The following is a 57671-nucleotide window of genomic DNA, read 5'->3' as shown; positions in this document are numbered from 1 at the left end:
TCCCGCTTTTGAAAAAAAGTAACCAGGTCTCGCCAAACGCTCAGCTCTTTTTTCCCATTTTCAGTCGTTTCAGGTACGATTATTTCCAATGCACTCTGGTTATTAGGTAGCCCTTTCGTAAGCCCTGTCCATTGTTCCAACAATTTCAATATGGATCTCGCTGCTTTTGGCAGATCCAGATCTGTTTGGATCTGACCAATCACTGTTTTTGCCTGCTTAAGAATAGTGGCTAATTGCTGCTGAATAGCTGTTTCTGAAAGTACAGCAGTGTCTGGCTGGGCAGTTGAAAGCTCTAAATCGGTTTGCAAGTTTTCTGTAGCAGCTTTTCCTGCTAAAGCATCCAGCATTAATCCAAGTTTTTCATCAACAGACGCTGTTTCCATACTTGGGGTAAATTCATCCCATTTCACAGATTGTCCTGGGAACAGTTCACCTGTAAAGGCTTGAAGCAAAGCTAACAGCCCTTCGAAGTTTAAGTCGTTACCATCCTCCTCTCCCTCTTGTGTTTGTGCTGCAAATGAATGGTCAGCTTCAGCTGTTTGGTTCAACAATAATCCTTGAAAAATTGACGTTTTGCCTGTTTGACCTGCCATCTGCCTTGGAACGTCACGCACAGGCAGATTCAACTGTTGAGCAATCATACCTATTCCATTCACGTTTCTCACCTCCTTTCAAGGAAATGGCAGCTAATCACTATTGATAAACATTTTGGTCAATTTGGCTGCCGTTTCTGGATCCATTTCCGCAATAATTTTGCCACGGGCTTTATTTGAGAGTTCTTTCAGGATGGAAATCGCCATATCACTATCAAGCTTTTGGAAAATTAAAGCTGCTTGCTTCGGATCCATTTCCTTAAATGAAGAGGAGATGGTTTTTACTGTGTCATTTTCACTTTCCTGTTCGGTGGTAGATCCATCTAATTCATCGCTTGTTGTTCGGTTTTCCAGTTTTAACTTTTCTTGTTCCATTTTATCGATGGTTGCCTCAAGGTCATTTACATTTTGGGTCAATTCCTCAATCTTTTCATCTTTCTTTTCCAATGCAGCTTTCATTTTCTCCTCTGTTTGCTGCAGATTTTTTTCTTCATCGGTAGTAACGAACGATGAAATGACCGGTATATTATTACCAGTGTTTTTCACCCAGTCGATAACATTCACACCAGCCAATGTAAAAATAATAATGGCTAGTGTAATCGCAACAATTACCGGAATGACAATGGCAAATAGAAACCATACGATTGGATTTGTTTTTTGTTTTCCTTGTGTTTTCGGCTGATTCCCCATAGCTCTTCACCCATTTTTCCTGCCTAAATACTGCTGTATGGCTATTTCATCCATTGCCTGCTTTTCGTTTTTCCGGACAATTTCATCCTGTTCCCGCCGTCTTATTTCAATTATTTTTTCAAATTTCTTCACTTCAACGTGCGCGTTTGTCAAATGTCGCTGGTTCGTTTCCATTTCATTTCTTGCTTGTTCAACCGATTGCTGCATGGAAATAATTTTTTTATTTAGCATTTCAATATACGTTAATTGTTCCTTTATTGTTGTGATAGGTGTTGATTGCTTTAGGTATCCCTCATAAGACTCTTCTGCCGCTTCCTTTGTCCTAAGCAGTGTATATAATTTTACAGCGACATCCTCAAACAGCTCCTGCGAATGATGGTATGCCTTTTGCGCATCATGCTTTTCCTGTTCGCGAATATGTAAGATTTTCGATAACCTTTTTGTTGCTGCCATCAATCAGCACCTCCATTTAGTAATTTCTGCATTTGCCTGATCGAATCATCCAGGGTCACGTAGTCAAATATTGCCTGTTTCAGATAATGCTGTATTTTAGGGTAATAAGCGATTGCCTTATCAATCTCCTGATCAGTTCCCCGCTTGTACGCTCCGATTTGAATCAATTCACTGTTGTCTTCGTATTTAGCCATTAGTGAACGCAATTTCTGGGCAGCTTCTTGATGCTCCTTGTCTACTATTTGATTCATTACTCTGCTGATCGATTTTAAAATGTTGATTGCCGGAAATTGCCCTTTTTCAGCGAGCCTCCGGTCCAATACAAAGTGTCCGTCCAAAATACCGCGAACCGTGTCGGCAATCGGTTCATTCATGTCATCTCCATCGACCAGTACCGTATAGAATGCTGTAATGGTGCCGGTACTGCTTGTTCCAGTCCTCTCCAGCAGTTTCGGCAATGCAGCGAATACGGATGGGGTATACCCTTTCGTTGTAGGAGGTTCACCTGTTGCTAATCCTACTTCCCGCTGTGCCATTGCTACCCTTGTTACTGAATCCATCAGCAGATTGACCTGGAAACCCAAATCACGAAAATATTCACTGATTGCTGTTGCGGTATAGGCACCTTTAATTCGCATTAATGCTGGTTGATCAGAGGTTGCAACAACAACAATTGACTTTTTCAAGCCTGCCTCACCAAGATCTTTTTCAATAAACTCCCTTACTTCTCTGCCTCGTTCGCCAATCAGAGCAATAACATTGATATCTGCACTGCTATTTCGGGCAATCATGCCTAGTAATGTACTTTTTCCAACACCACTACCCGCAAAAATACCAATCCGCTGCCCCTTTCCAACCGTTAATAACGAATCAATCGCCTTTACCCCGACCTGGATCGGCTCGTCAATCGGTGGTCTGGCTAATGGATTGGGCGGAGATTGCTCCGTTAAATAATTCGTCAATCCCTTTGGAAGTTTTGCATTGTCCAGGCTTTTCCCCAATGAATCTACTACCTTGCCAATCAACCTACGCCCAACTTTAATAGTCAGCGCCTTTCCTGTTGATTCAACGAGACACCCTGGTCCAATTTCGCTTACCTCGGAATAGGGCATAAGCATAATTTTTTCATTATTAAATCCGACTACTTCCGCCATCACTGTCTGGTTCCTTACTTTCGCTGCATGAATAAGGCAAACTTCGCCAATATTTGCATCCGGTCCCTGCGATTCGATCATCAATCCAACGATACGCAATACTTTTCCATAACGTTTAAATGTATCAGCTTGTTCAATTGCTGTTAAAAACAAGGATCGATTCATTGTTCGTTCTCCAATGCAAGTTCATGTAAAACTTCCTGAAGCTGCTGCAATTGTGTATCAATGCTTGCATCAATTTTTCCAAAAGGGTGTTCAATCACGCAGCCTGATTTAGCTAGTTCTTCATTCACATAAATGGTCAAGGCGGTATCGGCATGTAAAAGATGAACCAGTTCATCCCTATGCTGCAATACGAATTCATAATTTTCCGGATGGACGTAAACCGTAATCGTTGATTGATCTTTGATTTCCTTAATTGCAGCTTTTACAATGGACAAAAATGATGTCGGGTCTTCCGTCAGCTTTTCGTTGATAATTTTCTCAGCCGTATGAATTGCCAGGTCAACGATTGTCTCTTCGCTTTGTTCCAGTTTGGCATGATAATCGGTTGTTGCGGTACGAACGATTTGATTTGCCTTTTCCAGTAGCTGCTTGTGCTGTTCCATGCTCTCCTGTTTGCCTGCCGCAAATCCATCCTGATATCCTTCCTCTTGCGCCTGCTTGATATAGGATTCTCTTGTTCTTTCCCATTCGGCTTGATCATGCGCTATTACCGCCTGTGCTTCGGAAATCATTTGTTTCTTTTTCTCCTCCAGCTGCTGTAATTCTTGACGGGCAGCCTGCAGCTGCTCCTGAATTACTGGATATGAATTTTCTTTAGAATTGATGTTTTCCTCTTTCACAGGATTCTGTTTAATCAGCTCGATCGGTACTACTTTAATTCGTTTTCCCGTTGATGTGGGCTGATTGTGTAAGAACGTATCAGACAATGATATCGTCACCTCCACCGCGCGCGATAACAATCTCGCCAATATCTTCCAGTCTGCGGATGGTGGAAACAATACGTGTTTGCGCTTCTTCAACATCCCGCAATCTTACCGGACCCATATACTCCATTTCTTCCTTAAATGTTTCGGCCATTCGCTGGGACATATTTTTAAAGACAATATTTTTTACTTCTTCACTGGCAACCTTGAGTGCCAAACGCAAGTCTTCATTTTCCACTTCACGGACGACACGCTGGATAGCACGATTATCCAGAATGACAATATCTTCAAAGACAAACATCCGTTTTTTGATTTCATCGGCTAACTCAGGATCCTGAACCTCCAAAGCATCCAAAATTGTTCGTTCAGTACTGCGGTCAACCCCATTCAATACTTCCACAACAGCCTGAATACCACCGGTTTGCGTATAATCCTCGGTTAAAGAGGAAGAAATATTCCGTTCCAGCACCTGTTCTACTTGACTAATAATTTCCGGTGATGTTGAATCCATTGTTGCAATTCGTTTAGCTATATCAGCCTGCATTTCCTGTGGTAATGCAGACAATATCTGACCAGCCTGCTCAGCATCAAGATAGCTCAATACAAGTGCAATCGTTTGCGGATGCTCACTTTGGATGAAATTTAGCACCTGCTGCGGATCAGCCTTTCTGGCAAAATCAAACGGTCTTACTTGTAATGATGATGTAAGCCGATTGATGATATTGGCCGCTTCCTGTTTACCAAACGCTTTTTCCAAAACTGTTTTGGCATAGCCGATACCACCTTGAGAAATATAATCTTGTGCCAGGGCAATTTGGTGAAATTGGTCCAGCACATCTTCTTTGATATTTGACTCTACTTTCTTTACAGAGGAAATCTCTAAACTTAGCTTTTCAATTTCTTCTTCACTTAAATGTTTATACACTTGGGCAGATACATCCGGACCTAAAGAAATTAAGAGAATCGCAGCTTTTTGTTTTCCGCTCAATACACCTTTTTGTCTTGCCATAGCCTGTTCCTCCTAGTCTTCCGCTATCCAGCTTCGCAGCAGCTTTGCAAAGTCTTCCGGTTTTTCTTTTGCCATTTTTTCTAGTTGTTTTCTGCGAGCATCAGCTTCCGTGTCCGGGTTCTCCCCAATTTCCGGAATGCGTACTTCCGTTTGTGCTGCTGTTGTTTCTTCCTCTATCTCTTCCTTTTGATCCCGGCGACTTCTCAACAGCAGAATAACGAGAATGATAATAGCAATTAGCAGGATTCCTCCGACAATGTATAACCATAATGGAATAACTGGTGACGTTGGCTCTGGAAATGCCGTATCCCCACTGAATTCCTGAAATACGATTGATGTTTTCTCTTCCGGATCCACTTCCCCAAACTCTTTGTCAATGGAGGTTGTAATGATCGAATTTAATATAGAAGAAATTCCATCCTCAACCGTGTTTTCATCCTGCTGTGATAAATATTGCAGTTCATCCCCGTCTTTCCCTTTCACCTTATCAATAGCTACCTGAATTCCGAGATCACGGACTTTATACGGACTTTCCGCTATTTCCTTGTGAATACGGTTATATTCATTGTTAACCGTTTCTTTTACAAGCTCATAATCCCCATCTTCTCCTCCATCGACACTCTCATAGCCTGGAACATCTTCGTCGCCAGTTCCTTGTACACCGCCTGCGGGAGGGTTTCCGGAATATGTCTCGTGAACCGTCTCGATACTTACAGGAACCCCTTCCATGTTCTCCACGTCAACCGGGTCAACAATTTCTTCTACACGATTTTCCTTTGTAAAATCGACATCAGCGGTAACTGATACAATCACATTTTCCGGTCCTACCATAGCACCGAGCATTTGCTGCACCCTTCGTTGAATGTCCCGTTCAATATCCTTCTTCACTGTTTGCTGATATGTATACGTATCCTGATTGCCATTTGCATCTTGTGCATTTTGATCATAATACTCGAAATATTGATTCATAATGACGATATTTTCTGGTGGTAAATCCGGAACTGCTTTTGACACTAAATGATAAAGTGTCTCGATCTGATTCCCTTGAAATTGTTGTCCGGGCTTTGTATTAATTACGACGGATGCACTTGCCTGTTCCGCATTATCACTGACAAAAACAGGATCCTTCGGCATATTAATCATTACTTTGGCATCTGCAATGCCATCGATGCCTTTGATTAAGTTGGCAAGCTCTGTTTGCATCGCGTCCAATTTTATCATGCTGAATTCATTATCCGTTATCCCCCATGAAGCATTCTCGCTAAAAAAGGAATAATCAATGTTGCCGCTATCCGGAAGACCCTGCCCGGCGAAATCGACCAGCAACGAATCAACTTGCTCCTCCGGGACAGTAATCGTCGAACCACCATCCTCCAGTTCATAAGGTACGCCTCTTGTATCCAACTCAGTCTTTATCTGTCCGGCCTCTTGTGCTGACAAATTATTGTATAGCGGAACTAATTTTGTATTGGAAGTAAACAAGACAATCCCAATTATCAAAGCTGCAACGATAACAATAGATCCGATAAATATTCCTTTTTGGCTTCTTGACCTGTTCGTCCAAAAAGATTTAGCTTTATCTTTGAAATACAACATTTTTTCTTTCATTTATTCCCCCGCCAAATCCAAAAATCTATAAAAATGCTCGTTCAAAAAGCATTTGATGACTTCGAACAACCATTTATTTGTATACCTATTGTTATGATCTAATCTTAAGACCAGTTTATATTCTGTTACCCGGTCTTCCCGCTTCTTACACTTGCATGCGCATGATTTCATTATAAGCATCGATAACTTTCCGCTGCATTTGGACAGAAGTTTCCAATGTAATATTTGCCTTTTGGGCTGTAATCATGACATCATGCAAATTATCAATTTGTCCGTTCGCCAGACTTTCTGTTTTTTGATTTGATGCTATCTGCGTATCATTAACGTACTGAAGGGCATGTTTTAAAGTATTTGCAAAATCCGACTGTGCTTCACCAGACGAAACATTAGGTTTAGCATGTACTCCTGCTGATAATAATGTTGGTGATATACCATTTAAACCTTGAATCACAATCAACGCTCCCTAGTCTTTATTTACTAATTTCCAATGCTTTCAACAGCATATTTTTCGTCGCATTCAATGACGTGACATTTGCCTCATATGATCTTGTGGCACTCATTAGGTCAACCATTTCCTTCAATGGATCAACATTTGGCATTTGCACATATCCAGCTTCATTCGCATCCGGATGCCCTGGGCTATAAACCAGCTTAAAAGGCTCGTCATCTTCTATTATTTTCGTAACCTTCACTCCTGCTCCAGGAGAAGATGAGGTGTGCGAAGCTTTTTGCAGGAAAGATTGAAAGCTCTGTTCTTTTGGCTCCGCTACGACCATTTTTCTTCGGTATGGTTCGTATTCACCGTTTTCATTAACCGTTGCACGTGTCGTTTGTGCATTAGCGATATTGGAAGAAACGATATCCATCCGTAACCGCTGAGCTGTTAATGCACTTGCACTCGTATTTAGCGCGTTAAAAATCGACATTGCTATCTTCCTCCTCTAATGACGGTTTGCAAACTGTTAAATTTGCTGCTTATCCGATCAGCCAACCCCTGGTAATAAATTTGGTTTTTCGCAAGTTCTACCATTTCCTTATCTATATCGACATTATTGCCATTGTGGTTATACATGGTACCCTTTCTTGTAATAACCTGATAGGAATTATGTAATGTGCCATCAAATGGCAGATGTTCTGGCCGTGTTCTGTTTGCCTTTATTGAACTTGTAAGCTCATTATGTAACATATTTTTAAAAACGGCATCTTTCGCTTTATAATTCGGCGTATCAACGTTTGCAATGTTGTTTGCTATCGTACGATTTTTAACCGCTGCATAATCAAGCGAATTTTCCAATGCCCGGATGGTTCCGCCAAACAAATTCAATTGTCATACCCTCCCTTGAAATAAGTACCAAATTAATAGACAGACATAATCAAAAATACCCACACGAATATTGTAATTTATCCTACTTAAGATGTCCATCATATTTCGACATATTACGACTTGGGAAACTAAAATGGTCATAATTAACTACCTATTTATACCTATAAAAATGGTTTATTTTTACATTATTGATATTATGCTCTATACAACGTAAGTAATTGAACATATTTTATAGGGCTTATATTCCCATTGTTCAGTACATTTCTTGGAATTTTACAGCAAAAAAGACCTAGCAATTTTTATAAATTGCTAGGTCTTTTTAATTTTTTACTCTGATATTTATACGTTCCCAATCAAGTTAAAATGTTTTTCCTTGCAACTAGTTTCAACGGGCCTGACTTTACATTTATCTTGAACGTAATTTTTCAAGCTCAACAAGGAATTTGTTATTAAGAACTTTAATGTATGTTCCCTTCATACCTAATGAACGTGATTCAATTACGCCGGCACTTTCCAGCTTTCTAAGTGCATTAACGATGACCGATCTGGTAATTCCAACTCTGTCCGCTATTTTACTTGCAACCAACAAGCCTTCATTTCCGTTTAATTCTTCGAAAATATGGTCGATTGCTTCTAGTTCACTGTAGGAGAGGGAGCTGATAGCCATTTGCACAACAGCTTTGCTTCTAGCTTCCATTTCGATTTCTTCCGTTTTTTCATGAAGAATTTCCATTCCGACTACTGTCGCACCATATTCAGCAAGCAATAAATCATCTTCATTAAAGCTTTCTGTTAATCTACTGAGCACCAATGTCCCAAGACGTTCGCCGCCCCCAATAATCGGTACAATCGTTGTTAATCCATTTTGGAATAATTCACGATTTTCTACCGGAAATGCTGTATACGGGCTGTCAATATCCAAGTTTGCTGTCGTTTCATGGATAGCAAACAATCCTTGTGTATACTCCTCTGGAAATTGCCGTTCTTCAAGCATTGACTTCATACGGTCGTTCTCAATTTCCTGATTAATGGCGAATCCTAATAGTTTGCCACGTCTGCTTACAATAAAAACATTCCCGCGAATAACATCTCTTAAAGATGCCGACATTTCATTAAAATTCACCGATTTTCCTGTTGCTTTCTGCAGCATTGCATTGATTTTTCTTGCACGATTTAATAGTTCCATGATAATCCTCCATTCGATTGTTTAAATTACAATATAAATTGGCTTAAATCCTTATTTTTTACGATCGTACTTAATTTCTTATCGACATATTCCGGGGTAATCTCGACTGTTCCCATTGTTATATCCGGTGCTTCAAATGATAAATCCTCGAGAAGCTTTTCCAAAATGGTATGCAATCTGCGTGCCCCGATGTTATCTGTTTCCTGATTAACTTGATAGGCGATTTCCGCAAGTCTAATTACAGCATTGTCTGTAAATTCAACATTTATACCTTCTGTTTTTAACAATGCCCGATATTGTTTCAGCAGTGCATTGGACGGTTCCTTTAAAATGCGTTGGAAATCTTCTACCGTAAGCTTTTCCAGTTCTACCCGGATTGGAAATCTTCCTTGCAGCTCTGGAATCAGGTCAGACGGTTTTGACATATGGAAAGCCCCTGCTGCAATAAACAGCATATGATCCGTTTTTACCGGGCCGTGCTTCGTGACAACCGTAGAGCCTTCTACAATTGGCAAGATATCACGTTGCACCCCTTCCCGGGATACGTTTGCGTTTCCGGAATTATCCTGTTTACCAGCTACTTTGTCAATTTCGTCAATAAACAGGATTCCGGACTGTTCAGCTCGCTCAATTGCCTCTTGTGCGGCCTCTTCCATATCAACAAGCTTTTGGGCTTCCTGTAAGGTTAATACTTTTCTTGCTTCAGACACCGGAAGTTTTCGTTTTTTCTTTTTCTTTGGCATAAACTGACCAAGCGCATCCTGCATGTTCATTCCCATTTGCTCCATTCCGGAACCTTGCAGCATATCAAACATGGAAGGAGGCAGCTCCTCGATTTCTACAGTGACAATGTGATCTTCCATTTCGCCTAAAGCAAGCTTTTGCTCCATCCGTTTTCGCTTGTTGCGAATTTCTTCATTTTTTTCCTGGTCTTTTTCATCATCTTCCTCATCAGACCCGTTAGCGAAAAGCATTTCAAATGGATTTTTAACTCCGGATTGCTTTTTGGCTTGTGGCATCAGCAGCTGTACAAGCTTTTTATTTGCCTCTACCTCTGCTTTTCCTTTCACGTTTTCCATTTTTTCCTCTTTAACCATCCGCATAGCCATTTCAACCAGATCGCGAACCATTGATTCTACATCGCGGCCAACGTAACCAACTTCAGTAAATTTAGTTGCTTCTACCTTGACAAATGGGGCGCCAACAAGCTTTGCCAGTCTTCGGGCAATCTCTGTTTTACCAACCCCTGTAGGACCAATCATCAGAATGTTCTTTGGTACGATTTCATCTTTAATGGATTCATCCAGCTTCATCCGGCGATAGCGATTTCTAAGTGCAACGGCAACCGACTTTTTAGCTTGATGCTGGCCAATGATATAGTTATCCAATTGATCAACAATTTGCTTAGGCGTTAAATCAATTCCCATAAAACAGCCTCCTTGTTATTCAAGTACTTCCAGCGTTATGTGATCATTCGTGTACACGCATATCTCACCAGCAATTTCTAATGCTGCCTGGGCAATTTCCTTGGCAGACAGGTTATCAGCGTACCTCCGCAATGCCCGGCCAGCACTTAATGCATAATTACCGCCGGAACCAATTGCCAATATGCCATCGTCCGGTTCAATTACTTCACCGGTTCCAGAAACTAAAAACATCTTTTCCTTGTTCATGACGATCAGCATCGCTTCCAACTTTCGCAGAACTTTATCACTCCGCCATTCTTTGGCTAATTCTACAGCAGCACGAGCAAGATTACCATCAAATGATTCAAGCTTTCCTTCAAATTTTTCGAACAGTGTAAATGCATCTGCGACAGATCCGGCAAACCCCGCTAAAACTTGCCCGTTGAATAATGTACGTACTTTCTTCGCTTTATGTTTCATGACAACTGCATTCCCCAGTGTAACTTGGCCATCTCCACTCATCGCACATTGTCCATCATGCATGATAGCAAATATGGTTGTCGCATGCATTTGATTATTCATGATCATCACCTCTTGACTTCGATTTTTGTACATTAGCCCTTGGGTGGCTGTTCATATAGACGTTACGCAAACGGTCCTTTGTAACGTGCGTATATATTTGTGTAGATGATAAGTTTTCATGACCGAGCAGTTCCTGTACAGTACGAAGATCCGCCCCCGCGTTCAAGAGATGCGTTGCAAATGTGTGCCGCAATTTATGGGGGTGGATATGTACGGTCAACGCTGTCTTTTCTATCATTTTATTCAGTACCAATCGCATGCCCCTTGCTGTTAATGGTGTACCTCTGGCATTTAGGAAGACATTGTCTGTATTTGTTTTTGCTTTACCAAGTAGCTGTATTCGGCCTTCATTTATATACGTCTCCAGTGCGATTTCCGCAAATCGACCAAACGGAATATAGCGTTCTTTTCTGCCCTTACCTTTTACAAGAACTGTGCCGATCGAGAAATCAATATCCTCAATTTTCAGCTCCTGACACTCGCTTACACGCATTCCTGTTGCATACAACATCTCCAGCATTGCCTGATTGCGCTGTCCCAAAGGGTCCGTTAAATCGCTGACTTCAAATAGTTGTTCCAATTCTTCCATATATAAAAAGCCTGGAATTGGTTTCGAAGCTTTTGGTAATGTCAAATGAAGAAAAGGATTACTTGTAAGCTTTTCTTCACGCTCCAAGTATTTATAGAAGCTTCGCAAACTGGAAATTTTCCTCGATACAGACCGTCTGCTTAAGCCCTTGTCATAAAGTAAAGTGAGAAATAGACGTACAACTCGAGTATCAACCTCTCGCAAGTCATCTATCCCCTCTCCCTCCAAAAAGAGAAAAAACGTTTCCAGATCATTCTGATAATACCTCACAGTATACGGCGAGGCATTTTTTTCAATTTGCAGATATTCGATGAATCCCTTGCAACCGGCTGAAAGTTTATGCAAAATTTCACCTTCTTCTTAACAGCGAATAAATCATATCATATTATAATCTGGATGGCAACAGATTTAACAAAATTGCAATAAAATTCAGAATCGAAGTCAGTTCACTTAAATTTTTCTCCTTCCGTAATCACTGTCAAGTAAATAAACTTACCAATTGGTAATTATAGCTTTTCCAAAATGAATAGTCAACAAACAACTATTAAAGAATTCAAATATATTTTATTTGCAACAAAACTGTCAAATTAAAGTAAAGTTTTACCAAATGTTACAGTATATCTAATTCCTTTATTCTCTTTCTAGTTTCTTCTGTACCCAAATCATACAAACGCTGATAAATTGTCATTAAATGATCGTCATAGCTGCCTCTTTCTTTGTCAGCACCCCATTCATCAAATGGTTTTCCCAAAAATTTGACTGCTTTTTTTGCATTTTTATCTTTGTTCATAAATAACATTTCTATTTCTTTGATCTCCTCGGGTGTTGCGCTTATTTCATATTCAATTCCACTTTCAGGAATCGAGACTTCACGAATATCTTCCGTATCAACTGTTACAAAATACGTTTTCTTCTGATTCATTTTGTAGCCCTCCTTTATCAATATAAATGTTACCCTTTTCCCAAGTGGTAAAACTTTTATACGGGAGACTTAAAATAAAGTTACTAAAATTGTCATAAATATTTATAGTAATGACAATTAAGAAATAATGAATAAGAGATGCCACAAGCTATAATGCACTATCTTTCACCCATGTTTTACCTTTTTCATGGACTCAGTCCTCTTTTCTTCATCAAATGCGAAAACCCGCCCTGTAATAGGAACGAGTTCTAACCCATGATTGCTGCATTTATATTTTCGTAGATTGATTTCCATTCTATCCCCCAGTGTTTATCAAATCATTTCCTGAACGTCAATACCAGTTTTCAGAATTTCATCAACAATGCCCAAACGCTCAGATACTTAAGCTAATTAAAACTTCTCCCCAATTTTAGTCAGAATCACATTGGCCGCTTCTGTAGCACCGCCGGCATTTTGAAAGGTTTCTGACAGCTTCTGTGCATTTTTCTTATATGTCCGATTCGCCAGCACCTCAGCTGCCGTTGACGCCAAATATTTTGGCTTCTTCCCTTTCAATTTTAATCCTGCACCCATTATGGCAACCCGGTCAGCTATTATTCTTTGTTCACTATGTTGCGGAAATAAAACCATTGGAACTCCAAAATACAGACTTTCATTCACACTATTCATTCCGCAGTGGGTAATAAATAAATCTGCTGTCTGTAATACCGAAATCTGGTCGACGGAGTTTTTCACTGTAAAATTTCCTGGTATGCTGTCAAGAGCAGAAATCTCAGTTTTTTCACCAACTGACATCAGGACATCATAATTCGTATTTGCAAATGCTTTGATACAGTTCTGGTAAAAATCCTCATTTTGATTAAGTACAGTTCCAAGGGAAATATAGAGTATTTTTCTATCTTTTTTATTATTCTGAACGGGAGGAAAGTTCCTAATGGATGGTCCAACAAATGCATATCGGTCAGAAAAGGTATTCGCCATCGGCTGGAATTCTTTCGATGTAAAAACAATGGTGTCCGTTTCATTATCATTTTGGACAATCGAAACAAAATTCTTTACTTCATAACCATGATCCTTTAACAATTGGATTTTTTTGTTAATTCGTGGCATACCGACGATCATTTTCCATAATTCCATAAAACTCCGCTTCATTAGTTTTGCTGTATACTGATTAAAAGCAAAGGTAGTAGTCGAACTAATATATGGGATTCTTAGTTTCTTGGCAAATAATTTTCCCCAAAAGCATAAAGAGTCTGATATAATGCAATCTGGCCGGATTTCCCCTAATTCTTTACATACCTTTTCATCCAAAGCAATGGTCGTATCGACAACCATTTCAATCAATGCAGCAAAATCTTTGCCAGCTTTGCGATCCAATTCTTTTTGTGATAGCTTGGGCAAGAATGCATCACAAGCAATAAATACTGCACCGGCATCTTCTATTTTTTCCTGAAATTCCAGAAAGGAATAATACCAAACTTGATGGCCTCTATTTACTAATTCGGTTACCACCGGAATGGTTGGATTGGTATGTCCATGTGCAGGTATAGAAAAAAATACAAATTTGCTCATTCTGAATCACCATCAGCTGGTTCGGTTTTTCGGATCATCTCTGCTAATTCCAGGAAACCCTCACTTTTTAAGACAGCAATTCCTTTTGTCGCATCTTCCCCCAAAATAACCAGCTTATCACCAGCTTGAATCTGATACATTTCGCGTGCCTGTTTGGGAATCACAATCTGGCCCCGTTCTCCTACCTTCACAACACCAAAAAACTGCTTTCCCTTGGGAGCGAGCTGGCTTGCCTCTTCTTCACTCATATTACGGGACATTTGATCCAAAGTTACTTGAAAAATATCACTGAGTATCTTGCATTTATAAATATCAGGGAAGGCTTCTTCGTTTTCCCACTTTGCTACGGTCTGTCGTGATACGTTTACCTTCTCAGCTAATTGTTCCTGACTCAGTTTATGCTTTTTACGCAAAACACGGATATTCATACCGATCATGTTTTTCATCTCCTTCTATATTTAAATATATAGAAGATCTAAAGCAAAATCTATCAACAGTTCACAACATTCTTTGTTAAAAATTGTGGCAAATGTTTAAACATTTGGTACAGCTACCCATAAAGAGTAGAACATTTATTGCTGCAGTAATGCGCCCGATTGATTCCCTTTATATTAGATTACCATGAGATATAATGGGCACCGTAAATAAATATGAATGTGCCAACACAGTTCAAATAGCCCTGAAAATATCATCATTACAGATACACCGTTAAGGTCAGAGTAATTTCCTGTTTCATTTACAGCATCAATCTGCCATTACCGAAATTTCCGGGTTAACAAATACGGTTAAGGGTATCACTCCACTCCTCCCATCCAGTTCAATTGTTCAACCTATTCCGGTAGACCAAGACATGATTAAGCTCATGAATGAAACACTCACTGATCAAGCTTTTATCCTCGTTCCTTTAAAATCTAATACATTCTATACATACCGTGTGATCTGGGATAGGTGTACTTAAATCCAAATTGTTCATAAAGTTTATTGGCTGGATCATCGGCTATTAGACTAACATAAGAACCGGGATATGTGTTTTTGTCCAGGTAGTTTATTAGTTCCTTCATAACCATCTTACCTAGCCCTTTTCCTTGATAGCTTGGCTTTACTACGATATCGACTATCTGAAAAAAGGCTCCGCCATCACCGATTACACGTCCCATCCCGATTAATGTCGTTTTATCATAAATACACACTGCAAATAATGAATTTTTCAAACCAACTGCTGCAGCTTCTAGTGATTTCCCACTTATACCACCCTCCAATCGCAAATCATTATATTCTTTAGGAGTTGGCGGTTCATAGATGGTAGTGAAATGATCATTCATTTTTACTTTTCCCCCGTTTACTGTTATTCTGACTGCTCATTTGCTGCTACATGTCCACCCAAAACATTATTCAGTTTCTCTCTCATTTCACCCGTCGTAACAATACAATTTACAGAATGGCCTTTAGCCACTATTTTTAATTCATTCCCGTCATTAACTTCTTTTGCATAGCATAATACTTATGGTTTATGTCAATAGGGATAAATTGAAATGAGTTTATTTTGCTCCAAGCGATAAAGCGGCCTCCACTGATTACACCGTCACCGATTACGGCAAAGATATTTAGGAGATTATACGAATTGATCAAGGGGATAAGCATCAGCAAATAAAAAGACCAATCTAGGAATACTCCCAACAAAAACACGCTAACCACAAATAAAAGGATAATAGAGTAAGCAATGATCCCTGCTTTTTGTTTAGAATATATCGGGAAGTCCACTGTTTTCTGAGGATATCTTCTAATGGACACAATTTCCTCTTCCGTTATAGGCAAAATAATACCCTGCTTCATTTTTATTATGACTTGAATAAACTTATAGCTGCAGTAACTGATGATAGTGAAAAATAGTATGTCCATAAATAATTTCAATCTCATCACCACTTTTCTCTAACAAACTACGGGATTTCAATCTACTTCTCTCGCTAAATTAACCACATTATTCTGCCGTTTTCTTATAATTATACTCTTACAATCTTCTCCCACACTAATCAATTATCACTCCAAATTTATATATTAAATTATACGATTCCAAATGAAAAAAAGTTTCTTTTTAATAATAATTAGCTATGAGGGTAACACCTTGTCCGGAATACTAAACGCATGGGTTACTACATAAATTTGCTATGATTTTCTTGACACCCCTTCCCTTCTTTTAGGGCTCGGTTAATCACAAAAGAACATAACAAAGCCGCCCTTTTCACGGGCGGCTTTACCTAACTCTGTGCTTCTTCCTCATAATCACAGTTCGTACATTGAATTTGCGTTCCTTTTTTCTTTTTCTTTTCAACCAGCAGTGAGTCACATTTTGGACATGGTCGGGCAATTGGTTTATCCCATGAGACAAAATCGCAATCCGGGAACCTGTCACACCCATAAAACGTCCGTTTCTTTTTCGACTTCCGTTCGACGACATTACCTTCCTTACATTTCGGACATTTAACACCGATTTCTTTTAAAATCGGTTTTGTGTTGCGGCAATCCGGAAAGTTGGAGCACGCGAGAAACTTGCCATAGCGCCCCATTTTATAGACCATTTCATGCCCACAATTCTCACAGGTAATCCCAGCAGGTTCGTCCTTGATTTCGATTTTTTCCATTTCCTTTTCCGCTTTTTCCAGCCGTTCGCTAAAAGGTCCATAAAATTCATCCAGAATGGCAATCCAATTTACTTTCCCTTCCTCAATCGAATCCAGATCTTCTTCCATTTTGGCTGTGAAGTCAAGGTCAATAATTTTCGGGAAAAATTCCTGTAATAGCTCGATGACAATTTGCCCGAGCTCAGTTGGGATGAACCGCTTATTATCAATACTCACATAGCCGCGTCGCTGAATCGTATCAAGTGTCGGGGCATACGTTGACGGCCGGCCAATCCCTTGCTCCTCCATCGTCTTTACGAGTCTGGCCTCTGTATAACGAGGTGGCGGCTGCGTGAAATGCTGGTCTGGTGTTATTTCTTCTGCTTTAACCTCCATCCCTTCCTGCAGGTCAGGCAAGTATTTATTGTCTTCTTTATTTTTGTCGTCCGTACCTTCCACGTAGACAGACATAAACCCTTTAAATTTAACTTTAGAGCCTGTTGCGCGAAACTCAACACCGTTGTTCAATAAATGAACCGTCATTGTATCCATTACAGCGGGTGCCATTTGGCTTGCCAGAAATCGTTCCCAGATTAATTTGTATAGGCGTAACTGGTCACGTGATAAAACCGCTTTTAATGAGCTCGGCTCCCTTAGTACAGAGGTTGGACGAATCGCTTCATGGGCGTCCTGTGTACCCTCTTTTTGTTTCGTCTTTTTAGAATGACCTATATAATTTTTGCCATGCTTTTCTTCAATATAACCTTGTGCTTCATTTTTTGCTGTATCGGAAATACGTGTTGAATCTGTACGCATATACGTGATCAAACCGGTGATGCCGCCAGCCTTTTTGCCAAGGTCAATCCCTTCATAAAGCTGCTGTGCTACCATCATCGTCTTTTTAGCTCGGAAATTCAGTTTACGAGCCGCTTCCTGCTGCAGTGATGACGTCGTAAACGGCAGTGCCGGATTACGCTTGCGTTCCCGTTTATTGACCTTTTCGACTGTAAATGTTTTACCTTCCAAGCGCTTTAGAATATGATTTACATCATCTTCGGTTTTTAACTCATGCTTCTTGTTATCAATTCCGTAAAAAGACCCTTCAAACGTATCTTTGTCCTTATGGAAACTTGCTTCAATCGACCAATATTCTTCCGGCTTGAAGTTTTCAATCTCCTTCTCGCGGTCAAGAATCATTTTTACTGCTACCGATTGCACTCGCCCAGCACTCAACCCTTTTTTTACCTTTTTCCATAATAACGGACTAATGTTATATCCCACTAACCGGTCAAGAATCCGTCTAGCCTGCTGTGCATCGACTAAATCTGTATCAATCGAGCGCGGATGCTTAAATGATTCTTTAATCGCATCCTTGGTAATTTCGTTAAATACAACCCGGCATTCCGAATGCTCATCAATATTTAAGCTGTGTGCTAAATGCCAGGCAATCGCTTCCCCTTCTCGATCGGGGTCGGCTGCGAGATAAACTTTTTTCGCCTTTTTTGCGGCTGATTTCAGCTTCTTTAAAACATCGCCTTTACCACGAATGGTAATATATTTTGGTTTGAATTGATCTTCTGCATCGACGCCCATTTGACTCTTCGGCAAATCCCGAACATGTCCCATGGATGCCTCCACTTTATATTTTTTTCCTAAGTATCGTTCAATCGTCTTTGCTTTTGCCGGCGACTCAACGATTACAAGATAATCTGACATACTTTCTTTCTCCTCCCAGATTGAGGTAACCCTATTTCAATTGTGTACTCGAAAAGTTGTAAGTGTCCAAGTACACTCCTTATCATTTGGTAACTTTTTGAACACCCTTTTCAATTGGAAATCTTCACTAATAGTAAATATATCGTTCCCATTTGTCAAACATGATGAAATAATTTCCCAGATAATTTAAAGCGTTTTCTTCAAGTTTATGCTAGTTTTACATGGAAATGTGCTTCATTGATTCCCAATCCTCCAGAATATCATGTGCACTCATAACCAGCTTGGCGCCATCCTGAATCATCCGATGGCATCCTACCGTTTGCGGCAGCAACGGTGAATCCGGAACGGCATATACCTCTCTTCCTTGATCAAGTGCCTGATCAACCGTTATCAATGTTCCGCTTCGTTCCGTTGCTTCGATGACCAATGTTGCAAAGCTGAGACCACTTATAATGCGATTTCGTTCAGGAAAATGGAATCGTTCTGGAGGTGTATTCGGTGTATACTCGGACAAAACTAATCCTGCTTGGGCAATTCGCTGAAATAATGATCGGTTTTGTTTCGGATAAATATGATGAAAACCACTGCCCAAAACAGCAATTGTTTTCCCATTATGCTGTAATGCCAGTTGATGAGCATACCCGTCAATTCCTTTAGCCATGCCACTGACAAGCAAAAGTCCTTTTTCAATCAAAGCCGGTAAGATAAACTGCATCTTCCTATAAGCATTTTGTGATGGCCTGCGTGTTCCGATGACACTTAGAGCTGGTCTATAGCTTAATAAAGACAAATCCCCCAGCATATAAAGCACAAACGGCGGATCTTTAATTGTTTTTAACACAGGGGGGTAGTTGTCGTCAACTATTGTTACCACAGGGAACATATCCAAATCGTGTTTAATAGATGCATGGACGTGCTTGTCATGAAGATCGGAATAGAGTAATTGAGCGTTTTGAAAGGGAATCGTATATTGATGACTTAACTGTGAAGACGATAGCTTGTAGAGATTGGATAAGGAAGGATCTGCCCGGAGCATTTTCCTGATCGAATTTCTGGTAATCCCGCGACAACGGTGTAAATGAATTAATTTTTTTCGAAGTATGTGCACGAAACCACTTCCTTTATTAGGTATAGGTTTTTTTATTCAAAAAATTTCCAATAGAAAGAAGAGGGAAGACAGACTTCCCTCTAACTTGTTAATGCGTTTTACATTTTGCTTCAAGGTTATTTTCTTTTAATGCTTTGATCATTGTTTCACCCATTACAGCAGGTGTTTCAGCAACCTTAATGCCACATTCTGTCATAACACGGATTTTCTCTTCAGCTGTACCTTTGCCACCGGAAATGATCGCACCAGCATGTCCCATACGTTTTCCTGGAGGTGCAGTTGCCCCGCCAATAAAGCCAACAACAGGTTTCTTCATGTTCGCTTTTATCCATGCAGCAGCTTCCTCTTCCGCAGTACCGCCGATTTCGCCAATCATGACCACTGCTTCTGTGTCTGGATCTTCATTAAATGCTGATAATACATCAATAAAATCCGTACCATTAACAGGATCCCCACCAATACCAACTGCAGTAGATTGGCCATAGCCTTTTTCCGATAATTGGTGGACAGCTTCATATGTCAGTGTTCCAGAACGGGATACGACGCCGATATGACCTTTTTTATGAATGTAACCAGGCATAATACCAATTTTGCATTCCTCTGGCGTAATGACACCAGGGCAGTTTGGTCCGACAAGGCGTGTCTTCTTGCCTTCCATATAACGTTTTACTTTAACCATATCCATAACCGGAATATGTTCGGTAATACAAATAGTAAGATCCAGTTCTGCATCTACTGCTTCCAGAATCGCATCAGCAGCAAAAGGAGCTGGTACATAAATAACGGAAGCCGTTGCACCTGTTTGGTCGACAGCCTCCTTCACTGTATTAAATACCGGAACACCCTCAACTTCTGTACCACCTTTTTTTGGTGTTACACCACCAACGATCTTCGTACCGTACTCAAGCATTTGTTTGGTATGAAATTTGGCAGTTCCACCGGTAATTCCTTGGACAATTACTTTTGTATCTTGATTGACATATATACTCATTTTCGTCCGTCCTTTCCACGTAATCTTCACTTCATACGTTCTTTGAAACTCAAGGTTAAACCATCTGGCTTTTCATTCCTGGCAATTCGTACACAGAGATCGCCTGAATGCTGCCTGAAATTATTTAACCATTGAAACGATTTTTTCTGCACCGTCAGCCATGGAACCAGCTGAAGTAATGTTTAAGCCAGATTCATCTAAAATTTTCTTGCCTAAATCAACATTTGTACCTTCTAAACGCACTACTAATGGCAGTTCCAAACCAACTTGTTTTGTCGCTTCCACAACACCTTCAGCGATAACATCACATTTCATGATTCCACCGAAAATATTAACGAAAATTCCTTTTACATTTGGATCAGACAAAATGATTTTGAAAGCTTCGGTAACTTTCTCAGCAGTCGCACCGCCCCCAACATCAAGGAAGTTTGCGGGTTCTCCGCCGGAATGTTTGATAATGTCCATCGTTGACATTGCAAGTCCTGCACCGTTAACCATACAGCCAATATTGCCATCGAGCGCAACATAGCTTAAATCGTATTTGGATGCTTCAATTTCCTTTTCATCTTCTTCATCTAAATCACGGAATTCCTGAACATCTTTTTGACGGTAAATTGCATTGTCATCAAAATTTAATTTTGCATCGAGTGCCATAACTTGACCATCACCCGTTGTAACAAGTGGGTTAATTTCTGCGATTGAGCAATCTTTTTCAACAAATACCTGATAAAGACCAGTCATAAATTTAACTGCTTTGGATAGCAATTCATCAGGTATATTGATATTGAATGCTAGTCTGCGAGCTTGATATGGGCTTAGACCTACTATTGGATCAATGACCTCTTTAAATATTTTCTCTGGAGTTTTAGCAGCTACTTCTTCGATCTCCGTACCGCCTTCTTCTGATGCCATCATGACAACACGGGAAGTTGCACGATCTAAAACAACCCCTACATAGTATTCTTTTTTAATATCGCATCCTTCTTCAATAAGCAAGCGTTTAACTTCCTTGCCTTCTGGGCCCGTTTGATGCGTAACAAGTGTTTTACCTAAAATTTCATCCGCATATGTACGCACTTCATCCAAATTTTTGGCAACTTTAACCCCGCCGGCTTTACCGCGGCCTCCGGCATGGATTTGTGCTTTTACAACTGTTACAGATGTACCTAACTTCTTGGCAGCTTCAACAGCTTCATCTACCGTATATGCAACATGGCCGTTTGGCACGTTTACGCCATATTCGCGCAAGATTTCTTTGCCTTGATACTCATGAATGTTCATCCTTCATCCTCCCATCAAAATTCACTGCATTTCCATTGTATTAAAAAACAACAAATTTCACAAGAATAAGGACCATCATTCGAATGACTGGAAAGAGAAAGGTAGTTGTCTAATATTGTTTTTGAAATTAAGGAACGGGAAAATTGCATTGGTTGATAGATGTTTACAAGGAGTTATACATAATAGTTTAAGGGAAGAGTTCCCTTTAAGTTTAAGAAGAAGTAACAGGTTGTTAAGATAATTAGCTTGTTCCTATAAAACCCAATGCCAAAGTTGAAAATGGAAGATTGATCGGTAAATTAAAAAGGTAGTGGGAACCCAGTTATTTTTTGTAAATATCACCACGGCTTCCCACCTTTAGTACGAGAACGATAAGGCTCCCCTGATCAATTTCAAAAATTATACGAAAATCACCGACACGTTTCCGAAACAGATTAGTATAGCCTTTCATCCTGGTAACACTGGTGTCGGCAAATGGATTTTCAGCAAGTTCAATAAGTGCGTTTAGAATCCTTTTTCTAGTTGGACTATCTAACTTTTTGATATATTTTTCAGCATTTTTGTCAATCTTTAGCTTATACATCTTGCAAATCCTTTAAAAGATCAGCCAACGTTACGTATTCGCCTTTATTAATACGTTCCCGCGCTTGATCTATCTCTTTTTTAGTTGTATCGTTTAATTCTAATTTATCTTCATCAAAAATGTGTTGAAAAAAATCGCTTAGTCTTGGTAGCTTATCTTCTGGTAACTTGTCAACCATCCAGTGTAGTTCTTTACGATTCATCATAACGATTCACCTTCCTTTTTCATTTATTATATCATAAAGTAAAACTTCATTCAGTGAGGATTTCCGACGCACAGGACGTGCTAGTGGAGGCGAAGGTATGCAGACGTGACGGTTTTAGCCTCACCTACCTCCCGCTGAATTAGCCCGAGGCCCACGCGGTGTGGGTCGAAAAGACTAAAATCGGTTATTTACGAGTTGTTTTCCTCCCACCTTTATGTTTTTGGTTTACTCACGCTTAGAGGTAGGAGTATTACAGCCCGTTAATGCTTGATAAATAAAGGCGTGATGATTCAACGCCTAACTTATTCATTTTGTTCTCCTATTACACCCCTATCCACTTTATAGACAAATGCAAACACCTCGGCAACCGCCTGATAAAGTTCTTCCGGGATCTTCTCGTTTATATTCAGCTCTCCCAAAAGTTCGACAAGCGATGGATCTTCCTGTATTGGCACTTGGTTTTCTTTTGCTTTTTCAATGATTGTTTCGGCAATTAGTCCCTTCCCAGCTGCTGTAACTCTGGGTGCATAATCTGAGTCGTGATCATAGCGCAATGCAGCAGCTTTTTTCCGTTTTGTCTTCATATGCAAAAAATCCACTCCTTGTCCCGAATAAAAAGTACGATCTGCTAGCTTTTCCATTTGGCTTAACGGCTTAACCAGTACGATTAAAAAATGGTAATCAAGCATTCCAAGTCCATCTCTCAACAATGGTTGTTGCGCCATTGCTTTGTCTTTCAATGGGTCATGATCCCCCTGAGGAAAGGGTATTCTTGCCAAAGGAAGATAAAACAAGATCCAACAGCGGACAAAAAACGACATATCTCACAAGAATGAGGTACCAATGCCTGACCAGCACAAAAACTACTCGTGCATTTTCCAGTAATCCCGGTCAAATATACACATAACTGCCGCATCATGATAAGTTCCGTTCACAAAAAACATCTCCTGTGTAACACCTTCCATTTGAAATCCAGCTTTTTCGTAAATATGTATCGCCTTTTCATTCGTCGTGTCCACATACAAGTACAGTTTATGCAAATTGATTACGGAAAAAGCATAGTCCATAGCCAGTCTTGTTGCCGTATAGGCATAACCCTTACCTTGGAAATCCGGGTGAATGATAATGGTGAATTCGGCATTCCGATGACGTGGATCAATGCTGACCAGTTCAACAAATCCAACTTTTTCGTCTATGTTCATTAAAATAAATTGCCGGTGCCTCTGATTGTCCATGTTTTTATCAAAAGAGTCTTCCCGGTGGGCAAAGGACAAATACGGCTCCTCGAACCAGTAGCTTATGATTTCCGGATTGTTATATAACGCATGAATAAACTCCAAATCTGTTTTTTCCAAAGTTCTTAAAGTTAGATTTTCATTCATTTTAACCATTCTCCATTCTTTTCTTATCGCCTCGGCAAACAAAGGCAAACACTTCGGCAACCGCCTGAAACAATTCTTCCGGAATTGTTTCATTAATATTAAGCTCAGTTAAAAGTACACAAATGATGCATCTTCCTGTAACCTGGACATCATTTTCTTGTCCCTTTTAATAATCTCTTCTGCTATCATGCTTTTCCGAGACTGCACTATTGGTGCCTCACTTGCGCCATGATCATAGCGTAATGCAGCAGTTTTTGCCGTTTATTCATATGCGAAAATCCACTCCTTGTGTGGAATAAAAACTACTATTTGCTTTCGCTTTTTCCTTTTGACTTAACGGTTTTACCGACACTGTCGACAAATGGTAGTCAAGCTTTTCAAGACCCGCTTTTAACATTGGTTTAAGTGCATTCGTTTGGGCATTCAATGCACTGTGATCATTATAAATCGTTATCGCAACCGACCGTTTTTGCACATTCATATCAATAACTGTTTCGTTTAAATGAGCTAAATCCAAATAAAACAATACCCGACAATAATCAGCACTAATTTCTCCTGTCTCGGTCTTTTTCCCTGCAAATTCAAGCTGCAAATCTTGATTTAGTCCGAGCCTTTCACCAGGCAGTAATAAGCTTGCCTGAATGAAATTGGCCGATTCGTGTACCGAGTTAAGCTGTAAACCATTAATAAAATGCAGTAATTGTTGGGCCCGTTCATGGGTTATCCCATCACTGTTGTGCAACAGTTGCAGCAGCATTGCTTTTACTGTCATAGTCTGATCTTTCGTTACAAGCTGATTTTCATAATCCAACCCTGTGAATTGCAAAACTTGTCTAATTTGAGTTAAAAACTGCTCTCTTGGATTTGATAATGTAACGTACCTATTCCGTATCATATTCGTTAGCAGCAGTTCCAGCTTTGGATCGAGTTGATCCGTGGACGCCGCAGTTAAAAAGCTTAAAAAGGTTCGTAATGATTCCGGATTATTTTGTACGGGTTGCTTTATATGCCGTGCTTGTTTATCTGTAAGCGATGGCAATACTATTTCATTAATTTCTTGTTTTAGTACAGTAAATTCATTTTGTGTTAAAGGCTTATTTTTCTGCAATGCTTGATGGATAGCATCTGTCCATTTTTGCAGGAACGGTTGCACAACCTTTCCAAATCGTCTGCTGTTGGATTGCTCCAGCATTCTTAAAATGGAGCCATCATCCAAATGAAACGGTAAGGAAAGCCCCTTGCCATTATTATATTGTTTCTCAAACCCCGTCCATTCGGCCTTCCACGTTGCAAAATTAACGGTTGTATCCAGAAATCCAGCAGCTTTTGCGAATTGAAAAAATGTCGGGCTATTACGGTTTACCTCTGTAATGATGTGTTTCACTAAAACATTTTGTCTATTTGTTCCATCTGTTAGGGCAGTAAGGCGTTCTATTAAAGAAAGTTGTTGCAGTGCCATATTTGTATCTTGTTTAAGCTGTAACAGTAGTGCGTTTATTCGTTCTGAAAATCCGCTCGTACTTTTCGTGTACAACGCCTGAAAAATTGAATCCGTCAATGGTAATTTTGTCGCAATTATTTCCTTTATTACTTGCCTTGCCTGGATTTTATTTTCTGTATTATCTATTAGTTGAAATGCTTTGGTTATCTGTTCTTTATCAAACGGGATTTTCTCCGTCATCAGAATCTGTATTAATGCTTTATTTTGTTTCGTCGCTTTTAGGCCTAATTGCTTCAAGAGATTCATGACATTATCCGTCATATTGCTTTTGACCTTGTCACCAAGCACCTTCAGGCGAATGATATCGTCCGTAGCTTGTACTTGAAAATGATAGGTTTCCCCTATGGTTAATGAAGCTTCTAATTGAGCAATCATTTTTTGTGTTCCAATTTGAATTTGTGCTTTATTGTTTGGATATAGATGTAAAACTTTTCCTTGGATAATCTGCCCTTGCCTTAATACTTGTTTCGTATGATGTACATCGGATTTGGCGGGAGATGTGATGTGCTGAATGCTCAAGTAGAATCACCTCATTTTCCTAATGTTTACTTTGCTGCATTGCTAACCGGGGCATACGATTTCCGATGATAGGGTGAAATACCATACTGCAAAAGCATATCTAAATGATGCTTCGTTCCATACCCCATATTCGAGGCAAAATCGTAGTACGGAAATTCGGTATGTATTTTTTTCATGATCTGATCACGCGTAACCTTTGCTAAGATACTAGCGGCTGCAATCGAGATACTCTTTTGATCCCCCTTGACAATTGCTTCCGAGGAGCAAGGAAGATCAGCTAAACGAACGGCGTCAATTAATATATGATCTGGTATTGGATCTAACTGATTGACTGCCTCGTACATTGCTAATTTGGTTGCTTCAAATATATTAATCTCGTCTATTTTTTGATTGCTAATGACGGAAATACCATAACTTACTGCCTGCTTTTTGATGATGTCAAAAAACTGATTACGGGTTGCTTCATTTAATTGTTTGGAATCATTTAAACCGAGCAAAGTAAAATCCCGTGGTAAAATAACGGCAGCTGCCACTACCGGACCTGCTAGCGGACCTCTTCCTGCCTCATCCATTCCGGCAATATAAGTACAGCCATTATCATAAATTCTGTTCTCATACAGACACATTTCCGCAAACTTCTTCTCAAGATCCTGATCTTTCTGTTTTTGGCGATCATAGCGTTCCACTAATTGCTGGACACCTTTTCGTTCATCCAGACGCAATTCTGCGATAAGTTCTTCATTGATCTGATTTGCTGCAAATAATTGCTTTAATAGAGCAATTGATTTTCTGTTCATCTGTACACCTCTATCTTTATATCGGCTAAAACCGCATTACTTTGAGTAATAAAAAATAGGCATCCACCCGGAGATGTATGCCAAATCCATCAATCTTCAACTGACTCCAATGTTATTCTGCCCAGTTTGCCTGTCCGAAGATCGCGTATGACGACATCGGCAACCTTATCAAAATTAACATTGCCACCGCTTTCCAGACAGCCTCGTTGTTTACCAATTATCTCAAAAATTTCCCACATATCCTCCATATCAGGAGCAATTTGATATCTTTCTTCAAGCAAATCGGGATAATGCTGCTGCATGTACGTGATTACGAAAGCCGTTATATCCTGCATGGATAGCAGCTGGTCTTTTATCGTGCCTAATGCAGCAAGTCGATATCCAACAAGCTCATCTTCAAATTTCGGCCACAATATTCCCGGTGTGTCGAGCAATTCAAAATCTTTCTTTACCTTGATCCATAATTGCTGTTTGGTCACCCCAGGGCGATCTCCTGTTTTGGCGATTTTTTTGTTGGCAAGGCGATTAATTAATGTTGATTTACCGACATTCGGAACCCCGACAATCATGGCCCTTGCTGGACGGGGCTGTATTCCCTTGGCCTTCAGTTTTTCCATTTTTTCCTGGCCAAGCTCTTTAGCATTTTGGATGACGTGTTTTATATCTGCTTTATCATTTACATCGATCGCTACTGCTTTTGTACCTCTTTCATTAAAATAATCGACCCATTTTGTTGTTTCCCGCTGATCAGCCAAGTCTTTTTTCATCAAAACAATCATTTTTGACTTATTCTGTAAAGCCTGCTGCAGCATTGGGTTTTGCGATGATAATGGGGCGCGTGCATCAACTAATTCCATTACAAAATCAACTAGCTTTAACTTTTCCTCGACTTCACGTCGTGCTTTAGCCATGTGGCCTGGAAACCATTGTATCGGCATACCTTTTCACCCTATTCTTTTAATAACCGGAAACGATCGAATGGCCAGTAGACCAAACTGGTTTTTCCAACGATCTGATCCTCAGAGATCAATCCTAGTATACGGCTGTCTGTTGAGTTATCACGATTGTCACCGAGAACCAATACGTATCCATCAGGTATGGTTGTATCATTACCAGGTAAATCCTCTAACCGAAAATCATCCGTTAACACTTCCTGCGGTTCTAAATTTTCTTTCTGTTCCTCCAAGAAGGGTTCATCGACCGGTTCGCCATCAATATATAATACTTCATCTTTGACCGCAACATGCTCACCCGGCAGGCCAATTACGCGTTTGATAAAATCCTTCTTGTCCGTTGCATGAAAAACAACGATATCAAAGCGATCTGGTTCGCTAATGTTGTATACAAATTTGTTCACAATCATTTGATCCCCATTGTGCAATGTCGGTTGCATCGATGGACCGTCTACAACTATCGGGGCAAAAAAGAACGTCCGGACAATCAGAGCAAGTCCTAATGCAATCAACAGTGCCTTTAACCAGTCAAACCACTCATTTTTCTTCCGTTTGGCCATTACTTCCACTTCCCTCTACCAACTGCAATATGTATAGTGTAAACACTGGACTATTTTCCTATTCGAAAGAGAAAAAGAGCTTGCAACAGTGCCAAGCTCCTTCCTTTCTTTCTTAATTCATTCAACTTTCTACTGGCAGCAAAAGCCACGTCCAGTTCCAGCGCCCAGGGGCTAGTGGACTTCCTTCACCTCCGTACGATAAGTCAACATCGGTTCGCTTCCAGCTCACCGTGTTTCCTTTATCTCCTACGGTTCAGTCCAGTCCATACGCCCCTAACCGGGCACTTCCACTTTTGAATTTATCGACGTTCTTTAATTCGTGCTGCTTTACCGCGTAGATTACGAAGATAGTATAGTTTAGCACGACGTACGATACCACGACGGGAAACTTCGATTTTCGCAATTCGAGGTGAATGCACTGGGAATGTACGTTCAACACCTACACCATAAGAGATTTTTCTTACTGTAAACGTTTCGCTGATTCCACCGTTTTGACGCTTAATAACGACGCCTTCAAACACCTGAATACGTTCGCGCGTTCCTTCAACAACTTTAACGTGAACTTTTACAGTGTCACCCGCGCGGAAATCAGGATGATCTGTGCGAAGCTGATCTTTTGTGATGTCTTCGATTAATTTTTGCATCCTACTTCACTCCTTCCAAACCAATGCTCATATCTCACCAGGTGACAGCGGAACATCGTTTATAGCCCTTAAGCCGTACACTTAAGCACAACAATTAATATACCATAACAGTGAAGTGAGTTCAACTGTTTTCCGGTTAAATTCAATACTTTACGATGCATTTACCATTTTTTCTTTCTGTCATTGTTTCCATGAATTTTGTGATGGATATACTCCCGGTTATTCAATTGATACACATTTGCGGCACCAATAGCAACTACCATGAAAATAAACCCAACGATCATGCCAAATGTGAAGTAACCTAATAGGAAGCTTACGATAATAGTTATTAAAAGAACGGCTAAAAGATATAATAAAAATTTTTTCAAAGAACCTTCCTCCCCAAATCCAAGTTGCCTGCATTCAAAATTTAGGATTTATTATAGCTATTCATTCTTCCAATAATATCGCGATTCCTAACATAATATCCAAGCTGATAAAATCATTGTCTATCTTCTATCATACTTATTCTGAATTTCATCCAACAAGATCAAATCTTTTTCCGATAAATTCTCCCGCTCAATCAAATCTCTCCGCCGTTCATATGTCCGTCGTAACGATTCCTTCCTGCGCCATTGTGCAATTTTCCCATGATCACCGGAGAGCAAGATGTCTGGAACCTTCATGCCGCGGAAATCTGCTGGACGGGTATAATGCGGGTGCTCCAGTAATCCGGTTGAAAAGGAATCCTCTGGAGCTGATTCCTTGTTACCCAGCACATCCGGCAGCAGCCTGACAACACTATCAATAACTACCATTGCCCCAAGTTCCCCACCGGTTAGGACATAATCACCAATCGAAATTTCATCTGTTACAAGATGGTCCCTTATTCGTTCATCATAGCCTTCATAATGGCCACAAATGAAAACTAGATGTTCCTCCTTAGCCAATTCTTCCGCTTTCTTCTGATTATATGGCTCTCCCTGTGGACACATGAGGATAATTCGAGGTTTTGACTTGTCCTTCGTAACAGCCGAAACAGCATCAAATATCGGCTGCGGAGCCAAAACCATTCCTGCTCCGCCGCCATATGGGTAGTCATCTACTTTGCTATGCTTATTTTCCGTGTAGTCGCGAAAATTGATCAGATTGTAGCTGAACTTATTTTTTTCCTGGGCTTTTTGCAAAATGGAAGCATTAAAGACACCAGAAACCATCTCAGGAAAAAGCGTCAATACGTCGATATGCATCAGTCAAGCAGTCCTTCCATTGGCTCGATGATAACTTTCTTATTCGTGATATCCACTTCTTTTACAACATCCTCGATATACGGTATAAGCAGATCTTTCCCGGTTGACTGTTTCACGATCCAGACATCATTCGCCCCGGGTGCCAGAATCTCGCTTATCTTTCCAATTTTTTCCTCGTCATTGGTATACACATCACAGCCGATAATTTCATGGTAATAGTATTCATCTTCTTCCAGCTCCGTCAACTGTTCTTCAGAAATTTTTAATTGTGCACCTTTAAATTGCTCAACGTCGTTTATGTTATCATAATCCTGGAAGTGAACAAGGTCAAAACCTTGATGCATTCGATGGCCATCAATAATTAATGGAAAGGGTTCTTCTCTCTCTTTTACAACGTATAACGTTTCACCAATTGCAAAACGTTCTGCAAAGTCGCTGATTCGGAGTACCTTCACCTCACCGCGGATTCCATGTGTATTTACAATTTTTCCAACGTTGTACATGTTTTCTGTCATACTTTTCACCTGCTATTCATCAATCCGGATGACAACATCATCTTTAATGACAATTGCCCTATCTTCCATAATCTCATTCCAATGCGTTCCAACATCTACCTCAACAAGAGCTTCAACTTCCTTTTCAACGATTTCACTGCCGATTTCCAGCATGTCCAGCTGCTCCATTTTAAAATCAAGCAGCTTCATTTTCTCTTTCCGATTTTTAATTTCCTGCTGAAAACGGCTGGTCACTTCTTGTTTAGATACCCCTGTCTTGTTTTGCAATTTACGTTGTTCAAACAACAGTTGTTGACACTCTTGTTCAAGTCGCATTTTATGGTGATGAAAATTCATTTGCAATTTTTCCTTGCTCTTCTCTGTGACAATTTGTTTGATTAATACCTTTTTGATTATTTTCATACCTGTTCCTCGCTCTCATAAAACGATCTAAAACAGTCATGTGTAAAAAGGGAAAGGTATTCCCTCTCCCTTTACATAATATCCAAATAAATTCGTTTGTTTGTATCCTTTTGCGCTGCATATACAACGGTACGGATTGCTTTTGCAATACGTCCGTTTTTACCGATTACCTTCCCGACGTCCTCCTGATTTACAGTTAGATGGTAAACAATCTTCGTTTCTTCTTCTGTCTCCGTTACAGCAACATCGTCGGGATGATCGACAAGTGGGGTTACAATTGATTCGATTAGGGCTTTCATGATATCACACTACCTTACTATTGGTTTTTTTGGTCGTGGAATTTCTTCATGATGCCTTGTTTTGAAAAAAGGTTACGCACTGTATCACTAGGTTTTGCACCGTTTGTCATCCAGCTAAGCGCTTTTTCCTCATCAATCTTAACTTCAACCGGGTTAGCTACCGGATTATATGTTCCGATCTGTTCGATTTGACGTCCGTCACGAGGAGAACGCGAATCAGCTACCACAATGCGGTAAAAAGGATTTCGTTTTGATCCCATACGTTTCAAGCGAATTTTAACAGCCATGTTTTGCACCTCCAATTAAATGTTTATCACAAGTTTAGATTCTATCAGAAACTGGTTTGTCTGTAAAGTGTTTTTCCATTACAACACAAATATACGCTAAAGGCCGGGTTTATTTCGTCAGCGGAAAGAGCCACGTCCAGCTCTCTCGCCCAGCGGCTAACCGGGCGCTTCCGCTTTTGTGCTTACATAAAAGGAAACTTCATTCCCTTGCCTTTTTTCCCTTTTTGCATGTTGGTCATCTGCTTCATCATTTTCTTCATTTCACTAAATTGTTTAAGCAGACGGTTGACCTGTGATACCGTTGTGCCAGAACCCTTGGCAATCCGTTTTTTACGACTTGCATTCATAATTTCAGGTTCCTGCCGTTCCTTTTTCGTCATGGATTGAATGATTGCTTCAACCTTCGTCAGCTGGCTTTCATCAATCTGGGCATTTTTCAGCCCTTTCATTTTTCCTGCGCCGGGCATCATGGACAAAAGGTCTTCTAGTGGCCCCATTTTCTTTACTTGTCCCATTTGTTCCAAAAAGTCATCAAAGGTAAAGGACATGGAACGCATTTTTTCTTCTAATGCTTTTGCCTGCTTTTCATCGACAGTTGTTTGTGCTTTTTCGATTAAGGTTAAGACGTCACCCATACCAAGAATTCGAGACGCCATTCGTTCTGGATGGAAGGCTTCTAGTTGATCGAGCTTTTCGCCCATTCCGGCAAACTTAATCGGCTTATCGGTTACAGCCTTAATCGACAAAGCAGCACCACCGCGGGTATCGCCATCGAGCTTTGTCAGTACTACACCGGAAATATCCAGTTGTTCATTAAAGCTTTCCGCAACATTTACCGCATCTTGTCCGGTCATCGCATCCACAACAAGGAAAATCTCATCTGGCCGGACTGTTGTTTTTATTTGCTGCAATTCATTCATCAGTTCATGGTCAACGTGCAAACGTCCGGCTGTATCAATGATGACATAATCGTTATGTTCTTCTTTTGCCTGTTCAATCGCTTTCCCGGCAATGTCAACCGGATTTGCATCTGTCCCCATAGAAAATACCGGCATGTTTAACTGTGTTCCTAACGTTTCCAGCTGTTTGATTGCCGCCGGCCGATAAACGTCACAGGCAACTAAAAGCGGATTGCGATTATGTTTCTTTCGCAGTAAATTAGCAAGCTTTCCTGTCGTTGTTGTTTTACCAGCACCTTGCAGACCAACCATCATAATAACAGTTGGGGATTTATCAGCAACTGCAATCTTGCTTTGTTCACCGCCCATCAGATTGGTTAATTCTTCTTTAACAACTTTAATAACCTGCTGCCCGGGTGTCAGGCTTTCCATTACCTCCTGACCTACAGCACGTTCCTTAATCCGCTTGATTAAGTCCTTTACTACCTTAAAGTTTACATCGGCTTCAAGCAAAGCGAGACGAACTTCACGTGTCATTTCTTTAACGTCTTGTTCACTCACCTTACCCTTACCTGTTATTTTTTTAATTGTACTTTGTAAACGGTCGGAAAGTCCTTCAAACGCCATAGAAGGTGTCCCCCTAATCTAATTCTTTTAATTGTTCGATCATCGTTAAAATTGCATTGCTTGCTTTAGTAGCTTCTGCTGCTTGTTCCAATTTTTCCAGGAGAGCAGCACGTTTCTGGAATTTCTCGTATAAATGCAGTTTTTTTTCATAGGTTTCAAGCATCATTTCAGTACGTTTAATATTATCATAAACAGCCTGTCTCGATACTTGCGATAATTCCGATATCTCACCGAGCGAATAATCCTCCAGATAGTACATTTCCATATAGCTCCGCTGCTTAGGGGTTAATAGTGCTTGATAAAAATCAAATAAATAATTGACTCGTGTCGTCTTTTCCAGCAATCCGAACACCCCTTGTTAAGTGGAATCCCTTTACAAATTTATACTACCATTATTCGCTGTCCTCTTCAAGCAGATCAGCAAATAAACCATAGACAAACGCATTGGCATCAAATACTTGCAGATCATTCACCTGTTCGCCGAGCCCGACAAATTTCACTGGAATATGAAGTTCATTGCGGATTGCCAGCACAATGCCGCCTTTGGCCGTACCATCTAGCTTCGTTAACACAATTCCGGAAACGTTTGTTGCTTCGGAAAACGTTTTAGCCTGACTCATGGCATTTTGACCTGTAGTTGCATCTAACACAAGTAATACTTCGTGTGGTGCACCAGGAATTTCCTTTTCGATAACCCGCTTCACCTTGGCAAGCTCATTCATTAGATTGACTTTATTTTGCAGCCTGCCAGCTGTGTCACAGATCAATACATCCGCACCCCGGGACTTTGCCGCCTTTATTCCATCAAAAATCACGGCTGCCGGATCACTGCCAGCGTTTTGTTTAATGACATCAACGCCAGCACGTTCACCCCATACCTCCAGCTGTTCAATAGCACCGGCCCGGAATGTGTCACCCGCTGCTAAAATTACTTTGTTACCCTCCTGTTTTAACTGATGGGCGAGTTTTCCAATTGATGTAGTTTTACCAACACCATTTACACCGACAACCAATATAACGGTTAATTCATTTTCCTGGAGATTCAATACCTCGATTTCCTCATCGTCGTCACCGTAATAGATTTCGACCAGTTTTTCGGAAATAACTTCTTTTACTTCCTTCGTATCTTTAATATTTCGGCGTTTCACTTCCATTTTCAGTTCGTCAATCAAATCCATTACTGCTGTCACACCAACATCAGCTGAAATTAAAACCTCCTCCAGCTCTTCAAAAAAATCCTCATCGACTTTGCGGTAGCGAGCAATCAAATCATTGATTTTTCCCGAAAAAGAATTACGTGTTTTCTTCATCCCTTCTTTATATTTCGCTGACACTTCCTCGGAATCTTTTTGTTGAAATTTATTTTTCAGTTTATCCATGAAACCCATATTATCCACTTCCTTTTTTACTGGAATAGCGTATATAAACTAAGGAGCCATATTCATTATCAGGATAGGCCGCGTTGCGCCAAGCGGCTAACCGGGGCGCTTCCGTTTTTCCTTCTTATGACGTCATTAATTCCTGTGTGTCCTCCAGGCGAACAGAGACCAACCGTGAAACACCAGATTCCTGCATGGTCACCCCATACAATACATCTGCCTCTTCCATTGTACCTTTACGGTGGGTAATCACAATAAATTGTGTTTCTTTACTGTACATTTTTACATATTTGGCAAAGCGGACTACATTTGCCTCATCTAGTGCCGCTTCGACTTCATCAAGCACACAAAATGGCACCGGTCGTACGCGTAAAATGGCGAATAATAACGCAATCGCCGTTAACGCGCGTTCTCCACCGGATAGCAACCCTAGGTGCTGCAGTTTTTTACCTGGTGGTTCAGCAATAATATCAACACCAGTATCCAGCAGATTTTTCGGATCGGTTAATTTTAGTTCAGCACGTCCACCGCCAAATAGTTCCTTAAAGACAATTGCAAATTCTTCTTTTATTTGTGAAAAGGTTGATGAGAAGCGATTTTCCATCTCTTCATCCATCTCGGCAATAACGTTATGCAATGTTTGTTTCGCTTCTACCAGGTCAGTTTGCTGTTCCGATAAAAACGAATAACGCTCAGAGACACGCTCATATTCTTCAATTGCACCTAGATTAACGGTACCCAGCCGCTCGATCGATTGTTTCAGCGCTTCGACATTTCGCTTCACAGCTTCTGTATCTGAGGCTTTCTCATACGTCTGTTTCGCTCGCTCGTAAGTCAGCGTATATTCGGTTTGCAGTTTTGTAAGCCTATTTTCCAGATCAACATCCAGCCGATTTGCTTTTACCTCTTTAGTTTGAATTACCTCTACCAATGCCTGATGCTGTTTATTTTCTTCCTTCAGTTCCCGTTCTTGATCTTGAACAAGTTGTGTCCGCTTTGAACGGTCGGCACGCATTTCCTGAATCTTATTCGTAATTTGTTCCTTTTCGCCCTGTTTAACCTGAATATGTTCGTCAATTTCTTCTTCTGTTACTTCATTTTCCTTGAGATCAATTAATTCCGTCAATTTCATTGTTAACAGTTTATGTTGCTCTTCTAGTTCTGTCAATTGCTGCTGTCGTTCAGCAGTTTTTTCGCGCTGACTTTTCAGCCGTTCCTCTTGCTCCGCAAGCATTACCTGATATGCGTGATAATCCTGCTGCAACTGTTCCTGATTTTCCTTAAACAGTAAATCCCGTTCGGTTAAGTCAGCAATTTTCTGCTGAACTGCTGTCAATTGGTCGTTAAGTTCATTCAGCTCATTAGACAATTGTATCGCCCGTTGCTTAAGCTGCTCTAAATCTGCATCAAATTGCTGCTTATCCTGGTCATACATGGTTAAATTTTCATTTAATGATGCTTGCTTTAGTTCGATTTCTTTTAATTTTGACTGCATTTGCTGCAATGCATTCTGTTCCTCTACTAAATTCTCTTGCTGGGATTCCAGTTCTACTTCCTTTTGTTCGATTGTGTGCTTTTCTTCGTTTACACCTTGTTCAAACGAAATGGCCCGCTCCTGAAAATCAGCAAGTTTCGCGGTTATCTCCTGCAAGTCCTTATCCCGGGTAAACAACGACTGATTCGTTTTCTTTTTCGCCCCGCCTGACATGGAACCGCCAGGATTAACGACATCCCCATCCAGTGTTACAACCCTAACCTTCCGGGAAGCCATTTTGGCAATGTCATTTGCATCCTTTAATGTTTTGGCAACAATTGTCTGCCCCATTAAATGATTGATTGCTTTTTGGTACTTTTCGTTACAGGTAACTAAATCAGCAGCAATTCCTACGTATCCTTGATGACTTTCCGCTTTAGCCAAAATATCCCTTGTGACATATCTTGGCTGAATGGAAGCCAGCGGCAAAAAGGTGGCACGACCGCTATTTGTCTGTTTTAGCCAGGCAATCGCCTTCCTTGCTGCAGCATCATCCGCTACGACAATATGCTGCGCCTGACCGCCCAGAGCTGTCTCAATAGCGGTTATGTATTGTTTTGGTACATCAACCAGTTCAATTACTGCCCCATCAATTCTCTCAAGCTTTTGTTCCTCCCGTGCTTTTAAGACGGCTTTCACACCATAAAAAAAGCCTTGAAAATCCTCTTTCATTTCTTCGAGCATTTCCTTTTTTGATTTCAGTTTTTCGATATATTGATAACCTTGATAAAGCTTGGTTTGGGATTCTTGAAAATCGGTGCGATGCTGCTCCAGTTCCGTTTTCAACTGTTTAATGGACGCTTCTTTTTCCTGATAACGTTGCTGCTGCTTGGCAAGGGATTGATTTATTTGCGTCTGTTGTTCATCCAAATTTTCCCTGGCTGCTAAAAGATCACTAAACTTTTCTGCCTGTCGATCTTTTTTTACAGTGATTTGCTCAAGCTGCTGCTCGATCGAATGCTTTTCATTCCGTTTAGCTGCCTGGTCGTTCAAATACTCAATATAGTCCGCTTTTAATTCTTCAATTTGCTCGCTAATATTTTCTTTATCCATTGTCAGTTTTTTTTCCAGCTGTTCGGCCTTTTGTTTCGTTTCCCGACGCTGTTCCGTCAGCTCATGCAGTTGCTTTTTTTCCGTGGCTAACTCCTGTTCTAACTGTTCTATACGTGCCGTTGCTTCCTGTTGCTGTGATTCTAATTCAGCCTTGTTTTCGGAAAAATGCTTGGTCCGTTCATTTAACACTTGCTTTTTCCCTGCAAATTGTTCCAGTTCCTGGGTAATCGATAACAGGGATGATTGAAACAATTCAATTCGTTCATCGAGATCCTGAATAAATTGCCTTTCTTCTTCCACCTTTGCTTCCTTCTGCTGGATTGTCGTTTTCAGTTCAATTTCCCACATTTTTTCCGTTTCAATTTCAGCCAGCAATGTTTTCCATTCCCCATGGAGCTGTTCAATTTCCGCAATTAACAGCGAAATTTCCTGTTCTTTTAATTGTTCCTTCTGTTTCAGATATTCCTGCGCAGTTTCAGCTTGCTGCTGTAGTGGATCAATCTGTGATTCAATTTCATGAATAATATCTTCTACCCGATTTAAATTTTCCTGTGTTTCCGCTAATTTATATTCCGCTTTCTTTTTCCGCTGCTTATATTTTAAAACTCCTGCTGCCTCTTCAAAGATAGTCCGGCGTTCTTCCGCTTTCGAGCTTAAAATTTCTTCCACTTTCCCCTGACTAATAATCGAAAAAGCTTCTCGTCCAAGCCCAGAATCCATAAATAAATCAACAATATCTTTTAAACGGCAGGATTGTTTATTAATATAAAATTCACTGTCTCCTGAACGATAAACACGGCGCATTACACTAACCTCTTCATAATCAAGCGGCAATGTTTGATCCGTGTTATCCAATACTAATGTAACCTCTGCGACATTTAACGGTTTTCTTGTGTCACTCCCCTGAAAAATGATATCTTCCATTTTAGAGCCGCGTAATGATTTGGCCGATTGTTCCCCAAGAACCCAGCGCAGTGCATCGGTAATATTACTTTTGCCGCTTCCATTCGGTCCAACCACTGCCGTAACACCAGGAACAAAGTCAACATTAATCCGCTCCGCAAATGATTTAAAGCCAACACTTTCCAACCGTTTTAAATACATAACCATTCTCCTATCTTGCGGAAGCCGGAAGTAAGAGTCAGATTAACAGCGATCAGCAATATCGCTATTTTTTATATCTTAACCTCTTTAAACTTCGACTTCTCACCGTGCACCAAACAAAATTGTCTTTGGCTTTTTACCGCATTTATTTTATCATAAAGGGAGGAACAAAAGAAGAGCAAGACTGCTTTCCTACATATTTGGCATTATTTTTTACTATATTTTATGAAATGGGGGTGTTCATGTGGGTTTGGAAAATCCAACTGCAGAAAATTTAAAAGTAATCCTGGACGAATTGGCTGAAATGCTTGGTGTGGTGAACCGTTCCATAATGGATCCCGAAGATTATGATTTGGATAAATTCGAGGACTTGAAATTCATGTATGATATGGTTAAACAAAAAGGGCGGTTAAGTGCATCGGAAACGCAGGCTTTTATTGATGAATTGCGGGCTGTTCGGAAAGGGTGAACAAATGAGAATGTAATGTAAAAGAAGACTGGAATTTGTTTCTATTAGACTCATAAATAATTAGCAGTGCATCACTTGCATGAATAAGTGATGCTTTTTTATGTCTTTCATAAGATTATTCCTAATGACTACCTCCGCTAATTATATTCTAATATGGATAAAATTTGTCAAAACGGATAAACCTAAGTTTATCCTATATGAGGAGGATAATTATCATGAAACCAGAAATTAAATCAAACAGCACATATGAAAATTTAACATCAACGGAAATGGGTAAATTGTGGGTAGTTTATCAAGGAAATACCATGGCCAAGTGTGTTCTTCGTTATTATCTTCAACATGTTGAGGATAAGGATATCGAAAAGGTGATAGAAAACGCACTGAACCTGAGTGAGACGCTGCTTGAAAAGGTTGCAGCAATATTTACTCGAGCAAACTTCCCTGTACCAATTGGTCTAACAGAAGACGACGTGAATTTGGATGCTCCCAGGCTTTTTTCCGACGAATTTTATCTGCATTATTTAAAATATACGAGTAAATCCGGTATGAGCATTTATGCGATTGCTATACCTATTATGATAAGAAACGATATTAGAGAATTCTTTATTAATGCCTTTGATTCCACCGCAGACCTTATAAAAGAGGTTAATGATGTACTATTAAAGAAAGGCTTTTTACCAATTCCTCCATCAATCCCTGTTCCAGACCAGATTGATTTTATCAAAAAACAAGATTATTTAAATGGCTTTTTTGGAAATGTTCGTTCACTTCATGCTCTGGAAATCGCCCATCTTTACGATAACATTGAAAATAATATAGCTAGCAAGGCACTATTAATCGGATTTAGTCAAGTTGCCAAAGATGAACAAGTTAAGAAATTCCTTTTAAGAGGTAAGGAGCTTTCCAACAGACATATAGAAACCTCTGCGCAGCAGCTGCACAAGAATAATTTGCCATCTCCGACATTACTCGATGACCTTGTAAGTACTACTACTGTCGCGCCTTTTTCAGATAAATTAATGATTACGCATAAAATAGACATGTTTTCCATGAAAATCAGATCCTATGCTAATGCAGCATCACTCAACGGAAGACGTGATATTGGCGGAATGTATGCGAAGTTTTTAAAGGATGTCGCACTATATGTTGAGGATGGTGCTAATATTGCGATTGACAATGGCTGGATGGAACAACCACCAAAGGCAGCTGATCGAAATGATTTGGCGAAAAAGCGAGACTAAAAAGGGACAGGTTCCATGTCCCAATTTTTTTGAACTATCATAAGGACCATAATAGTAAGTGCTATCCTATCGCGATGGCTACTTGCTTCCAATATATATTTTATCCTGCCCTCTTCATCCTATTTCCATGATCCGTATGAGCAGAAGAACCAGCCAATTAAGCAAACTATGGCATCCAAATGTTGGTGACCTAGGATAAGGAAAGGGACAAGATTACGCTGTTTAAGCGTTATAAGTACGTTTCATATCATTTTTAACTAGTAGTAACACACTAACACGTAAGTCCCTTTCAAATCTGTATTTATTCGTCTAACGGATTAATAATAGCCAATACCTGATGATCCTCCCATCTCCCATTGATCTTCACATTCTTTTTCGCAATTCCTTCTTTGTGAAAACCCGATTTCTCCAGTACCCGGATAGACCCAATGTTATGTGGCATCACTCCAGCCTCAATTCGATGCAGCTTAAGCGTAGCAAACGCATAGTTCACAAGTAATTGCACAGCTTCTGTGGTATAACCTTTACCATTATGTGCTTGATCTAAAAAGTAGCCGATAAATGCAGCTTGTACTGAGCCGCGCGTCACTTGGAAAAGATTGATTGTTCCAACTAACCGATTATCATCATTTTTAAAAATCCCAAAATTATAATCACTATCTTGATCTCTATTCTCCTTATACGCTTGTATTCGTTTGACTTGTGCTTCAATTGTGTAAAAATCACTGTCCCGTTCCGTTGAAAATTTCTCGAAAAATGTTCTGTTGTCTAGTTGTAATTGAAGTAATGATTCCGCATCCTCTGTGACCAATTCTTTTAGATAAATATGATTTCCTTTGATAATAATCCCTCCGGTAAATTCTTACATACTTATAAATTCGTTAAACTACTTTCAATTCCTTTAAAAACACTATTTTTTATCTGAGAATTGTATCCGGTTAAAGACATCCTCAATTAAAAAAAGCGCATCCTTTACTCCACAATCACGCCCGATCGTATTAGAAGATTGATCTGCAAAATTGGTGTTAGATTTATGAAAGATGGATATTAATGGACTCAGACGATTATTGAAAATAAGGAAGAATCTAGAAAGCGTCTCCCGATCATTCGAGAGACGTTTCTTTTTTTATTCACAATTTTATTGTACGTATTACATAATAGTCTAAATAGATGATGACAAAGGCTACCACGCTCGTCAGAATTGGAACAATAATACTAGCATCTATTAGATCTGAGATAAAATTGATAGTAAAATTTAAGATAATACTACTGTGCAATTTAGAAGCAGCTAATAAAAGTCCCTTTGCTACCTCATAAATCTTTTAGCTTAGAACCTGTCCCTTAGCTTCTTTATCTGCTTTTTCTCATACAGTTTCATTTTTTTGCTGCCTCTAAAAAGCCGCATAAAAAGGCTTTTCGCTCCACTTCTAAAAGGTTTCTGTTACCCGTTTATAGATTTTATTGCCATTTCTTTATCAATTGATTCGCATCCGACTTCAGGGCGTTATAAGCTTTCTGGGATATCAAATCCGCTTTTTTCTGATGATTAAGCAGAAGTATAAATCCTTTCATGTGCTTGACAACCTTTTCCGCTGATCCTTGTTCTTCAAATTGGCTAACGGCGGACAGGTGAACCTTTAAGGCACGGGCGGCACCGTGGTTGGTAAATTCTCCTTCTGCTTCAAACCGTTCAACAAGCGTCTTCATATCAGCTGCACTGGTTAATTGCTGTGGATTGAATTTTACCCACTCCGCTATATCCCGAATAACATATTCAGGAATGTTCTCCGGGATAAAATATTCTTCCGGGGCGCTCATTCCCTCTTCACCTTCCGTAAAAAAGTGGTTGAGCTTTGGATAAAGCCGATATTCTACATTGTTGCGATGGGAGAGTTCTTTTTTCCAAATGGGAATTTCCATGTCTGCTTGTACCTGGTAATCCTCTTCACCCTGAATAATCAGCAGCGGTTTGGTTTGTTCCCTTGCCATCTCAGCAGCTTTAATATCATTTATCGAATCCCAAAACATGGGCTGACCCAGTTGAAAATCCTCGGGAGGATTTTCCCCGGTGAAATCAGGATCATTTAACAGTTCATATTGCCCTTTCATAAACTCATATAGTTCAAGCGGCATCTGACCAAGGGAATGTAGATAATCCAGTTGATCGAGAACCACATCCTGGATCGTTCTTGCAGGCCCTGCCATGACGATCGCTCCTTCGATGTTATTTCTTTTGTCTTTATTGATGATTTGCGGAACCATCATCCCTCCTTGGCTATGACCTAGAATGAAAATTTGATCATCGTCTATTTTTTGCTGCTTTTCGAGCAAATGAGTCGCAAGCATGGCATCATCGGTTGTTTCTTTATCCACAGTGAGTATGGCATTCAATATGTACCAGCCTTGCAATCTTTTTTACCACTAAATGCGGAGAATTTTACCACCTTTTGCGGAAGTCTTTACCATTTTATCGACTCCTGTATACTTAATGTGCATGCCAACCGGCATGACATTAGGAATACAGGAGGTTTTTTATGTTTCCATATCGACAGATGCTGGAATTATATGACGAGGAAAGGAGTTTACGAAATATCGCAGCGATGACTCGCCATTCACGACAAAAAGTCACAGAAGTCATACGATTAGCGGAAAAAAGGGGATTGAAATGTCCATTAGATGAAGAAATGACAGATTCTTGGATTGAAGATTTTCTCTATCCTGAGAAAAAACTGGAAGCTTCAGGTCGGCAAATGATTGATTTTGATTATCTGCATAAAGAGTTGGCCAAACCACATGTTACATTGACATTGCTTCATGAAGAATATGTGAGGAAATCCGAGGAACAAGAAAAGATTCCCTATGCCTACCGGACATTCACGGAGCATTACCATAACTTTGCCCAAAAATATAAAGCAACCTTGCGAATCAAACGGAAACCAGGGGAATTGTTAGAAGTAGATTGGGCAGGTTCTACTTTATTTATCATTGATCCCGATACAGGGGAAAAAGTGAAAGTGTATGTATTTGTGGCAACTTTACCATGTTCGCTGCTTTCCTATGTCGAAGGTTCTTTATCCATGGATTTAGCGTCTTGGATAAAGCTTCATCAACACACGTTTGAATACATGGGAGGAAGCACTCAAATCATTGTTCCAGACAATTTAAAGACAGGAGTGACCAAACATACCCGCAAAGAACTGGTGTTAAACAAAACATACGAAGAAATGGTCCGCCACTATCACTCGGTGGTCATGCCAGCACGCGTGCGTTCACCAAAGGATAAACCGAATGTAGAAGGTTCCGTGAACACGGTGTCAACCTGGATTATTGCCGCATTAAGGAATACTCAATGTTTTACGATAGAGGAAATAAACCAGGAGATTCGAAAGAAACTGGAGGAGTTTAACCACCGGCCTTTCACAAAAAAAGAAGGCTCCCGTTGGTCAGCATTTATAGAAGAAGAGAAGTACGCCCTTACTCCTCTTCCCGCTAAGCCCTACCAGATGTCTGAGTGGCGAACAGCCAAAGTGCAGCCTGATTATCATATCTCTGTAAAAAGTATGTTTTACTCCGTTCCCTATGAGTATATAGGAAAACAAGTCGATGTGAAAGTCTCAGATGAGGCGATTGAAGTTTATTTCAATTACATGAGAATCGCTTCTCATCCAACACTGCATGGGAAATACGGGCAATTTTCTACTGTACATGATCATATGCCGGATAATCATAAACTTTACGTGGAACAAACACCGCAAGACGCATTGGATTGGGCGGAGAATATTGGAGAACATACGCTATTTGTGGTGAAGTTTCTATTGGATAGCTACGAAGTTGAAAAACAAGCAATGAAGTCCGTCTTTGCCCTAAAGAAACTGGAGCGTACCTATACTGTTTATGAAATCGAACGTGCGTGTAAAATGGTGCATGAAATCACGAATCGACCAACCGTGAAAAGTATTCAAACACTTATCAAAAACAATAAAAAAGCAGACTCAGAGAAAACTTTCACACAGAAGAAAGATAATGTGCAAAATAAGCACGGTTTCACTCGCGGGGCTTCTTATTTTGGAGGGAAAAATAAATGAATCAACAGAATATAGATAAACTAAAAGCATTGAAACTATCAGGGATGGCAGAAGCCTATGAAACTATTTCTACCAAGGGAGAAAATAAAGAGATGGATTTTGATACATTATTCGGCATCTTGATTGACCATGAGGAATCCCGGCGGAAAAGCAATAAAATCAATCGACTTCTTAAACAGGCAGCATTTCCTGAGTCTGCCTCTATGGAGGAAATCATCTACTATGAAGATCGAAAACTGGATAAGGATTTAATCTTACGTCTAGCCAGTGGCAGTTATATTCTGGATGGGAGAAATATTATCTTTAAAGGAGTGTCTGGAGCCGGGAAGTCTTGGATGGCTATCGCATTTGGTGTACAAGCATGCCGTCAATTCTTCAAGGTTCAATATACACGACTTCCAGATTTATTAGAAGCATTTAAAATAGCAAAATATCAACAGGATGACAGCTACACCAAATTAATGAAAAAGCTTCTGAAGGTTGACCTTCTTATTCTTGATGAATGGCTGCTTTATACATTAACGGATGAAGAAACAGCTCTCCTTCTTGAAGTGATTAATACAAGACGTCAGGCAAAACAATCCAATATATTCTGTTCCCAATTTGATCTTGATGGATGGTATGAAAAATTGGGAGGCGGAACCCTGGCAGAAGCCATTCTAGACCGGATTGTTCATGATTCTTATGATATTTTTATTGACGGAAAAGTATCGATGCGTGAACGTCTTGGTGTGCACCATCAAAAGAAAAACGATGAAGAGAACAGCAGCCTTTAATAAATACCAAGAATAAGAACAGAAAGGGAGTTTTAAATGAAGGATTACATGACAATATCAGAAACGGTTGATCTCTTACACAACTATGAGTTGGAATGTGATGAAAAAGATGTTAGGCAATGGATAGCTAAAGGTGAAATCGAAGCAACAGAATTTGAAGGGAACTACCATATTTATGAACCAGCTGTGTTATCTTTCTTGATAGATTTAAGTCGTGTTGGAACAGCCTATGAAAAAGGAATTGATGATAAAACCAAAATAGAAAGACTCGAGGAAATGGTGCAGGAGTTACAGAAAGAGATTGATAGACTGCGTTGTGAGAAATTAAAGCTTGAACTTCAATTAGGAATTCTTCCGTTTTAGTGTATAAAGAAATCCCCCCAAACAGTCGGGGGATTTCTTTATACATGTGGTAAAGTGTTCCGCAGTGAGTGGTACATCCCGCCGCAAAAGGTGGTAAAAAAGATCGCACAAGTGGTAAAAATAGTCCGCCGTACACATCCACAGTGTGATTGGGGTCTGCTGTTGTTTTCAATGTATGTTCGAAAGTGCGTTTATTATAACGTAAAACGGCAATCCCTTTTGAGGCAAGACCGTGTGCCAAATCACGAAATGGCTTTAATGCATATGCCCGTTCGTCACGATCGGATGCACCTGAACCCTGAACGAGAACCACTACCGGAAAGGGCCCCTCTCCTTTAGGAATAGATAGTGTCCCAGGCAGGGCAAATGTTCCTTTTCCAACCACCACTTCCTTTTCTGTGAAGGCATCCGGATCACTATATGCAGGATCCTCTGCAACCTCACCTATTTGTACAGTCGCAAGTAAATCATCTACGTTTCCTGACGGGTCAAGCCTGATGATCATTGGAACCGTGGCTTGTTCAAACTTTAGGCCAAGCTCAACATTTGTATGTACCTCATTGGATCCCTTCACCTTGGCCGAACTAAAACCAATGAATGAACCCGAATTGATTTGCTGCAAATAAGTATTCCAGTAGATTTCCAGCCACTGTTCCGTAATCCTTTTCTGTAAATCACTGGAAGTTAATTTCAAGGCATGATAATAGTCGCCCGATTGCATGTTCCGAATAAATTGAATCGCATTCTGTATGAAGTGATTTTTATATTCACTGGTATCAATGACCTGATCATTCCCAGACGAGTTTATACTGTTCTTACCTATATTGTTTAGTAGATTGGGACCGACCAAATCAGCACCTACCAGCTTGGTTGCTGAATGACTTGGCTGAGAAACCGCTTCACTTCCTAATGCAGTCGTTGGCATACTAAGGGTAAGTAGTACCAACCCTAATATCAGAAACCCGTTTCCTATTAAATTTTTCAACAAAAGCCCTCCTTATTGATCTTTCAATCTATGACTCTGTATAAATCTACGTCCTCGCAAACAGAAAGTTTCAAATATCTCTACTTTTGCCTCAATAAAATAAGTGTTTCATATTTATTTCCGCTTCCCTTATTTCCAAGTTGCTGCGTCCCACTTTAATAATGAAGTGTTTTTCCTTATTCTCTATTATTGTTACGCGGCATAACTCCAGCCTCGATTCGGTGCATCTTAAGCGCAGCAAACGCATAGTTCACGAGTAATTAGACTGCTTCCGTAGTGTATCTCTGCATTATGGGTTTTATCTAAAAAATAGCCGGTAAACGCAGCGTGTATTGATCCGCGTACAACTTGGAAAAGGTTGTTTAAAACTAAATGGCCATACGTGGACAATGGATGTTATCAAGGAGCAGGATTTTATTGTTGATATCGTCGCAAACGTTTATACACTTACTGATATTACCCGTTTGATTGAAGAATATAGTGCAAGGCAGGAATAAAGAAAGGAACCTGATGTAAATCTATTAGCAGAACAAACAGTTATTCTAACTGAACACGTTTGGGGGCATCGGGTTCAACTATGTCCTTTAGAGCGTTTATCATATCTTCACCAGTTCTGGTTGATAATCCTCGATTACTTTATTTGCTAACTTAACTGATTTCGGATCTTCATTTGACCTAGTCGCTAACGTAACCTCTTACCCATTCTTGTGTTGTTATACCGGCCTGTACATAAGAACATCAACAGCATATTCATTCTCTGCACTAATGTGATATTAAACTCTTCTGGAATGGTAATCCAATATTCATTTTCAGCTATACCATCCCATTGAATATCCAATATTTCTTTTGCAGCATCTAATCGACCTGTACGCATAAGAATATTCACATTATTTTAGCCGTTAACATAGGCATCTCCCTGATTTTTCTTCTTTCAGCCTATATGATTACAGAAATAAGAATGTACCACTTCTAGCATGTTTTTTACCAACGGCTACCACTGGGTTCACCACTTATTGCTAATGCATCTATCAATGGGTAACGTCAGGAAAGTGCAGATTTACGATGTTAAGGATTTTGAAAGATAAAAGCGCCTTATCTTTAGCGAAGGAATTCGGTTACGATTTTCCACAAACTTGCCTAAAAGGGAAAGATCAAAAGAAATAAGGATTCGCAATGACATCTTTTCCCCAAATAGCTACTCCCATACGATACATAGCTTTTGCATGGATGCGATCATGCCAAATAAAACGACGCATGACCTTTCTTAACGTCCAAAGTTCATCATAACTTCCCTTGAAGATCTGATTTTCTAGATAATTTGGTAATGTTTCCACACATTTTAAACCAACAAGGCGATTTTCATAAATATCCGGATTATTTTCAACCAATGTTCCTATTTCTCTAATGTAATAACTCGTCACATTATTTGTATGCGTTAGTATTTCATTCGCAGTCAAAGGTACTCTGCCGTGAAAAGTTTTACGTGGTTTCCTATTCGTGATATCCTTATCCGGAATGGAGTCATATAATGTTTTAAAATCCTTCGCAGATTTTAAAGCAAGCGATTTCAAATCGAAATATTCTTCTCTCGACAGAGGATCTTTTTCACTTTCAAATAAAACATCTGAATCCGCATCACTGATTTGCAATTCTGACTTCTTTTCCTGCATGACTTTGACAGACAGGCTAAGATTTGTGTTTCTTCCGCGCGCCCACATAAAATAGGATTGTATCTCATCGGGCATTTTCCTCAAAGCCTCTTCTTTTGTCTTTCCTCTAACATATGCCCCAGGGTAATTCCCTACAAAAATTAAATATCCGTCCTCGTTATACTCTACGATGCAATGAATAACTTCTGACACCCCTCACTCACCTCCTTAAGGATTCATGGCCCTGTTGCTTAATAGCATACAACTTTATTTTAAAAGTTACGACTTCTTTAAGTTTACCCAATTTTATTTCACTCAACAGTTAAACAATCGTCCTACAGTAAGGGGATGGCCATCGTAACGATTGCCATAAGACTCTCAGCATGTGCTAGTATACATTGACCCGTTGACGATGAAGAAATAATAAAGCTAATCAACAAATTGAGTATTCATTATTGATTTTAAGGAGAATGCAAAATCCCATCAAAATTAAAAGAATCCGTTTCGAACAAAGATTGATCAAAATGGATCCTTTTCCTGCAGTTTAAAGTTTGTTTTTACAAAAAGTTTGATCATTTACTACTTTATGTTGTTCTATTAAATGGCTCCCGATTGTTGAAAATCTGTAATGTTTTGTAAATAGATTTTTTATTCAGGTTGACAACATAAATTCCCTTCGCCTTTTTCTAAGGCAGATTTTAAGCTATTGAGGACACCTGACCAAGCCATTTCATGCCATTTAATAGCCTCATCCCAATTCTTATCATTTTTCCAACCGACATGATTTACTTCAACTTTTGTTGTATTTTCACCGATTTTTTCAAATTTCACTTTAACCAGTGTCAAATCTCCTTGGTTCATGAAATTTTTAAATTGATCTGGTCCCTTCCATGTGAAATTCAACTCTTGATTAGGAACGATTTTTTCTATTTTACAGCCCTTTGTGTTCATTCCAGTAGTATTACCTGGTTCAAAATATAATTCATATGCCCCTCCCACCATTGGATCAACATTGGCTTCTCCAGCAAACCATTGTGAAACACGGTCAGATTTCGTCCATGCATACCAAGTTAATGACAAAGGTGCATTAATTACACACTCTTTTGAGAGAATTTTATTTTCAGACGTAGCAGACAAAAAAATCTCCTCCTAACATAATTAATTTTTTAATTTATCTTGTCATTTATGGAGAGGTTTATATAGTTCAAATACAAACATATTATTTGCTGTCAAAGAAAAAATCAAGCCGCGATTCCACATTATTTATCAACTAATAGTAACACACTTTATCAGTGCATTTTCACCATTCTCCTTCCGTTAAAAACCTTCTATCCGTTACAAAACTCTACAAGCTCAATTTGGTTTCCAGCTGGATCTTCTATTACAATATACCTCCCAGGAGGACATGCTTCAGGTTCATCAAAAAGCAGCTTCACTCCTTTTGCCTTCAATTGTTCTAAATCTTTATCCAGATCCTCTGAACGAATACCCAGCAAAACACCTTGTTCTGCGCTAGTGGTTTTTGTCTTTACCTCCTCCAACACAATCGGTATCTCATTATGTACCAGACTTACAATTTTTTCTCCGTATTCCTCTGAAACAGCAAAGTCCAATACATTTGTGTAGAAATCGACGGCAGCCCGTATATTGTCCACTTTAACTGTAAGTACACATACTTCATTAAGCATAGCAAATTCCTCCTTTGTTTTCATACTATAAATGTAACAAAAGAGAATCTGAAAAATTTCTTCTAGTTTGCTTTATTCTTTTCCTGATCAAATAATAGCTTGGGTAAATTAACAAGAATAGGCGGATCAAATGGCAATGGTTGTCGTAACTTTATCTGGAGTTCCTCTCTTGTATCGGATGTTACTTCAATCGGGTTTTCAAATTTACCACGCAATGCCCTATCCAACAAAAAATAATCTTTTGGATTCAAACTGATAGGAAATGCAGCAGCTAATGCGTAATAAGTTCCAGGTGGAATTTTTGATAACACGCAGTTTGTTTGATTGGACATTAATGCTTTACCTATTACAGGTTTTTGATCTGGTATTGGTCGGGGAAATAGTCCGACAAAAATAATCCCTTTAAAATCTACGGGAACTTCAAGATGGATCGTGATGAATGGTGGATTCATCAGTTTTTGTGCACACTTATCCCGGTATTGATATTGATTAATAAATTGATGTAAATGATTCGTACTTATCTGAAATTGTTTCGGCGACAACCCAACAAATTGTTTGAACCGAGTACTAAAAGTTCCAAAACTCCTAAACCCTACAGCTAAGATTGCTTTTAATACAGAGGAAGAGGAAGCGTTTACAAGAATTTCTTTACCTGTTTCTATACGTAATGCTGACAAATAGTAACGGGGAGAAACACCCGTAACTTCTTTAAAAACTCTTGAAAAATGGTAAGGGCTATAGCCGACAAAACCTGCTAATTCCTCCGATGTAATTTCTTTATCTATGTGTTTTTTCATATATTCAATTGCTTTTATAACGGCATTAATTTGATCATTGGTATTTGTCATTTTTAATCAAATCCTTTATTCAACATTTCCGGTGCGGTGCACAGGTACGATCATCTAGTAACTTTAATTGATAAAATTTATATTCTTACCCGCTGTTACAACCAATTCCTGATTACAAAACGACCTAATCAACGGGTCATGCGATATAACAAAGATAATTTTGTCACTGCTATTCCGCAATAATGTGTTCAAAATTAATTCCGATGATGCTTTATCGATATTACTTGTAACTTCATCCTAACAACATCAAATTCCTCGATTAATAATTTGCTGCTCATGATTCGTTGTTTTTCCCCACCGGACAAGTTCGTACCAAATTCATATATATCGCTGTCTAAGGTCTTACTAGCAAGGACGCTTGCTAATAAATCGGATATTTTTAACTTTTCCCAATCAACTTTTGACCCATCCTTGCCGAACAAGATGTTATCCTTTATGGACATTGGCAATAACGTAAAATCCTGTGATAAATAAAAGACTTTACTCCTTAAAGCGGAATTGTTAAACGTGTTGATGTCCTGCTGATTAATTTCTATACCGTTACCCACACGATATTTTAATAAGAGTTTCATCAATGAACTTTTCCCAACGCCTGATGGCCCTTTCACAAAAACAATGTCCCCCTTTTTAAAGGCTGCATGAATAGGGAAATGATAGCGATGATCTCCAATATAGTAGCTCACATCATGAAAATCTATTTCTTTTATTTCGTCTAACAAGGCAGCAGAATCGTCCTCTATGTTACCTTCAAGTTCATTTTTTATAAATTCTCTGCTTACGTGTAGATCTCTAACTTCAAGGTTGACATTGATCAACGACTGAATAGCAGTAAAATAAATTGGGAAAATGATACTGACTATGACAAGGTCACTGATTAAGCTTTCGTTCGCCACGACCATAAATCCCAACCACAGGAACATGAGATTTTGTACGAAGTTGTTGATTAATTTGATGATTAAACTGGTACTTTGACCAAATTTATTTACGGAAGAGCGACTTTTATAAATTTTATCAAGCGAGTGACTAATGAGATTTTCTATATTAGCAAATGATTCCTCTTGCTTTATGTGATCGATATTTTTAAATACCGAAATAATCTCCTTATACCCTGCTGCAGTTTCTTCTTGCATTGCCATACTTTTCGCATGCAGCCTTTTATTGATAGCTTTGTACCCAAGATAGTTCAGCGGCAACAACAAAAATAAGATAAGTGCTAAATAAATATCAATGGATCCCAGAATGATGAGCGATATCAGGATAATGATGCTATTACTGACAATGCTGACAAAGCTGTTGGAAATAAACATATATAAAGCGTCGACTGCTTGACCAATTCGTTCCACAATATAGGTTGTTTCCAGGCTTAATAGCTTATCATATTTCATGTTGTACATTTTCTGATACAAGCCCTTTGCATAGTTTCCATTAAATACTTCAGCAAAGTTTTCCCGGAAAATGACGAGGGCAATTTGAATGATATAAGTGACAAACATAAAAATAATCAGGTACATGAAATTGGTTTAATTTACGTCAAAACTATCGTTGAATATATTAACCAACAACAAAGGAATGGCCATCGTTATGATCGCCATAAATACTGTTAGGATGATGGAAACAAGGATATACGTTTTTTTAGTTAGTAAAAAATGTTTCATTACGATTACCCTCTTACGTGTATTCATATTTATTATACAATAAAAGGGTAAAGATTCTATAACAAACATCACAATAATCAAAATAGTCACATGAAAAATTCAGGGAAATTATACGTTTCGGGAACCTTCTGCATTCTTGGAATTACAATATTCTAGCAAGAAAAGGACGTTCCAGAACAACAATGGATAAAATATGCTATTATGATAGTATACCTTGACATATTTTGAATCTCGAAGGTGGTTATAAGTAGGAATACAAATAAATTTCTGCTGATTTGCTGCTTTATTCTTAATGGAATTAAATGAAAAGGCAAGCATAACTTCAACGTTTGAACATACAATTCTCAATGAAGATGACATAGTTCATGAATCATAACACTATTGCCGAAGAATAATTCCAATACGCCACGTTAGATCTAATATTTAAAATAATAATAGCAGGATAATTTGCTATAAAATCTCCTGCTATTTTTTATGTTTCCTATAGAGGTAATCAGCCTATAAAGAACAAATCTTCATCGAATGACGAAAAAGGTGCTGAGTGAGGAAACTCGTTTGGATTACAGAAAAAAGTCCTTCATTAGGTACATGAGTGACCAAAACAGCTCGGGTTTCAAGTAAAAGGGCACTCATCAGGGATATGAATGACCAAAACCGCTCGGATTTCAAGTAAAAGGGCACTCATCAGGAGTATGAGTGACCAAATCCACTCGGGTTTCAAGTAAAAAGGCACTCATCAGGGATATGAATGACCAAAACCGCTCAGATTACAAAAAAGTCCTTCATTCACTTAATCGAATATACTTGGTCCCCAAAATAGAAGTGAATTTTTTTAGTTTGTTAAACAGGGTTCGCGTTTGCGCTCTTATAAAAAACCCGTCACAATATTGCAGCAGCATTTATATATTATCACTTATTAAACGTATCCAACGCATCCTTTGCCGCGCGTTGTTCTGCTTCTTTTTTGGTACGACCGATCCCGCGACCTGAGGTTTTTCCTTTTATCACGACTTCTGAGACAAATTCCTTGTCATGTGATGGTCCCTTCTCTTCTACAACGTTATATTCCACACTGGCATTTCGGTATTGCTGAACCAGCTCCTGCAGCTGACTTTTATAATCCATCGCATGCGAAAAAGCACCGTTTTCTATTTTCGGAAAGATAAACTTGTTCATAAAATGCAATACGGCATCAAATCCTTGATCCAAATACAGTGCTCCAAGAAATGCTTCAAATGCATCGGCAAGTATGGCTGGTCGCTCACGTCCGCCAGTTTGTTCTTCTCCTTTGCCAAGCATAAGATGCTCACCAAAATGCAAATCATGGGCAAAATTATTTAGTGACGGTTCACAAACAATTGCTGCCCGTAATTTGGTCATTTCCCCCTCAGGCATCTGCGTATTATTGCGATATAAATATTGGGAAACGGCTAATTCCAATACAGCATCACCCAAATATTCCAATCGTTCGTTATCCGAAAAAACTTCTCTTCGATGCTCATTCACATAGGATGAATGTGTAAATGCCAGTTTAACTAAAGCATGATCATGAAATGTTATACCCAGTTGTTTTTCCAATTTTGCAACATCCATATTATGTCACCTGCTTCGATCTTTTGGGTTGTTAAAAAATATACGGAAAGCCTCGCACATTGCGAGACTTCCTACTAATAAAATAAAAGGCAATAATTAAGATTGTGTACTGTTTATGTAGTCAACAGCATCACCTACTGTATTAATTTTCTCTGCTTCTTCATCCGCGATTTCCATGTCAAATTCATCTTCAAGCTCCATAACAAGCTCTACTACGTCTAATGAATCTGCGTCAAGATCATCCTTGAAAGATGCTTCCAACGTTACTTTTGATTCTTCCACATCGAGTTTATCAACAATAATATCTTTTACACGATCAAATACGTCTGCCATACTCCTTCACCCCCTTTCAATGATTGTCTGTACTGATTCATTCTCGAACCCTATCTAGCTACGCGCGGGCTAGCGGCTACAAGACATAGACAATGGACACTTCGAACAGCAAAACCATCCGTTCTACGGACCCTTGTCTATGCTTTACGCCGCTGAGCAAGCCCGCTTCGCTTTTATTACTACATCACCATTCCACCATCGACATGGATGGTTTGTCCGGTGATGTAATTGGCATCGTCTGACGCTAAAAAGCGGACGACTTTGGCAACGTCTTCTGCTTCACCTAATTTGCCTAATGGGATCATGTTGTGCATACCGGCGCGTTGTTCATCGGTTAATACATCCGTCATATCGGTGGAAATAAACCCTGGCGCAACGGCATTAACAAAAATATTTCTGGATGCTAATTCTTTTGCGGCTGTTTTTGTCAGTCCAATTACCCCGGCCTTTGCTGCAACATAGTTAGCTTGTCCCGGGTTCCCGCTGACGCCGACGATCGAAGCAACATTGACAATTTTCCCGCTGCGCTGCTTCATCATTTGCCTTGTAACTGCTTTTGTACAAATGAATACGCCTTTTAAATTCGTGTTAATAACTTGATCAAATTCAGCTTCTTTCATACGCATAAGTAAATTATCACGGGTAATTCCTGCATTATTAACGAGAATATCCAGCCCTCCGAATTCACTAATTACCTGTTTGACCATGTCTTTTACTTCAGATTCATTGGCAACATCGGCTTGTACTTTAAATGCTTTACCACCCAGTTTTTGTATTTCTTCTACAACCGCCTGTGCTTTTGCTTCACTGCCTGCATAATTGACGGCAACATTGGCACCTTGTTTCGCTAACTCCAAAGCTATAGCCTTGCCAATTCCGCGTGACGCACCAGTAACAATAGCATTTTTCCCCTGTAACACTAGGATTCCTCCTTATACCATGAAATAAACGCATCCATTGACTCCTGATCCTGGATGGCAAATGTTTTTGTTCGGCGGCTGATTTTCTTCACTAATCCGCTTAATACTTTTCCATTGCCAACTTCTGCGAAAGCATCGACACCTTCATCAAGCATATGCTCAATGGATTCTGCAAAGCGGACAGGCGAATAAAGCTGCTTCAGTAACAATTCTTTTATTTCTCCATCATCCGTTACAGGATTTGCCGTAACATTAGCGTAAACGGGGATGCTGGCTTCTGAGATCGAGACGTCATCCAGCTTTTTTGCAAATTGTTCATTTGCCGGTTTCATTAAGCGGGAGTGAAATGGGCCGCTAACATTTAATGGCAACACCCGCTTTGCACCACCTTCTTTTAATTTCGCTGTAGCCTGTTCAATTCCTGCTTTGGTACCGGAAATTACGATTTGTCCAGGACAATTCAAATTGGCAATATCAACAACTTCGTCCGCTGGCATACTTTCCAGAGCCGTTTCAACAGTCTCTTGCGTCATTCCTAGTACGGCAGCCATCGCACCCTTTCCAGCAGGATATGCCTCTTCCATTAGTCTTCCGCGTGCTGCAACTAATGGCAGAGCATCCTCTAAAGACAGTGCACCTGCAGCAACTAAGGCACTATATTCTCCTAGACTATGCCCAACGGTCATCACAGGTTGTACTTCCTGTTTAATAAGTAGTGTATGAATAGCAATACTTGATAACAATAATGCTGGCTGTGCATTTTCTGTTAAGGTTAATGTTTCTTCAGGACCCGTAAACATAATTTCCGAGAGTGGGAAATCAAGTGTTTTGTCTGCTTCCTCATATAGTTCCTTAATTTCGGGGTAGGCATCGTAAAATTCTTTCCCCATTCCAACTGTCTGTGATCCCTGCCCCGGGAACATAAATGCTACACGTTTCATTCATTTTCCCCCTTGTCGATTTCAGCTGATACAATCGCTTGCTTAATAGTATCTGTTACATTGTGTTCTATCATATGACATGCTTGTTTAATCGCATTGAAAATAGCCCGGCGGTTGGATGATCCATGGGCTTTAATAACCGGAGCCGCTAATCCGAACAAGCCAGCACCGCCATATTCTGAATAATCCAGTTTCCCTTGTAATCCTTTTAAGTCGTTTTTAACCATACTGGCTGCAAGTTTTGTCTTCAGTGAAGACGTAAACGTTTGTTTCAGCATTGAAAACATCGCAAGTGCGGTACCTTCAATTGTTTTTAAGGCAATATTACCGCTGAATCCATCGGTAACAACAACATCGGCTGCTCCGTCCAACAGATCTCGTGCTTCCACGTTACCAATAAAATTCACCGGAGCTTCCTTCAACTGAAGAAATGCTTTTTTCGTCAGATCGTTTCCCTTGCCGTCTTCTGTCCCAACATTTAGCAGGCCTACTGTTGGATTTTTAATCGATCGGACTTTTTGTGTATAAATAGACCCCATTATCGCATATTGGACAAGGTGATGTGCTTTGGCATCAACGTTTGCTCCAACATCCAATAATAAAAATCCTTTTCCATCAATGGTTGGTAATGTCGGACTTAATGCTGGCCGGTCAATCCCGGGTATTCGGCCAACCACAAATAACCCCGCACTCATTAATGCACCCGTATTCCCTGCCGATATACAAGCATCTGCGTTTTGTTCCTTTACTTCCTTTGCCATTAGCACAAGTGATGCATTTTTCTTACGCCGTACAGCACGGACGGGTTCATCCTCGCCCGTTATGATTTCATCGGTATGAATGACTTTAATATTTCGATCATTCGTCAAAAATGGACTGATTTTTTCCTGATCACCAATTAACGTTATTTGTAAATCGTTGATCCCGGCGATGGCATCCATTGCACCAAGCACAATCTCCTTTGGTGCATGGTCACCTCCCATGGCGTCTATAGCTATTTTCATTTCAACCTGTCCCCTTTTATCCGTTACAAAACAGATGCTTACACTTTCTTATCGATTTGACCGATACATATGAAACAATCCGGTAAACACTATTTCATTATTGACAAAGCTATTGACCCTTACAGTCGTTTGCCCATTGTCGTTCACCTCTTCAACTACTGCTTTTGCTACAACACGTTCCCCTTCTGTAACCTGCCGTGTGAATTTAAGTTCTGATTTGGCAGTTAACGCCAGCTCGTCATTAATAACCGCTACTGCCAGCGAATTTGCCTGGGCAAACAGATGATGCCCGCGGGCAATTTTATTTCGTGAAAAAACATGCTCACGCTTAATATTCAATATGGATATCGCTCGTTTATCCAATTCCAAATCGATTACTTCGCCAATAACTTCATCCAGAGGCAGTGCTTTCACCGTCTCGTTCCATTGATCCGTCGCAACTGACCGGATTCGCTCCCGTAATTCGGGTATAGCTAGCTCCATGCGATCCAATCGAATGGTTTGAATGCTTACGGAAAATATTTGTGATAATTCTTCGTCTGTAATAAATGGTGTATGTTCAATCGTCTCTTTTAATAAACGCTGTCGTTCAGCTTTCGTTCGTTTCATATCTGGCACCATCCGCTATGATTTGGAGTGATTAAAGCCAAGCTTCTTTACCGGTTTCTTCCACTCCGAATTCTCAATTCCGTCCTCTGTTCCGACCTCTGATCTCTGATCTCTGATTTTATGACTTGGTACTAATAGTAATATATAATACCACTATTAATTATGCAAGAATCTTTTAATCGAGTTTATCGAACAAGGTCTCCTCTTTCACTAGAATTGTTTTCAGGTTAGCAAATTCTGGATCGTTATTCAGTACATTTGCTTCGATTATTTCCTGGGCGTCGCTTCGGGCTGTTTCCAACGCCCGAT

The 57671-nt window shown here is 39.7% G+C and carries 63 protein-coding genes and 3 pseudogenes (2 of these 66 only partly in view); 5 read left to right on the top strand and 61 right to left on the bottom strand.

The window, feature by feature from the left end; genetic code table 11:
* From CZ382_RS05455 to smc, 42 genes are all read right to left on the bottom strand, one after another.
* Window positions 1–656, bottom strand: the 5' portion of a protein-coding gene (locus tag CZ382_RS05455; RefSeq protein WP_088050199.1) for a flagellar hook-length control protein FliK. The gene continues 631 nt to the left of window position 1, outside the view; only the first 656 of its 1287 coding nucleotides appear in the window; it begins with the start codon at window positions 654–656; its stop codon lies beyond the left edge, outside the window.
* Window positions 657–686: 30 nt separating this feature from the next.
* On the bottom strand, window positions 687–1283 hold the full coding sequence (locus CZ382_RS05450; protein WP_088050198.1) for a MotE family protein: 597 nt from the start codon (window positions 1281–1283) through the stop codon (window positions 687–689).
* A 6-nt stretch (window positions 1284–1289) separates the two neighbouring features.
* Complete coding sequence (gene fliJ, locus CZ382_RS05445; RefSeq protein ID WP_088050197.1) at window positions 1290–1736, bottom strand: flagellar export protein FliJ; 447 nt, start codon at window positions 1734–1736, stop codon at window positions 1290–1292.
* The gene (gene fliI / locus CZ382_RS05440; protein WP_088050196.1) at window positions 1736–3055 is read right to left on the bottom strand and encodes a flagellar protein export ATPase FliI; all 1320 of its coding nucleotides are present in this window, start codon (window positions 3053–3055) and stop codon (window positions 1736–1738) included. The genes fliJ and fliI overlap by 1 nt, the downstream gene beginning before the upstream one ends.
* Complete coding sequence (fliH, locus tag CZ382_RS05435) at window positions 3052–3822, bottom strand: flagellar assembly protein FliH (protein WP_159457766.1); 771 nt, start codon at window positions 3820–3822, stop codon at window positions 3052–3054. Before fliH ends, fliI begins: the two co-directional genes overlap by 4 nt.
* Window positions 3815–4828, bottom strand: coding sequence for a flagellar motor switch protein FliG (gene fliG / locus CZ382_RS05430; protein WP_088050194.1), 1014 nt, complete (start codon window positions 4826–4828; stop codon window positions 3815–3817). The genes fliH and fliG overlap by 8 nt, the downstream gene beginning before the upstream one ends.
* A gap of 12 nt (window positions 4829–4840) precedes the next feature.
* Entirely contained in the window at window positions 4841–6436 is a 1596-nt protein-coding gene (fliF, locus tag CZ382_RS05425) for a flagellar basal-body MS-ring/collar protein FliF (protein WP_088050193.1), read from the bottom strand.
* Between the two features lie 145 nt (window positions 6437–6581).
* Window positions 6582–6884 (bottom strand): flagellar hook-basal body complex protein FliE, encoded by a 303-nt coding sequence (gene fliE / locus CZ382_RS05420; protein WP_188724640.1) that lies wholly within the window; start codon window positions 6882–6884, stop codon window positions 6582–6584.
* Window positions 6885–6906: 22 nt separating this feature from the next.
* The gene (gene flgC / locus CZ382_RS05415; protein ID WP_088050192.1) at window positions 6907–7362 is read right to left on the bottom strand and encodes a flagellar basal body rod protein FlgC; all 456 of its coding nucleotides are present in this window, start codon (window positions 7360–7362) and stop codon (window positions 6907–6909) included.
* A 2-nt stretch (window positions 7363–7364) separates the two neighbouring features.
* Window positions 7365–7760 carry a flagellar basal body rod protein FlgB gene (flgB, locus tag CZ382_RS05410; RefSeq protein WP_088050191.1) on the bottom strand — a complete coding sequence of 132 codons (396 nt, stop codon included), beginning with the start codon at window positions 7758–7760 and terminating at the stop codon, window positions 7365–7367.
* Between the two features lie 406 nt (window positions 7761–8166).
* A complete protein-coding gene (gene codY, locus CZ382_RS05405; RefSeq protein WP_088050190.1) occupies window positions 8167–8946 on the bottom strand; it encodes a GTP-sensing pleiotropic transcriptional regulator CodY in 780 nt (259 codons plus the stop codon).
* A 26-nt stretch (window positions 8947–8972) separates the two neighbouring features.
* Entirely contained in the window at window positions 8973–10373 is a 1401-nt protein-coding gene (gene hslU, locus CZ382_RS05400) for an HslU--HslV peptidase ATPase subunit (RefSeq protein ID WP_088050189.1), read from the bottom strand.
* A gap of 15 nt (window positions 10374–10388) precedes the next feature.
* The gene (gene hslV, locus CZ382_RS05395; protein ID WP_088050188.1) at window positions 10389–10934 is read right to left on the bottom strand and encodes an ATP-dependent protease subunit HslV; all 546 of its coding nucleotides are present in this window, start codon (window positions 10932–10934) and stop codon (window positions 10389–10391) included.
* Complete coding sequence (xerC, locus tag CZ382_RS05390) at window positions 10927–11868, bottom strand: tyrosine recombinase XerC (protein WP_088050187.1); 942 nt, start codon at window positions 11866–11868, stop codon at window positions 10927–10929. Before xerC ends, hslV begins: the two co-directional genes overlap by 8 nt.
* Before the next feature lie 265 nt (window positions 11869–12133).
* Window positions 12134–12445 (bottom strand): hypothetical protein, encoded by a 312-nt coding sequence (locus CZ382_RS05385; protein WP_088050186.1) that lies wholly within the window; start codon window positions 12443–12445, stop codon window positions 12134–12136.
* Between the two features lie 390 nt (window positions 12446–12835).
* Window positions 12836–14017, bottom strand: a complete 1182-nt coding sequence (locus CZ382_RS05380; protein ID WP_088050185.1) for a macrolide family glycosyltransferase — start codon at window positions 14015–14017, stop codon at window positions 12836–12838.
* Window positions 14014–14454 (bottom strand): helix-turn-helix transcriptional regulator, encoded by a 441-nt coding sequence (locus tag CZ382_RS05375; protein ID WP_088050184.1) that lies wholly within the window; start codon window positions 14452–14454, stop codon window positions 14014–14016. The genes CZ382_RS05380 and CZ382_RS05375 overlap by 4 nt, the downstream gene beginning before the upstream one ends.
* A 474-nt stretch (window positions 14455–14928) precedes the next feature.
* Entirely contained in the window at window positions 14929–15339 is a 411-nt protein-coding gene (locus CZ382_RS05370) for a GNAT family N-acetyltransferase (protein ID WP_088050183.1), read from the bottom strand.
* A 136-nt stretch (window positions 15340–15475) separates the two neighbouring features.
* Window positions 15476–15928, bottom strand: a complete 453-nt coding sequence (locus CZ382_RS05365) for a hypothetical protein (protein WP_088050182.1) — start codon at window positions 15926–15928, stop codon at window positions 15476–15478.
* A gap of 344 nt (window positions 15929–16272) precedes the next feature.
* Window positions 16273–18351, bottom strand: a complete 2079-nt coding sequence (gene topA / locus CZ382_RS05360) for a type I DNA topoisomerase (protein ID WP_088050181.1) — start codon at window positions 18349–18351, stop codon at window positions 16273–16275.
* Window positions 18352–18568: 217 nt separating this feature from the next.
* A complete protein-coding gene (gene dprA / locus CZ382_RS05355; protein ID WP_088050180.1) occupies window positions 18569–19459 on the bottom strand; it encodes a DNA-processing protein DprA in 891 nt (296 codons plus the stop codon).
* An 88-nt stretch (window positions 19460–19547) separates the two neighbouring features.
* The gene (gene sucD, locus CZ382_RS05350) at window positions 19548–20450 is read right to left on the bottom strand and encodes a succinate--CoA ligase subunit alpha (RefSeq protein WP_088050179.1); all 903 of its coding nucleotides are present in this window, start codon (window positions 20448–20450) and stop codon (window positions 19548–19550) included.
* Between the two features lie 120 nt (window positions 20451–20570).
* The gene (gene sucC, locus CZ382_RS05345; protein ID WP_088050178.1) at window positions 20571–21731 is read right to left on the bottom strand and encodes an ADP-forming succinate--CoA ligase subunit beta; all 1161 of its coding nucleotides are present in this window, start codon (window positions 21729–21731) and stop codon (window positions 20571–20573) included.
* A 322-nt stretch (window positions 21732–22053) separates the two neighbouring features.
* Window positions 22054–22314 carry a type II toxin-antitoxin system RelE family toxin gene (locus CZ382_RS05340; protein ID WP_088050177.1) on the bottom strand — a complete coding sequence of 87 codons (261 nt, stop codon included), beginning with the start codon at window positions 22312–22314 and terminating at the stop codon, window positions 22054–22056.
* Entirely contained in the window at window positions 22307–22519 is a 213-nt protein-coding gene (locus tag CZ382_RS05335) for a hypothetical protein (RefSeq protein ID WP_088050176.1), read from the bottom strand. The genes CZ382_RS05340 and CZ382_RS05335 overlap by 8 nt, the downstream gene beginning before the upstream one ends.
* Before the next feature lie 302 nt (window positions 22520–22821).
* Window positions 22822–23103: an EscU/YscU/HrcU family type III secretion system export apparatus switch protein gene (locus CZ382_RS05330; RefSeq protein WP_088050984.1), complete on the bottom strand. Its 282-nt coding sequence runs from the start codon at window positions 23101–23103 to the stop codon at window positions 22822–22824.
* A 279-nt stretch (window positions 23104–23382) separates the two neighbouring features.
* Entirely contained in the window at window positions 23383–23901 is a 519-nt protein-coding gene (locus tag CZ382_RS05325; protein WP_088050175.1) for a GNAT family N-acetyltransferase, read from the bottom strand.
* A 265-nt stretch (window positions 23902–24166) separates the two neighbouring features.
* Window positions 24167–25921 carry a hypothetical protein gene (locus tag CZ382_RS05315; protein ID WP_088050174.1) on the bottom strand — a complete coding sequence of 585 codons (1755 nt, stop codon included), beginning with the start codon at window positions 25919–25921 and terminating at the stop codon, window positions 24167–24169.
* Window positions 25922–25947: 26 nt separating this feature from the next.
* Complete coding sequence (locus CZ382_RS05310; RefSeq protein ID WP_088050173.1) at window positions 25948–26718, bottom strand: ribonuclease HII; 771 nt, start codon at window positions 26716–26718, stop codon at window positions 25948–25950.
* 89 nt (window positions 26719–26807) lie between these two features.
* Window positions 26808–27656: a ribosome biogenesis GTPase YlqF gene (gene ylqF, locus CZ382_RS05305; RefSeq protein WP_088050172.1), complete on the bottom strand. Its 849-nt coding sequence runs from the start codon at window positions 27654–27656 to the stop codon at window positions 26808–26810.
* 11 nt (window positions 27657–27667) lie between these two features.
* Window positions 27668–28231, bottom strand: a complete 564-nt coding sequence (gene lepB, locus CZ382_RS05300; protein WP_088050171.1) for a signal peptidase I — start codon at window positions 28229–28231, stop codon at window positions 27668–27670.
* A gap of 299 nt (window positions 28232–28530) precedes the next feature.
* A complete protein-coding gene (rplS, locus tag CZ382_RS05295; RefSeq protein WP_088050170.1) occupies window positions 28531–28875 on the bottom strand; it encodes a 50S ribosomal protein L19 in 345 nt (114 codons plus the stop codon).
* A 161-nt stretch (window positions 28876–29036) separates the two neighbouring features.
* Window positions 29037–29243: a hypothetical protein gene (locus CZ382_RS05290; protein WP_088050169.1), complete on the bottom strand. Its 207-nt coding sequence runs from the start codon at window positions 29241–29243 to the stop codon at window positions 29037–29039.
* A gap of 120 nt (window positions 29244–29363) precedes the next feature.
* On the bottom strand, window positions 29364–30104 hold the full coding sequence (gene trmD / locus CZ382_RS05285; RefSeq protein ID WP_088050168.1) for a tRNA (guanosine(37)-N1)-methyltransferase TrmD: 741 nt from the start codon (window positions 30102–30104) through the stop codon (window positions 29364–29366).
* Entirely contained in the window at window positions 30104–30619 is a 516-nt protein-coding gene (gene rimM / locus CZ382_RS05280) for a ribosome maturation factor RimM (RefSeq protein ID WP_088050167.1), read from the bottom strand. The genes trmD and rimM overlap by 1 nt, the downstream gene beginning before the upstream one ends.
* Window positions 30620–30631: 12 nt before the next feature.
* On the bottom strand, window positions 30632–31021 hold the full coding sequence (locus tag CZ382_RS05275) for a YlqD family protein (protein ID WP_088050166.1): 390 nt from the start codon (window positions 31019–31021) through the stop codon (window positions 30632–30634).
* 71 nt (window positions 31022–31092) lie between these two features.
* Window positions 31093–31320, bottom strand: a complete 228-nt coding sequence (locus tag CZ382_RS05270) for a KH domain-containing protein (RefSeq protein ID WP_088050165.1) — start codon at window positions 31318–31320, stop codon at window positions 31093–31095.
* A 17-nt stretch (window positions 31321–31337) separates the two neighbouring features.
* Complete coding sequence (rpsP, locus tag CZ382_RS05265; protein WP_088050164.1) at window positions 31338–31607, bottom strand: 30S ribosomal protein S16; 270 nt, start codon at window positions 31605–31607, stop codon at window positions 31338–31340.
* Between the two features lie 182 nt (window positions 31608–31789).
* Window positions 31790–33133, bottom strand: a complete 1344-nt coding sequence (gene ffh / locus CZ382_RS05260; RefSeq protein ID WP_088050163.1) for a signal recognition particle protein — start codon at window positions 33131–33133, stop codon at window positions 31790–31792.
* Window positions 33134–33146: 13 nt separating this feature from the next.
* Window positions 33147–33476 carry a putative DNA-binding protein gene (locus tag CZ382_RS05255; protein ID WP_088050162.1) on the bottom strand — a complete coding sequence of 110 codons (330 nt, stop codon included), beginning with the start codon at window positions 33474–33476 and terminating at the stop codon, window positions 33147–33149.
* Between the two features lie 49 nt (window positions 33477–33525).
* Window positions 33526–34521: a signal recognition particle-docking protein FtsY gene (gene ftsY / locus CZ382_RS05250; protein WP_088050161.1), complete on the bottom strand. Its 996-nt coding sequence runs from the start codon at window positions 34519–34521 to the stop codon at window positions 33526–33528.
* Between the two features lie 115 nt (window positions 34522–34636).
* On the bottom strand, window positions 34637–38203 hold the full coding sequence (gene smc, locus CZ382_RS05245) for a chromosome segregation protein SMC (RefSeq protein ID WP_088050160.1): 3567 nt from the start codon (window positions 38201–38203) through the stop codon (window positions 34637–34639).
* Window positions 38204–38447: 244 nt separating this feature from the next.
* Here smc and CZ382_RS05240 point away from each other — a divergent pair, with 244 nt between their 5' ends.
* Window positions 38448–38672 (top strand): DUF1128 domain-containing protein, encoded by a 225-nt coding sequence (locus CZ382_RS05240; protein ID WP_088050159.1) that lies wholly within the window; start codon window positions 38448–38450, stop codon window positions 38670–38672.
* Window positions 38673–38887: 215 nt separating this feature from the next.
* A complete protein-coding gene (locus CZ382_RS05235) occupies window positions 38888–39913 on the top strand; it encodes a DUF3231 family protein (RefSeq protein WP_235000392.1) in 1026 nt (341 codons plus the stop codon).
* Window positions 39914–40214: 301 nt separating this feature from the next.
* Here the strand turns inward: CZ382_RS05235 and CZ382_RS05230 are convergent, their stop codons facing one another.
* From CZ382_RS05230 to CZ382_RS05225, 3 genes and pseudogenes are all read right to left on the bottom strand, one after another.
* Window positions 40215–40757, bottom strand: a complete 543-nt coding sequence (locus CZ382_RS05230; RefSeq protein ID WP_088050157.1) for a GNAT family N-acetyltransferase — start codon at window positions 40755–40757, stop codon at window positions 40215–40217.
* Window positions 40758–41371: 614 nt separating this feature from the next.
* Window positions 41372–41617, bottom strand: a pseudogene (locus CZ382_RS24760) (FIMAH domain-containing protein); the annotation flags it as partial.
* 24 nt (window positions 41618–41641) lie between these two features.
* Window positions 41642–42289, bottom strand: a pseudogene (locus tag CZ382_RS05225) (alpha/beta hydrolase family protein); the annotation flags it as partial.
* 158 nt (window positions 42290–42447) lie between these two features.
* On the opposite strand from CZ382_RS05225, the gene istA reads away from it, so the two are divergent.
* The gene (gene istA / locus CZ382_RS05220; protein ID WP_088050155.1) at window positions 42448–43998 is read left to right on the top strand and encodes an IS21 family transposase; all 1551 of its coding nucleotides are present in this window, start codon (window positions 42448–42450) and stop codon (window positions 43996–43998) included.
* Complete coding sequence (istB, locus tag CZ382_RS05215; protein ID WP_088050154.1) at window positions 43995–44774, top strand: IS21-like element helper ATPase IstB; 780 nt, start codon at window positions 43995–43997, stop codon at window positions 44772–44774. The genes istA and istB overlap by 4 nt, the downstream gene beginning before the upstream one ends.
* A 127-nt stretch (window positions 44775–44901) precedes the next feature.
* Here istB and CZ382_RS05210 read toward each other — a convergent pair whose 3' ends face one another.
* Entirely contained in the window at window positions 44902–46122 is a 1221-nt protein-coding gene (locus CZ382_RS05210; RefSeq protein WP_235000391.1) for an alpha/beta hydrolase, read from the bottom strand.
* A 191-nt stretch (window positions 46123–46313) separates the two neighbouring features.
* Window positions 46314–46482 (bottom strand): annotated as a pseudogene (locus tag CZ382_RS24140) (GNAT family N-acetyltransferase); the annotation flags it as partial.
* Between CZ382_RS24140 and CZ382_RS23655 the strand changes: the two are divergent.
* Window positions 46455–46619, top strand: a complete 165-nt coding sequence (locus tag CZ382_RS23655) for a hypothetical protein (protein WP_155554961.1) — start codon at window positions 46455–46457, stop codon at window positions 46617–46619. The pseudogene CZ382_RS24140 and the gene CZ382_RS23655 sit on opposite strands and share 28 nt — an antisense overlap.
* A 185-nt stretch (window positions 46620–46804) precedes the next feature.
* Here the strand turns inward: CZ382_RS23655 and CZ382_RS05205 are convergent, their stop codons facing one another.
* The 14 genes from CZ382_RS05205 to recG all read right to left on the bottom strand — a co-directional run.
* Entirely contained in the window at window positions 46805–46996 is a 192-nt protein-coding gene (locus CZ382_RS05205; protein WP_140392716.1) for a hypothetical protein, read from the bottom strand.
* A 277-nt stretch (window positions 46997–47273) separates the two neighbouring features.
* Entirely contained in the window at window positions 47274–47984 is a 711-nt protein-coding gene (locus tag CZ382_RS05200) for a hypothetical protein (RefSeq protein WP_230856119.1), read from the bottom strand.
* Window positions 47985–48419: 435 nt separating this feature from the next.
* The gene (locus tag CZ382_RS05195; protein WP_088050152.1) at window positions 48420–48908 is read right to left on the bottom strand and encodes an SRPBCC family protein; all 489 of its coding nucleotides are present in this window, start codon (window positions 48906–48908) and stop codon (window positions 48420–48422) included.
* A gap of 191 nt (window positions 48909–49099) precedes the next feature.
* A complete protein-coding gene (locus tag CZ382_RS05190; protein ID WP_159457765.1) occupies window positions 49100–49459 on the bottom strand; it encodes a VOC family protein in 360 nt (119 codons plus the stop codon).
* Window positions 49460–49521: 62 nt separating this feature from the next.
* Window positions 49522–50307 (bottom strand): helix-turn-helix domain-containing protein, encoded by a 786-nt coding sequence (locus tag CZ382_RS05185; RefSeq protein WP_088050150.1) that lies wholly within the window; start codon window positions 50305–50307, stop codon window positions 49522–49524.
* Window positions 50308–50501: 194 nt separating this feature from the next.
* Window positions 50502–51818, bottom strand: coding sequence for an ATP-binding cassette domain-containing protein (locus CZ382_RS05180; protein WP_088050149.1), 1317 nt, complete (start codon window positions 51816–51818; stop codon window positions 50502–50504).
* Window positions 51819–51827: 9 nt separating this feature from the next.
* A complete protein-coding gene (locus tag CZ382_RS24515; RefSeq protein ID WP_268811312.1) occupies window positions 51828–51962 on the bottom strand; it encodes a hypothetical protein in 135 nt (44 codons plus the stop codon).
* A gap of 909 nt (window positions 51963–52871) precedes the next feature.
* Window positions 52872–53555 carry a ribonuclease III gene (gene rnc, locus CZ382_RS05175; protein WP_088050148.1) on the bottom strand — a complete coding sequence of 228 codons (684 nt, stop codon included), beginning with the start codon at window positions 53553–53555 and terminating at the stop codon, window positions 52872–52874.
* A 96-nt stretch (window positions 53556–53651) separates the two neighbouring features.
* Window positions 53652–53888 (bottom strand): acyl carrier protein, encoded by a 237-nt coding sequence (gene acpP / locus CZ382_RS05170; protein ID WP_088050147.1) that lies wholly within the window; start codon window positions 53886–53888, stop codon window positions 53652–53654.
* A 179-nt stretch (window positions 53889–54067) separates the two neighbouring features.
* Window positions 54068–54808, bottom strand: a complete 741-nt coding sequence (gene fabG, locus CZ382_RS05165; protein WP_088050146.1) for a 3-oxoacyl-[acyl-carrier-protein] reductase — start codon at window positions 54806–54808, stop codon at window positions 54068–54070.
* Window positions 54808–55749 (bottom strand): ACP S-malonyltransferase, encoded by a 942-nt coding sequence (fabD, locus tag CZ382_RS05160; protein WP_088050145.1) that lies wholly within the window; start codon window positions 55747–55749, stop codon window positions 54808–54810. Before fabD ends, fabG begins: the two co-directional genes overlap by 1 nt.
* Window positions 55746–56753 (bottom strand): phosphate acyltransferase PlsX, encoded by a 1008-nt coding sequence (plsX, locus tag CZ382_RS05155; RefSeq protein WP_088050144.1) that lies wholly within the window; start codon window positions 56751–56753, stop codon window positions 55746–55748. Before plsX ends, fabD begins: the two co-directional genes overlap by 4 nt.
* 48 nt (window positions 56754–56801) lie before the next feature.
* Window positions 56802–57362 carry a transcription factor FapR gene (gene fapR / locus CZ382_RS05150; RefSeq protein ID WP_088050143.1) on the bottom strand — a complete coding sequence of 187 codons (561 nt, stop codon included), beginning with the start codon at window positions 57360–57362 and terminating at the stop codon, window positions 56802–56804.
* Window positions 57363–57537: 175 nt separating this feature from the next.
* Window positions 57538–57671, bottom strand: the end of a protein-coding gene (gene recG / locus CZ382_RS05145; RefSeq protein WP_088050142.1) for an ATP-dependent DNA helicase RecG. The gene runs 1900 nt beyond the window's last position; only the last 134 of its 2034 coding nucleotides appear in the window; the start codon falls outside the window, past its right edge — the gene reads right to left on this strand; the stop codon is at window positions 57538–57540.

Source organism: Virgibacillus dakarensis (genome assembly GCF_900155625.1).
Lineage (GTDB): Bacteria > Bacillota > Bacilli > Bacillales > Amphibacillaceae > Lentibacillus_C > Lentibacillus_C populi.
This window is presented reverse-complemented; position numbering and strand designations above follow the sequence as displayed.

What these genes read in the sequence shown, in the direction of transcription:
- CZ382_RS05450 (WP_088050198.1), bottom strand. Translation starts at nt 1,283, where the DNA reads ATGGGGAATCAGCCGAAAACACAAGGAAAACAAAAAACAAATCCAATC.
- fliJ (WP_088050197.1), bottom strand. Translation starts at nt 1,736, where the DNA reads ATGGCAGCAACAAAAAGGTTATCGAAAATCTTACATATTCGCGAACAG.
- fliI (WP_088050196.1), bottom strand. Translation starts at nt 3,055, where the DNA reads ATGAATCGATCCTTGTTTTTAACAGCAATTGAACAAGCTGATACATTT.
- fliG (WP_088050194.1), bottom strand. Translation starts at nt 4,828, where the DNA reads ATGGCAAGACAAAAAGGTGTATTGAGCGGAAAACAAAAAGCTGCGATT.
- fliF (WP_088050193.1), bottom strand. Translation starts at nt 6,436, where the DNA reads ATGAAAGAAAAAATGTTGTATTTCAAAGATAAAGCTAAATCTTTTTGG.
- flgC (WP_088050192.1), bottom strand. Translation starts at nt 7,362, where the DNA reads ATGTCGATTTTTAACGCGCTAAATACGAGTGCAAGTGCATTAACAGCT.
- codY (WP_088050190.1), bottom strand. Translation starts at nt 8,946, where the DNA reads ATGGAACTATTAAATCGTGCAAGAAAAATCAATGCAATGCTGCAGAAA.
- hslU (WP_088050189.1), bottom strand. Translation starts at nt 10,373, where the DNA reads ATGGGAATTGATTTAACGCCTAAGCAAATTGTTGATCAATTGGATAAC.
- hslV (WP_088050188.1), bottom strand. Translation starts at nt 10,934, where the DNA reads ATGAATAATCAAATGCATGCGACAACCATATTTGCTATCATGCATGAT.
- CZ382_RS05385 (WP_088050186.1), bottom strand. Translation starts at nt 12,445, where the DNA reads ATGAATCAGAAGAAAACGTATTTTGTAACAGTTGATACGGAAGATATT.
- CZ382_RS05380 (WP_088050185.1), bottom strand. Translation starts at nt 14,017, where the DNA reads ATGAGCAAATTTGTATTTTTTTCTATACCTGCACATGGACATACCAAT.
- CZ382_RS05375 (WP_088050184.1), bottom strand. Translation starts at nt 14,454, where the DNA reads ATGATCGGTATGAATATCCGTGTTTTGCGTAAAAAGCATAAACTGAGT.
- CZ382_RS05370 (WP_088050183.1), bottom strand. Translation starts at nt 15,339, where the DNA reads ATGAATGATCATTTCACTACCATCTATGAACCGCCAACTCCTAAAGAA.
- topA (WP_088050181.1), bottom strand. Translation starts at nt 18,351, where the DNA reads ATGTCAGATTATCTTGTAATCGTTGAGTCGCCGGCAAAAGCAAAGACG.
- sucD (WP_088050179.1), bottom strand. Translation starts at nt 20,450, where the DNA reads ATGAGTATATATGTCAATCAAGATACAAAAGTAATTGTCCAAGGAATT.
- sucC (WP_088050178.1), bottom strand. Translation starts at nt 21,731, where the DNA reads ATGAACATTCATGAGTATCAAGGCAAAGAAATCTTGCGCGAATATGGC.
- CZ382_RS05340 (WP_088050177.1), bottom strand. Translation starts at nt 22,314, where the DNA reads ATGTATAAGCTAAAGATTGACAAAAATGCTGAAAAATATATCAAAAAG.
- CZ382_RS05335 (WP_088050176.1), bottom strand. Translation starts at nt 22,519, where the DNA reads ATGATGAATCGTAAAGAACTACACTGGATGGTTGACAAGTTACCAGAA.
- CZ382_RS05330 (WP_088050984.1), bottom strand. Translation starts at nt 23,103, where the DNA reads ATGAAGACAAAACGGAAAAAAGCTGCTGCATTGCGCTATGATCACGAC.
- CZ382_RS05325 (WP_088050175.1), bottom strand. Translation starts at nt 23,901, where the DNA reads ATGAATGAAAATCTAACTTTAAGAACTTTGGAAAAAACAGATTTGGAG.
- CZ382_RS05310 (WP_088050173.1), bottom strand. Translation starts at nt 26,718, where the DNA reads ATGAACAGAAAATCAATTGCTCTATTAAAGCAATTATTTGCAGCAAAT.
- ylqF (WP_088050172.1), bottom strand. Translation starts at nt 27,656, where the DNA reads ATGCCGATACAATGGTTTCCAGGCCACATGGCTAAAGCACGACGTGAA.
- lepB (WP_088050171.1), bottom strand. Translation starts at nt 28,231, where the DNA reads ATGGCCAAACGGAAGAAAAATGAGTGGTTTGACTGGTTAAAGGCACTG.
- rplS (WP_088050170.1), bottom strand. Translation starts at nt 28,875, where the DNA reads ATGCAAAAATTAATCGAAGACATCACAAAAGATCAGCTTCGCACAGAT.
- trmD (WP_088050168.1), bottom strand. Translation starts at nt 30,104, where the DNA reads ATGCATATCGACGTATTGACGCTTTTTCCTGAGATGGTTTCTGGTGTC.
- rimM (WP_088050167.1), bottom strand. Translation starts at nt 30,619, where the DNA reads ATGACAGAAAACATGTACAACGTTGGAAAAATTGTAAATACACATGGA.
- CZ382_RS05275 (WP_088050166.1), bottom strand. Translation starts at nt 31,021, where the DNA reads ATGAAAATAATCAAAAAGGTATTAATCAAACAAATTGTCACAGAGAAG.
- CZ382_RS05270 (WP_088050165.1), bottom strand. Translation starts at nt 31,320, where the DNA reads ATGAAAGCCCTAATCGAATCAATTGTAACCCCACTTGTCGATCATCCC.
- rpsP (WP_088050164.1), bottom strand. Translation starts at nt 31,607, where the DNA reads ATGGCTGTTAAAATTCGCTTGAAACGTATGGGATCAAAACGAAATCCT.
- ffh (WP_088050163.1), bottom strand. Translation starts at nt 33,133, where the DNA reads ATGGCGTTTGAAGGACTTTCCGACCGTTTACAAAGTACAATTAAAAAA.
- ftsY (WP_088050161.1), bottom strand. Translation starts at nt 34,521, where the DNA reads ATGGGTTTCATGGATAAACTGAAAAATAAATTTCAACAAAAAGATTCC.
- smc (WP_088050160.1), bottom strand. Translation starts at nt 38,203, where the DNA reads ATGTATTTAAAACGGTTGGAAAGTGTTGGCTTTAAATCATTTGCGGAG.
- CZ382_RS05235 (WP_235000392.1), top strand. Translation starts at nt 38,888, where the DNA reads ATGAAACCAGAAATTAAATCAAACAGCACATATGAAAATTTAACATCA.
- istA (WP_088050155.1), top strand. Translation starts at nt 42,448, where the DNA reads ATGTTTCCATATCGACAGATGCTGGAATTATATGACGAGGAAAGGAGT.
- istB (WP_088050154.1), top strand. Translation starts at nt 43,995, where the DNA reads ATGAATCAACAGAATATAGATAAACTAAAAGCATTGAAACTATCAGGG.
- CZ382_RS05205 (WP_140392716.1), bottom strand. Translation starts at nt 46,996, where the DNA reads ATGCGTACAGGTCGATTAGATGCTGCAAAAGAAATATTGGATATTCAA.
- CZ382_RS05190 (WP_159457765.1), bottom strand. Translation starts at nt 49,459, where the DNA reads ATGCTTAATGAAGTATGTGTACTTACAGTTAAAGTGGACAATATACGG.
- CZ382_RS05185 (WP_088050150.1), bottom strand. Translation starts at nt 50,307, where the DNA reads ATGACAAATACCAATGATCAAATTAATGCCGTTATAAAAGCAATTGAA.
- CZ382_RS05180 (WP_088050149.1), bottom strand. Translation starts at nt 51,818, where the DNA reads ATGTACCTGATTATTTTTATGTTTGTCACTTATATCATTCAAATTGCC.
- CZ382_RS24515 (WP_268811312.1), bottom strand. Translation starts at nt 51,962, where the DNA reads ATGAAACATTTTTTACTAACTAAAAAAACGTATATCCTTGTTTCCATC.
- rnc (WP_088050148.1), bottom strand. Translation starts at nt 53,555, where the DNA reads ATGGATGTTGCAAAATTGGAAAAACAACTGGGTATAACATTTCATGAT.
- acpP (WP_088050147.1), bottom strand. Translation starts at nt 53,888, where the DNA reads ATGGCAGACGTATTTGATCGTGTAAAAGATATTATTGTTGATAAACTC.
- fabD (WP_088050145.1), bottom strand. Translation starts at nt 55,749, where the DNA reads ATGAAACGTGTAGCATTTATGTTCCCGGGGCAGGGATCACAGACAGTT.
- plsX (WP_088050144.1), bottom strand. Translation starts at nt 56,753, where the DNA reads ATGAAAATAGCTATAGACGCCATGGGAGGTGACCATGCACCAAAGGAG.
- fapR (WP_088050143.1), bottom strand. Translation starts at nt 57,362, where the DNA reads ATGAAACGAACGAAAGCTGAACGACAGCGTTTATTAAAAGAGACGATT.